The organism is Streptomyces sp. AK08-02 (assembly GCF_033795085.1).
GTDB lineage: Bacteria > Actinomycetota > Actinomycetes > Streptomycetales > Streptomycetaceae > Streptomyces > Streptomyces echiniscabiei.
Map to the genome: position 1 here is coordinate 1 of NZ_JARAZV010000002.1, position 57,005 is coordinate 57,005.

51 protein-coding genes, 1 rRNA gene and 1 pseudogene are annotated in these 57,005 nt (G+C 71.0%); 37 read left to right on the top strand and 16 right to left on the bottom strand.

The window, feature by feature from the left end; translation table 11 throughout:
• Window positions 1–36: 36 nt before the first annotated feature.
• The 3 genes and pseudogenes from rrf (at window position 37) to PV734_RS03970 (ending at window position 2,711) form a co-directional block, all read left to right on the top strand.
• A 5S ribosomal RNA gene (gene rrf, locus PV734_RS03960) occupies window positions 37–153 on the top strand.
• A gap of 143 nt (window positions 154–296) precedes the next feature.
• Window positions 297–1,415 (top strand): annotated as a pseudogene (locus PV734_RS03965) (hypothetical protein); the annotation flags it as partial.
• Between the two features lie 486 nt (window positions 1,416–1,901).
• Window positions 1,902–2,711: a tetratricopeptide repeat protein gene (locus tag PV734_RS03970; protein WP_319288896.1), complete on the top strand. Its 810-nt coding sequence runs from the start codon at window positions 1,902–1,904 to the stop codon at window positions 2,709–2,711.
• A gap of 57 nt (window positions 2,712–2,768) precedes the next feature.
• Here PV734_RS03970 and PV734_RS03975 read toward each other — a convergent pair whose 3' ends face one another.
• The gene (locus PV734_RS03975) at window positions 2,769–4,073 is read right to left on the bottom strand and encodes a DUF1015 domain-containing protein (RefSeq protein WP_319098559.1); all 1,305 of its coding nucleotides are present in this window, start codon (window positions 4,071–4,073) and stop codon (window positions 2,769–2,771) included.
• 73 nt (window positions 4,074–4,146) lie between these two features.
• Here PV734_RS03975 and PV734_RS03980 point away from each other — a divergent pair, with 73 nt between their 5' ends.
• From PV734_RS03980 to PV734_RS03995, 4 genes are all read left to right on the top strand, one after another.
• Entirely contained in the window at window positions 4,147–5,175 is a 1,029-nt protein-coding gene (locus tag PV734_RS03980; protein WP_319098558.1) for an HAD hydrolase-like protein, read from the top strand.
• Window positions 5,176–5,269: 94 nt separating this feature from the next.
• Complete coding sequence (locus tag PV734_RS03985; protein ID WP_319098557.1) at window positions 5,270–6,316, top strand: FecCD family ABC transporter permease; 1,047 nt, start codon at window positions 5,270–5,272, stop codon at window positions 6,314–6,316.
• Window positions 6,313–7,386 carry a FecCD family ABC transporter permease gene (locus PV734_RS03990; protein ID WP_319098556.1) on the top strand — a complete coding sequence of 358 codons (1,074 nt, stop codon included), beginning with the start codon at window positions 6,313–6,315 and terminating at the stop codon, window positions 7,384–7,386. The genes PV734_RS03985 and PV734_RS03990 overlap by 4 nt, the downstream gene beginning before the upstream one ends.
• Before the next feature lie 26 nt (window positions 7,387–7,412).
• The gene (locus PV734_RS03995; protein ID WP_319098555.1) at window positions 7,413–8,297 is read left to right on the top strand and encodes an ABC transporter ATP-binding protein; all 885 of its coding nucleotides are present in this window, start codon (window positions 7,413–7,415) and stop codon (window positions 8,295–8,297) included.
• On the opposite strand, the gene PV734_RS04000 is transcribed toward PV734_RS03995, so the two are convergent.
• Complete coding sequence (locus tag PV734_RS04000) at window positions 8,281–8,628, bottom strand: alkyl sulfatase C-terminal domain-containing protein (protein WP_319098554.1); 348 nt, start codon at window positions 8,626–8,628, stop codon at window positions 8,281–8,283. The two genes, PV734_RS03995 and PV734_RS04000, sit on opposite strands and share 17 nt — an antisense overlap.
• A gap of 42 nt (window positions 8,629–8,670) precedes the next feature.
• Here PV734_RS04000 and PV734_RS04005 point away from each other — a divergent pair, with 42 nt between their 5' ends.
• The 5 genes from PV734_RS04005 to PV734_RS04025 all read left to right on the top strand — a co-directional run bounded on the left by PV734_RS04005 (window position 8,671) and on the right by PV734_RS04025 (window position 14,004).
• Complete coding sequence (locus PV734_RS04005; RefSeq protein WP_319098553.1) at window positions 8,671–8,991, top strand: hypothetical protein; 321 nt, start codon at window positions 8,671–8,673, stop codon at window positions 8,989–8,991.
• 7 nt (window positions 8,992–8,998) lie between these two features.
• On the top strand, window positions 8,999–9,814 hold the full coding sequence (locus PV734_RS04010; protein ID WP_319098552.1) for a TlyA family RNA methyltransferase: 816 nt from the start codon (window positions 8,999–9,001) through the stop codon (window positions 9,812–9,814).
• Window positions 9,811–10,716, top strand: a complete 906-nt coding sequence (locus tag PV734_RS04015) for an NAD kinase (RefSeq protein WP_319098551.1) — start codon at window positions 9,811–9,813, stop codon at window positions 10,714–10,716. Before PV734_RS04010 ends, PV734_RS04015 begins: the two co-directional genes overlap by 4 nt.
• A 184-nt stretch (window positions 10,717–10,900) precedes the next feature.
• A complete protein-coding gene (recN, locus tag PV734_RS04020) occupies window positions 10,901–12,643 on the top strand; it encodes a DNA repair protein RecN (RefSeq protein ID WP_319288776.1) in 1,743 nt (580 codons plus the stop codon).
• Between the two features lie 230 nt (window positions 12,644–12,873).
• The gene (locus tag PV734_RS04025; RefSeq protein ID WP_319288777.1) at window positions 12,874–14,004 is read left to right on the top strand and encodes a glycosyltransferase family 4 protein; all 1,131 of its coding nucleotides are present in this window, start codon (window positions 12,874–12,876) and stop codon (window positions 14,002–14,004) included.
• Between the two features lie 19 nt (window positions 14,005–14,023).
• On the opposite strand, the gene PV734_RS04030 is transcribed toward PV734_RS04025, so the two are convergent.
• The 3 genes from PV734_RS04030 to PV734_RS04040 all read right to left on the bottom strand — a co-directional run bounded on the left by PV734_RS04030 (window position 14,024) and on the right by PV734_RS04040 (window position 19,074).
• Complete coding sequence (locus tag PV734_RS04030; RefSeq protein WP_319098547.1) at window positions 14,024–15,667, bottom strand: PucR family transcriptional regulator; 1,644 nt, start codon at window positions 15,665–15,667, stop codon at window positions 14,024–14,026.
• 66 nt (window positions 15,668–15,733) lie between these two features.
• Window positions 15,734–17,116, bottom strand: a complete 1,383-nt coding sequence (locus PV734_RS04035) for an FAD-binding oxidoreductase (RefSeq protein ID WP_319098546.1) — start codon at window positions 17,114–17,116, stop codon at window positions 15,734–15,736.
• A gap of 152 nt (window positions 17,117–17,268) precedes the next feature.
• Entirely contained in the window at window positions 17,269–19,074 is a 1,806-nt protein-coding gene (locus PV734_RS04040; RefSeq protein WP_319098562.1) for a glycoside hydrolase family 15 protein, read from the bottom strand.
• A 531-nt stretch (window positions 19,075–19,605) separates the two neighbouring features.
• Here PV734_RS04040 and PV734_RS04045 point away from each other — a divergent pair.
• The 12 genes from PV734_RS04045 to PV734_RS04100 all read left to right on the top strand — a co-directional run bounded on the left by PV734_RS04045 (window position 19,606) and on the right by PV734_RS04100 (window position 33,537).
• Window positions 19,606–21,273, top strand: coding sequence for a CTP synthase (locus tag PV734_RS04045; protein WP_319098561.1), 1,668 nt, complete (start codon window positions 19,606–19,608; stop codon window positions 21,271–21,273).
• Between the two features lie 134 nt (window positions 21,274–21,407).
• A complete protein-coding gene (locus tag PV734_RS04050; protein WP_319098545.1) occupies window positions 21,408–22,037 on the top strand; it encodes an NUDIX hydrolase in 630 nt (209 codons plus the stop codon).
• Between the two features lie 171 nt (window positions 22,038–22,208).
• Complete coding sequence (locus PV734_RS04055) at window positions 22,209–24,305, top strand: tetratricopeptide repeat protein (RefSeq protein WP_319288778.1); 2,097 nt, start codon at window positions 22,209–22,211, stop codon at window positions 24,303–24,305.
• Between the two features lie 143 nt (window positions 24,306–24,448).
• A complete protein-coding gene (gene ald / locus PV734_RS04060; RefSeq protein WP_319098560.1) occupies window positions 24,449–25,564 on the top strand; it encodes an alanine dehydrogenase in 1,116 nt (371 codons plus the stop codon).
• Window positions 25,565–25,998: 434 nt separating this feature from the next.
• Window positions 25,999–27,135, top strand: coding sequence for a ParA family protein (locus tag PV734_RS04065; RefSeq protein ID WP_319098543.1), 1,137 nt, complete (start codon window positions 25,999–26,001; stop codon window positions 27,133–27,135).
• Window positions 27,120–27,707, top strand: coding sequence for a hypothetical protein (locus PV734_RS04070; protein ID WP_319098542.1), 588 nt, complete (start codon window positions 27,120–27,122; stop codon window positions 27,705–27,707). Before PV734_RS04065 ends, PV734_RS04070 begins: the two co-directional genes overlap by 16 nt.
• Before the next feature lie 18 nt (window positions 27,708–27,725).
• Entirely contained in the window at window positions 27,726–28,742 is a 1,017-nt protein-coding gene (locus PV734_RS04075; RefSeq protein ID WP_319288779.1) for a segregation and condensation protein A, read from the top strand.
• Window positions 28,739–29,401, top strand: a complete 663-nt coding sequence (gene scpB, locus PV734_RS04080; RefSeq protein ID WP_006378176.1) for an SMC-Scp complex subunit ScpB — start codon at window positions 28,739–28,741, stop codon at window positions 29,399–29,401. Before PV734_RS04075 ends, scpB begins: the two co-directional genes overlap by 4 nt.
• Window positions 29,401–30,636, top strand: coding sequence for a pseudouridine synthase (locus PV734_RS04085; protein WP_319288780.1), 1,236 nt, complete (start codon window positions 29,401–29,403; stop codon window positions 30,634–30,636). Before scpB ends, PV734_RS04085 begins: the two co-directional genes overlap by 1 nt.
• Window positions 30,637–30,916: 280 nt before the next feature.
• A complete protein-coding gene (locus PV734_RS04090; RefSeq protein ID WP_319098538.1) occupies window positions 30,917–31,753 on the top strand; it encodes an NUDIX hydrolase in 837 nt (278 codons plus the stop codon).
• On the top strand, window positions 31,750–32,772 hold the full coding sequence (locus PV734_RS04095) for an ADP-ribosylglycohydrolase family protein (protein ID WP_319098537.1): 1,023 nt from the start codon (window positions 31,750–31,752) through the stop codon (window positions 32,770–32,772). The genes PV734_RS04090 and PV734_RS04095 overlap by 4 nt, the downstream gene beginning before the upstream one ends.
• Before the next feature lie 3 nt (window positions 32,773–32,775).
• Entirely contained in the window at window positions 32,776–33,537 is a 762-nt protein-coding gene (locus PV734_RS04100; RefSeq protein ID WP_319098536.1) for a DNA polymerase beta superfamily protein, read from the top strand.
• On the opposite strand, the gene PV734_RS04105 is transcribed toward PV734_RS04100, so the two are convergent.
• From PV734_RS04105 to PV734_RS04120, 4 genes are read right to left on the bottom strand one after another with little or no spacing between them, the layout of a single operon-like run.
• The gene (locus PV734_RS04105; protein ID WP_319098533.1) at window positions 33,463–34,245 is read right to left on the bottom strand and encodes a DNA polymerase beta superfamily protein; all 783 of its coding nucleotides are present in this window, start codon (window positions 34,243–34,245) and stop codon (window positions 33,463–33,465) included. The genes PV734_RS04100 and PV734_RS04105 overlap by 75 nt on opposite strands.
• Window positions 34,246–34,266: 21 nt before the next feature.
• On the bottom strand, window positions 34,267–34,674 hold the full coding sequence (locus PV734_RS04110; protein WP_319098531.1) for a Rieske (2Fe-2S) protein: 408 nt from the start codon (window positions 34,672–34,674) through the stop codon (window positions 34,267–34,269).
• Complete coding sequence (locus PV734_RS04115) at window positions 34,671–35,255, bottom strand: DUF6529 family protein (RefSeq protein WP_319098530.1); 585 nt, start codon at window positions 35,253–35,255, stop codon at window positions 34,671–34,673. The genes PV734_RS04110 and PV734_RS04115 overlap by 4 nt, the downstream gene beginning before the upstream one ends.
• Before the next feature lie 26 nt (window positions 35,256–35,281).
• Window positions 35,282–35,971, bottom strand: coding sequence for a hypothetical protein (locus PV734_RS04120; protein WP_319288781.1), 690 nt, complete (start codon window positions 35,969–35,971; stop codon window positions 35,282–35,284).
• A 270-nt stretch (window positions 35,972–36,241) separates the two neighbouring features.
• Between PV734_RS04120 and aroH the strand changes: the two genes are divergently transcribed.
• The 5 genes from aroH to der all read left to right on the top strand — a co-directional run bounded on the left by aroH (window position 36,242) and on the right by der (window position 40,891).
• Entirely contained in the window at window positions 36,242–36,604 is a 363-nt protein-coding gene (gene aroH / locus PV734_RS04125; protein WP_319098528.1) for a chorismate mutase, read from the top strand.
• Window positions 36,601–37,686 (top strand): prephenate dehydrogenase, encoded by a 1,086-nt coding sequence (locus PV734_RS04130; RefSeq protein WP_319098526.1) that lies wholly within the window; start codon window positions 36,601–36,603, stop codon window positions 37,684–37,686. Before aroH ends, PV734_RS04130 begins: the two co-directional genes overlap by 4 nt.
• A gap of 253 nt (window positions 37,687–37,939) precedes the next feature.
• Window positions 37,940–38,617 carry a (d)CMP kinase gene (cmk, locus tag PV734_RS04135; RefSeq protein WP_319098525.1) on the top strand — a complete coding sequence of 226 codons (678 nt, stop codon included), beginning with the start codon at window positions 37,940–37,942 and terminating at the stop codon, window positions 38,615–38,617.
• Complete coding sequence (locus PV734_RS04140) at window positions 38,575–39,327, top strand: lysophospholipid acyltransferase family protein (protein ID WP_319098524.1); 753 nt, start codon at window positions 38,575–38,577, stop codon at window positions 39,325–39,327. The genes cmk and PV734_RS04140 overlap by 43 nt, the downstream gene beginning before the upstream one ends.
• 91 nt (window positions 39,328–39,418) lie before the next feature.
• Window positions 39,419–40,891, top strand: coding sequence for a ribosome biogenesis GTPase Der (gene der, locus PV734_RS04145; RefSeq protein WP_319098523.1), 1,473 nt, complete (start codon window positions 39,419–39,421; stop codon window positions 40,889–40,891).
• An 85-nt stretch (window positions 40,892–40,976) separates the two neighbouring features.
• On the opposite strand, the gene PV734_RS04150 is transcribed toward der, so the two are convergent.
• Together PV734_RS04150 and PV734_RS04155 are read right to left on the bottom strand one after the other, a co-directional pair.
• Window positions 40,977–41,462, bottom strand: a complete 486-nt coding sequence (locus PV734_RS04150; protein WP_319098521.1) for a hypothetical protein — start codon at window positions 41,460–41,462, stop codon at window positions 40,977–40,979.
• Window positions 41,463–41,643: 181 nt separating this feature from the next.
• Window positions 41,644–42,417, bottom strand: coding sequence for a hypothetical protein (locus PV734_RS04155; protein WP_319098520.1), 774 nt, complete (start codon window positions 42,415–42,417; stop codon window positions 41,644–41,646).
• Window positions 42,418–42,957: 540 nt separating this feature from the next.
• Between PV734_RS04155 and PV734_RS04160 the strand changes: the two genes are divergently transcribed.
• From PV734_RS04160 to PV734_RS04170, 3 genes are all read left to right on the top strand, one after another.
• Window positions 42,958–43,668, top strand: a complete 711-nt coding sequence (locus PV734_RS04160) for a transglycosylase family protein (RefSeq protein ID WP_319098519.1) — start codon at window positions 42,958–42,960, stop codon at window positions 43,666–43,668.
• Window positions 43,669–43,813: 145 nt separating this feature from the next.
• Window positions 43,814–44,818: a YafY family protein gene (locus PV734_RS04165; protein ID WP_319098517.1), complete on the top strand. Its 1,005-nt coding sequence runs from the start codon at window positions 43,814–43,816 to the stop codon at window positions 44,816–44,818.
• A 424-nt stretch (window positions 44,819–45,242) separates the two neighbouring features.
• Window positions 45,243–45,455, top strand: a complete 213-nt coding sequence (locus PV734_RS04170) for an I78 family peptidase inhibitor (RefSeq protein ID WP_319098516.1) — start codon at window positions 45,243–45,245, stop codon at window positions 45,453–45,455.
• A gap of 36 nt (window positions 45,456–45,491) precedes the next feature.
• On the opposite strand, the gene PV734_RS04175 is transcribed toward PV734_RS04170, so the two are convergent.
• A complete protein-coding gene (locus PV734_RS04175) occupies window positions 45,492–46,529 on the bottom strand; it encodes a phosphatase PAP2 family protein (protein ID WP_319098514.1) in 1,038 nt (345 codons plus the stop codon).
• 234 nt (window positions 46,530–46,763) lie between these two features.
• Window positions 46,764–47,984, bottom strand: coding sequence for a mannosyltransferase family protein (locus PV734_RS04180; protein WP_319288782.1), 1,221 nt, complete (start codon window positions 47,982–47,984; stop codon window positions 46,764–46,766).
• A gap of 257 nt (window positions 47,985–48,241) precedes the next feature.
• Between PV734_RS04180 and PV734_RS04185 the strand changes: the two genes are divergently transcribed.
• Window positions 48,242–49,855 carry an MFS transporter gene (locus tag PV734_RS04185; protein WP_319288783.1) on the top strand — a complete coding sequence of 538 codons (1,614 nt, stop codon included), beginning with the start codon at window positions 48,242–48,244 and terminating at the stop codon, window positions 49,853–49,855.
• 196 nt (window positions 49,856–50,051) lie between these two features.
• The gene (locus tag PV734_RS04190) at window positions 50,052–51,248 is read left to right on the top strand and encodes an acyl-CoA dehydrogenase family protein (protein ID WP_319288784.1); all 1,197 of its coding nucleotides are present in this window, start codon (window positions 50,052–50,054) and stop codon (window positions 51,246–51,248) included.
• 38 nt (window positions 51,249–51,286) lie between these two features.
• On the opposite strand, the gene PV734_RS04195 is transcribed toward PV734_RS04190, so the two are convergent.
• Window positions 51,287–51,727, bottom strand: a complete 441-nt coding sequence (locus tag PV734_RS04195) for a cell division protein SepF (protein WP_006381939.1) — start codon at window positions 51,725–51,727, stop codon at window positions 51,287–51,289.
• A 265-nt stretch (window positions 51,728–51,992) separates the two neighbouring features.
• The gene (locus tag PV734_RS04200; RefSeq protein ID WP_319288785.1) at window positions 51,993–52,139 is read right to left on the bottom strand and encodes a hypothetical protein; all 147 of its coding nucleotides are present in this window, start codon (window positions 52,137–52,139) and stop codon (window positions 51,993–51,995) included.
• A gap of 654 nt (window positions 52,140–52,793) precedes the next feature.
• Between PV734_RS04200 and PV734_RS04205 the strand changes: the two genes are divergently transcribed.
• On the top strand, window positions 52,794–54,731 hold the full coding sequence (locus PV734_RS04205; RefSeq protein ID WP_319288786.1) for an FAD/NAD(P)-binding protein: 1,938 nt from the start codon (window positions 52,794–52,796) through the stop codon (window positions 54,729–54,731).
• Window positions 54,732–54,786: 55 nt separating this feature from the next.
• A complete protein-coding gene (locus PV734_RS04210) occupies window positions 54,787–55,953 on the top strand; it encodes an LLM class flavin-dependent oxidoreductase (RefSeq protein ID WP_319288787.1) in 1,167 nt (388 codons plus the stop codon).
• Window positions 55,954–56,253: 300 nt separating this feature from the next.
• On the opposite strand, the gene PV734_RS04215 is transcribed toward PV734_RS04210, so the two are convergent.
• The gene (locus tag PV734_RS04215; RefSeq protein WP_319288788.1) at window positions 56,254–56,508 is read right to left on the bottom strand and encodes a hypothetical protein; all 255 of its coding nucleotides are present in this window, start codon (window positions 56,506–56,508) and stop codon (window positions 56,254–56,256) included.
• 15 nt (window positions 56,509–56,523) lie between these two features.
• Here PV734_RS04215 and PV734_RS04220 point away from each other — a divergent pair, with 15 nt between their 5' ends.
• Window positions 56,524–56,982, top strand: a complete 459-nt coding sequence (locus PV734_RS04220) for a DUF1684 domain-containing protein (RefSeq protein WP_319288789.1) — start codon at window positions 56,524–56,526, stop codon at window positions 56,980–56,982.
• Window positions 56,983–57,005: the final 23 nt, after the last annotated feature.

Below are 57,005 nucleotides of genomic sequence, written 5' to 3' on the forward strand. Positions count from 1 at the left end.
CCACCGGGTGTGGTGCGGTTGAGTGTTTCATAGTGTTTCGGTGGTCATAGCGTGAGGGAAACGCCCGGTTACATTCCGAACCCGGAAGCTAAGCCTTTCAGCGCCGATGGTACTGCAGGGGGGACCCTGTGGGAGAGTAGGACGCCGCCGAACAATCTTTGGAGGACCCCTGGTCCCAGCGTTCACGCTGGGACCAGGGGTCCTTTTTGTTTTAGAAGAAAAACAGCGCCCGGAGCGCGCCGGCTAGTCGGCTGCGCGAGAATGACTTGCGGTACCGAAGACAGGAGTCACCCATCATGTCCACCAACTCTCCCGACGAGCGCCCGGAGCGCGACCAGCGCCGCCGGGACAGTGGTGACCGCGGCGACCGTGGCGGGTACCGAGGGGCGCCTCGCGGCGACAACGATCGCCGCGACGACCGTGGCGGTTCCGACCGTGGTGGCCGACCCGCGGGTGGTTACGGTCGCCGTGATGACCGGCCGGCGGCCCCCCGACGTGACGACCGGGGTGAGCGGCCCGCCGGCGGAGGTTTCCGCCGCGACGACAACCGTGGTGATCGTGGCGGTGCTCCGCGCCGCGACGACCGCCGTGACGGAGATCGCGGGGCTCGTCCCGCTTTCCAGCGTGACAACCGTTCGGACCGGCCGGAGCGCTCGGACCGTCCGGCGGGGCCTCGTCGGGATGACCGGGGGGACCGTCCCGCCTTCCGCCGGGATGACAACCGTGGTGGTGGCGACCGCGGTGGCTTCGCGCGGCGTGACGATGATCGTGGTGGGTTCCGTGGTCGGAGTGACGACCGCGGTGGCCGTCCCACTGGCGGTGGCTTCCGTGGGCGTGACGACCGTCCCGACGACCGGGGTGGCCGTCCGGCCGGAGGCGGCGGGTTCCGTCGTGATGACGACCGCGGTGACCGTGGTGGGTTCCGTCGTGATGACGATCGTGGTGGGTTCCGTGGGCGGAGTGACGACCGCGGTGGCCGTCCCACCGGTGGTGGCTTCCGTGGACGTGACGATCGTCAGGATGACCGTGGTGGGCGTCCGGCCGGCGGTGGGTTTGCCCGTCGGGACGACCGTCAGGATGATCGCGGTGGGCGTCCCGCCGGAGGTGGCGGGTTCCGTCGTGACGACGACCGCGGTGACCGTGGTGGCTTCGCGCGGCGTGACGATGATCGTGGTGGGTTCCGTGGCCGGAGTGACGACCGCGGCGGCCGTCCCGCCGGCGGTGGCTTCCGTGGACGTGACGACCGGTCGGCAGCCCCCCGTCGCGATGACCGACGAGACGACCGACGCGACGATCGACGGGACGGAGAGCGCCCTGGGTTCCGTCGCGATGACGATCGCGGTGGGTTCCGTGGCCGGAGTGACGACCGTGGTGGGCGTCCGGCCGGCGGTGGGTTTGCCCGTCGGGACGACCGTCAGGATGACCGGGGAGGCCGTTCCGCCGGAGGCAGTGGGTTCCGTCGTGAGGATGACCGCGGTGGTAGCTCCGCCGGAGGCGGCGGGTTCCGTGGACGTGACGACAATCGCGGTGACCGTGGCGGCTTCCGGCGTGATGACGATCGCCGTGAAGGCGACCGGGGTGGCTTCCGCCGGGATGACAACCGTGGTGGTGGCGACCGCGGTGGCTTCGCGCGGCGTGACGATGATCGTGGTGGGTTCCGTGGTCGGAGTGACGACCGTGGTGGCCGTCCCACTGGTGGCGGCTTCCGCGGGCGTGACGACCGTGGAGGTCGGCCCGGTGGCGGCGGTGGTTACCGGGGACGTGACGACAGCCGGGGAGACGACCGGCGGGGCGGCGGGTTCCGGGACGAGCGTGACCGGGACCGGGAGCCGATCAAGCGGCTGCCGATCGCCGAGGACGTCACGGGCGACGAGATCGACAAGGACGTACGCCAGGAGCTCATGAGCCTGCCCAAGGGGCTGGCCGAGGAGGTCTCCAAGAACCTGGTGATGGTCGCCAGGCTCATCGACGAGGACCCCGAGGGTGCCTACGGGTACTCGCGGGTGGCCCTGCGGCTGGCTTCGCGTGTGGCCGCCGTACGAGAGGCGGCCGGGTTCGCCGCGTACGCGAACCAGAAGTACAGCGAGGCGTTGGCCGAGTTCCGTGCGGCTCGGCGGATGACGGGCAACGTCGACCTGTGGCCCGTCATGGCCGACTGCGAGCGTGGGCTCGGGCGGCCCGAGAAGGCGCTCGACATGGCCGGGGCGCCCGAGGTGCACAAGCTGGACAAGGCAGGACAGGTCGAGATGCGGCTCGTCGCGGCCGGTGCTCGGCGTGACATGGATCAGCTCGACGCGGCCATCGTGACCCTGCAGAGTCCCGAACTGGCCTCCAACTCCGTACAGCCGTGGACCGCGCGACTGCGGTACGCGTACGCCGACGCGCTGCTGGCGGCCGGGCGTGAGGACGAGGCGCGCGAGTGGTTCGCCAAGGCCGTCGAGTCCGACAAGGACGGCAGCACGGACGCCTCGGATCGCCTCGCCGAACTGGACGGTGTGGAGTTCGTCGACGCCTTCGACGAGAGCGAGGACACGGACGAGGACGAGGGCGAGAGCGAACTCGACAAGGGCGTCGAGTCCGTCGAGATCGAGTCCGCCGCCTCCACCGAGGTCGTGGAAGCGGCTTCGGCCGACGACGACATTGACGACACCGACGGCAGTGGCGTTGGTGACGATGTGGTCTTGGACGACGTCGAGGACGAGAAGCGTTGATCTGAGGTAGTCGGTCGAAGGGCGGGATCCCGGTCAGGGGTCCCGCCCTTCCGCGTTTCAGTGCGCCAGACTGCGCAGGACCAGGCCGGAGGCCGGCTTGGGGCCGAAGGACGTCGACTTGCGGGGCATCGTGACGCCCTGGCGGGCCAGGTCGCGTACGACCTCCTCACGGACCGGGTGCATCAGGACGGCCGTCCCGCCGTCCTGCTCCGCCTTCTCCACCGTCGCCGCCGTGTCGTGGATGTACGCGATGTGCGCCGGGGAGTCCTCGGGGATGTGCCAGACGTGGTCGAGGAGTGTGGCGTGCAGGACCGTCGCGTCCAGGGTGCGCCAGGCCTGCGGGTGGCCGGACGGGATCGTACGGGCCAGAAGGGCCTCGTCCGGGTGGTCCACCAGGTGGAAGGCGCCGTCGCCGGCCAGGAGGAAGGCGTTGCCCGCGGTGGCCGCCTCCGCGAGGGCGGTGAGCGCTTCGGCGAGCGGGACCGCCAGGTGACGTACCCGGAAACGGCCCTCCAGGGCTGCCAGGGCCTCGGGGACGGGCAGGCGGTGCAGCAGGCGGTGGATCGCGCGGACGCGCAGGGGGTAGCGGACGGTGTTCACGAGGAGTACCAGACCGTGGTCCCAGGGGCTGGGGGACGGATGCTCCGCGCGTAGACGCAGATACGTCGCCCAGCGGTGGTGGCCGTCGGCGATGAGGGCCTGGTGATGTGCCAGGTCCGCCTGGATCCCGGCCAGTTCGGCGGGGTCGGTGACCGCCCACAGGCGATGGCCGAAACCGTCCTCCGTGGTCGTCGAGAGCAACGGGGGGCGCTCTGCCGCGCGTTCGACCACAGCGCTCGTGGTGTGCGGCGACGCGGCGGCCGAGTCGTTGCTCCGGTAGGTGAGGAGGAGCGGTTCGAGGTTCGCGGTGGTGGCGCGCATCAGGGCCGCGCGGTCCGCCACGACGTGTGGCATGACGTCCTCGTGCGGCAGGACGACGCCTTCCGACGGCTCCGACAGGCGCAGGGCCCCGATGACCCCGCGTTGGAGATGACCCGTCGTGTCACGCTGCTCGTAGACGTACAGGGCGGGTTCGGGATCGGCGGTCAGGATGCCCTCGGCGAGCCAGTCGTCCAGGGTGTCCGCCGCCTGTTCGTTGCGGATGGACGGGGTCGCCGCCTGGGGGAGGATAAGCCGGACGATGTTGTGCGGGTCGGCCGACTCTAGGTGTATCAGGCCGTCCGGGCGCACGATGACGTCGTACGGCGGAGAGGTCACGGCGGCCAGGCTGCCGACCCGGTCGGGGTCGTAGCGCAGGCCCCGGAACGGGGTCAGTTGAAGGCCCATGCGAGCCGGTACGTCCGCGGGACCTGCAGTGTTCATTGGTGCATCGTAGGGCTGTCGGTGGCATGGGGGATGATCGGGGGAAAGCCGGTCGAACGAGGAGCGATGCACAATGAGCCAGACCGTCAGGACGCGGCCCGGAGGCAGTGCGCGGACCCTCAGTGAGGCGTACGACACGGCACTGCTCGACCTCGACGGGGTGGTGTACGCGGGGGGCAACGCGATCGTGCACGCCGTCGAGTCGCTCCAGGTCGCGCGGGACGGCGGGATGCGGCTCGCCTATGTCACCAACAACGCGTTGCGGACTCCGGACGCGGTGGCCGAGCACCTCACCGAGCTGGGCATAGCGACCGAGGGCTCGGACGTCATCACCTCGGCGCAGGCCGTGGCCCGGTTGATCGCCGACCAGGTGCCGGCGGGTGCGCGTGTGCTGGTGATCGGCGGCGAGGGGCTCCGGGTCGCGCTGCGCGAGCGGGGGCTCGAACCCGTCGAGTCGGCCGAGGACGAGCCGGTGGCTGTCGTGCAGGGGTACGGCGGACCCGAGTTGCCCTGGGGGCGGTTCGCGGAGGCGTGCTATGCCATCGCGCGCGGGGTGCCCTGGTTCGCGTCCAACACCGACCTGACGATTCCGAGCGCACGCGGGATCGCGCCGGGCAACGGGGCCGCGGTGGAGGTCGTACGCATCGCGACCGGGGCCGAACCGCAGGTGGCGGGCAAGCCGTTGCCGCCGATGCACAGGGAGACCGTGCTGAGGACCGGTGCGAAGCGGCCCCTGGTCGTCGGGGACCGGCTGGACACGGACATCGAGGGCGCGTTCAACGGGGAGGTCGACTCGCTGCTGGTGCTGACCGGCGTGGCGGACGGCGCACAACTGCTGGCCGCACCCCCGCAGCACCGGCCCACCTATGTCGACGCCGACCTGCGGGGGCTGCTGACCGGGCAGCCCGAGGTGACGGACGCGGGCGACGGTTTCCGGTGCGGGGGGTGGACGGCGACCGCGGGGGAGAAGCAGCTGGAACTGACCGGGGACGGGGAAGCGCTCGACGGGCTTCGCGCGCTGTGCGCGGCGGCCTGGACGGCTGCGGGGGACGGCACGTGCGCGTTGGACGGGGGGAAGGCGCTGGCTCGGCTGGGGTTGTGAGGGACAGAGGCTCAGGGCGTGTGAGGGGCGGAGGCTCGGGGCGCTCTCCGGGACGGGTAACGAGGCGCTAGCGAGGGTAGGCTAACCTAACCTCGTGTTTGTCGACAGCCCTCCTGAACCTCGCGCGAAGACCACCGCCCCCGCGCTCCCGAAACGTCGGGCGATACGGGCCGTTGGGCTCCTCGTCTCGCTGGGGATCCTGATCCTCGTCGCCCTCGCGAGCATCGCGATCGGTGCGAAGGAGCTGTCCCTGGAGCAGGTCTGGCACGGCCTGTTCCAGGACTCGGGGACCTACGGCGACGTCGTCGTGGGCGAGCGGGTCTCGCGCACCCTCCTCGGCCTCCTGGCCGGTGCCGCACTGGGGCTGTCCGGGGCGGTTCTCCAGGCGCTGACCCGTAACCCACTGGCCGATCCCGGGCTGCTCGGCATCAACGCGGGTGCCTCGGCGGCCGTCGTCACCGCCATCACCTTCTTCGGCGTGACCTCGCTCAAGGGATACGTCTGGTTCGCGTTCTTCGGAGCCGCCGCCGTCGGCGCGCTGGTCTGGTTCCTGGGCGGCAGCCGGGGTGCCACGCCCGTGCGGCTCGCTCTCGCGGGCACCGCGATCAGCGCCGCGCTCTACGGCTATCTCCAGGCCGTGATGATCACGGACGACGCCGCGCTCAACAGGATGCGCTTCTGGACGGTCGGCTCCCTGGCGTCGGCCACCGACGACACCATCACGCAGGTCCTGCCGTTCATCGTGGTCGGCACAGTCCTCGCCCTGCTGCTCGCCCGGCCGCTCAACGCCGTGGCGATGGGCGACGACACCGCCCGCGCCCTCGGCGCGAACCTGAACCGCACCCGCGCGCTGTCCATGGCGGCCGCGACCGTGCTGTGCGGGGCCGCGACCGCCGCCTGCGGCCCGATCGTCTTCGTCGGGCTGATGGTCCCGCACGTCGTCCGGTCGTTCACCGGCCCCGACCTGCGCTGGATCCTGCCGTACGCGACCGTCCTGTCACCCGTGTTGCTGCTCGGCGCCGATGTCGTCGGACGGATGGTCGCCCGACCTGCCGAACTCCAGGTCGGCATCGTCACCGCGGTGATCGGCGGGCCGGTCTTCATCTTTCTCGTACGACGGCGGAGGACGGCGCAGCTGTGAAGAGGAACCTTGTCCGGCCCGGCCGAGGGGGCACCCGCGCCGGCCGTTTCGTACGGACGCCGGGGGGCCTTTCCCTCCGCATCGACGTCCGTGCGCTGGTCGCCGTCGTGGCGCTGCTGCTCGCCGCGCTCACCGCGAGCGTGGTGCTGATCGGTACCGGCGACTTCCCGATCCCGGCCGGCGACGTCCTCAGGACGCTGTTCGGCGACGGGAACGCGGGCCAGGAGTTCATCGTCAACGAGCTGCGGCTGCCCCGGGTGCTGGTCGGGCTGCTGGTCGGGGCCTCGCTCGGGCTGGGCGGCGCCCTGTTCCAGGCCATCTCCCGCAATCCGCTGGGCAGTCCGGACGTACTCGGGCTCAGCCAGGGCTCGACAGCCGGTGCGCTGGTCGTGATCGTGCTGTTCTCCGGGAGCGCGGGCGCTGTCACCCTCGGGGCCCTCGCCGGCGGGCTGGTGACCGGGCTCGCCATCTATCTGCTCGCCTGGAAGCAGGGCGTGCACGGGTACCGGCTCGTGCTCGTCGGCATCGGGGTCTCCGCGGTCGTCACGGCGGTCAACGGCTACTTGATCACCAAGGCCGACCTCGTCGACGCGGCCCGCGCGGTGGTGTGGATGACCGGCTCCCTCAACGGCCGTGGCTGGGACCAGGTCTGGCCGTTGCTGTGGCTGTGCGTGGTCCTCGTACCCGTGGTGCTCGCGAACGCGCGCGGGCTGCGGATGACGGAGATGGGCGACGACGTGTCGTACGCACTCGGTGTGCGCGTCGAGCGCGTACGACTGGTGCTGATGCTGGCCGCCGTGCTGCTCACCGCGGCTGCCACGGCCGCCGCCGGGCCCGTGGGCTTCGTGGCACTGACCGCGCCGCAGCTCGCCCGGCGGCTGACCCGCTCGCCCGGCCCGAACCTGGTGGCGTCCATGTGCATGGGCGCCACCCTGCTGATCGTGGCCGACTGGGCCTCACAGCGGCTCTTCGGCGCCGACCAGCTGCCCGTGGGCGTGGTGACCGGAGTACTCGGCGGGGTGTATCTGCTGTGGCTGCTGGTCACCGAGCGCAAGGCGGGCCGCATATGAGAGATCCGCATATGAGAGGGCCGGACATGAGTGGGCCGGGGAACGAGCGGGCCGGGAGCGGCCCGGTGAACGAGAACGTCGAGAAGGGCACCCACACCGTGAACCGCCTGTCTGCAGAGAGCGTCACCCTCGCCTACGACCAGCGGGTGATCGCCGAGCAGTTGTCGGTGGAGATCCCCGACAACTCCTTCACCGTGATTGTCGGCCCGAACGCCTGCGGCAAGTCCACACTGCTGCGGGCTCTGTCGCGCATGCTGAAGCCGAGTGAGGGCCGGGTGCTGCTGGACGGGCAGGTCATCCAGTCGATGCCCGCGAAGAAGGTCGCGCGGACCCTGGGGCTGCTGCCCCAGTCGTCGGTCGCGCCCGACGGGATCACCGTCGCCGACCTGGTGGGCCGGGGCCGCTACCCGCACCAGGGCATCCTGCGCCAGTGGTCCCACGACGACGAGCGGATCGTCCGGGAGTCCATGGAGTCGACCGGCGTCGCCGAACTCGCCGACCGCTATGTCGACGAACTCTCCGGCGGCCAGCGCCAGCGCGTGTGGATCGCGATGGCGCTCGCCCAGCAGACACCGCTGCTGCTGCTCGACGAGCCGACCACCTATCTCGACATCCAGCACCAGATCGACGTCCTCGACCTCTGCGCCGAGCTGCACGAGGAACAGGGCCGGACCCTGGTCGCCGTACTCCACGACCTCAATCACGCGGCCCGCTACGCCACGCACCTGATCGCGCTGCGGGAGGGCTCTGTCATCGCCGAGGGCGCGCCGGGCGACATCGTCACGGCCGGACTGGTCGAGGAGGTGTTCGGGCTGCGCTGCCAGGTCATCGACGATCCGGAGACGGGGACACCGCTGGTGGTGCCGGCCGCGCGCAAGGCCCGCAGCAGGGCGGCTACAGGAGTTTCCTGAGGCGGAACAGGTCCCGTAGGCCCGCCTCCAGTTTCACCCGGCCCGACCCCCACGCCTTCGCGAAGTTCAGCTCCCCGGAGACCAGCGCCAGCAGGTCGTCGCCGGTCATGGTCAGCCGGATCTCGGCCTTCTCCGGGGGCGGTCCCTGGAAGGTGTCCCGCACCTCGATACGGCCGCCCCGAAGACGTCCTACGAAGGTGACGTCCAGGTCGGTGATACGGCAGCTCAGCGAGCGGTCCAGGGCCGCCGCCTCGCGTACGTCCCCGCTCGCGCCCGCCATGTTGTCCGAGAGCTTGTCGAGTGCGCTGCGGCACTCCTCAGTCGTGGCCATCGCGAACGACGGTACCTCAGCCGTTCGGGGTAGCGTCGGGGCATGAACGACTCAGTGCCCCCGGCCGCGGGCCCGGCGGAGACTCCCGTTCCGGATCCGGCTCCCGGCACGGTCGCGGAAGCGGCCGTCGAACCGGAGGCGGACCCCGCCGCGCCGGCCCCGCTGGACGTCACCCGCACCCCCACGGGCGACGCCGACGTCGACGCCCTCCTCGACCGGCTCGGCGACGCCGACCACCTCGCCACGGACGGTCATGTCGAGGTGTACGAGGATGTACACCGGGGGCTGCGCGACACGCTCACCGCGCTCGACGCCCGCCCGGGACCTCCGGCGCCCCCATCGACGTACGGCAATAGGAGCTGAACCGAACGTGGCAGGAGTGGCACGCCGCCGCCTTGACGCCGAGCTGGTGCGGCGGAAGCTAGCCCGCTCGCGCGAGCACGCGAGCCAGCTGATCGCCGCCGGGCGGGTCACCGTCGGCAAGACCGTCGCGACCAAGCCCGCCACCCAGGTGGAGACCGCCGCCGCGATCGTCGTCGTGACCGACGACAACGATCCCGAGTACGTCTCCCGGGGCGGCCACAAGCTCGCGGGTGCCCTGGAGGTCTTCGTCCCGCAGGGGCTGAAGGTCGGCGGACGGCGGGCGCTGGACGCCGGCGCGTCCACCGGTGGATTCACCGACGTACTGCTGCGCGCCGGTGCCGCCCACGTCGTCGCGGTCGACGTGGGGTACGGACAACTCGCGTGGTCTCTCCAGAGCGATGAACGCGTCACCGTCAAGGACCGTACGAACGTACGCGAGTTGACGCTCGAAGCGATCGATGGGGAACCAGTGGATCTTGTCGTGGGGGATCTGTCCTTCATCCCGCTCGGTCTCGTGCTGCCCGCCCTTGCGCGGTGCGCGGCACCCGATGCCGACCTGGTGATGATGGTCAAGCCACAGTTCGAGGTGGGGAAGGAACGGCTGGGCAGTGGAGGAGTCGTACGCAGTCCGGAACTGCGTGCCGAGGCGGTACGCGGAGTCGCCACCCGCGCAGGGCAGTTGGGGCTCGGGGTGCAGGGCGTGACCGCCAGCCCGCTGCCCGGGCCGTCGGGGAACGTCGAGTACTTTCTGTGGCTGCGGGCCGGCGCACCTGAACTGAACCCGGCCGATGTTGACCGTGCAGTGGCGGAGGGGCCTCGTTGACTCAGACCCGAGATCGTACTGTTTTCCTGCTCGCCCACACCGGGCGGCCGGCCGCCATCAGAAGCGCCGAACTCGTGGTCGAGGGGTTGGTGCGCTCCGGCCTCGGGGTGCGCGTCCTCGCGGCGGAGGCGGCCAATCTGCCGCTGCCGCCCGAGGTGGAGCTGATCGAGGAGGCCACCGCGCAGTGCCTCGACGGCTGCGAGCTGCTCATCGTGCTGGGCGGCGACGGCACACTGCTGCGCGGCGCCGAGTTCGCCCGGGCGTCCGGGGTGCCGATGCTCGGCGTCAACCTCGGTAGCGTCGGCTTCCTGGCCGAGGCCGAGCGCGACGACCTCGACAAGGTGGTCGACCGGGTGGTGACGAAGGCGTACGAGGTCGAGGAACGCATGACCATCGACGTCGTCGTGAGCCAGAACGGCCACATCGTGCACACCGACTGGGCGCTGAACGAGGCGGCCGTGCAGAAGGTGTCCGCGGAGAAGCTGCTGGAAGTCGTGCTGGAGATCGACGGGCGGCCGGTGACGGGGTTCGGGTGCGACGGCATTTGTCTGTCGACGCCTACCGGGTCCACCGCCTATGCCTTCTCCGCGGGCGGGCCTGTGGTGTGGCCCGAGGTGGAGGCGTTGCTGATGGTGCCGATCAGTGCGCACGCGCTGTTCGCGAAGCCGTTGGTGACGTCGCCGGATTCCGTGCTCGCCGTGGAGGTTCTGCCTCATATTCCGCCGGGTGTGTTGTGGTGTGACGGGCGGCGGACCGTGGAGTTGCCGCCCGGGGCGCGGGTGGAGGTTCGGCGGGGGGCTGTGCCGGTGCGGTTGGCTCGGCTGCATCATGCTTCGTTCACCGATCGGCTGGTGGCGAAGTTCGCGTTGCCGGTGTCCGGGTGGCGAGGGGCGCCTCATTAGCGCTCTGTAGGGGTGGCGGGGATCTGTGCGCGTGTGCGGGTTCGTCGTGGCTTGTCGCGCAGTTCCCCGCGCCCCCGAAAACTTCCACTCACCCGGGTGACATCTGACCGCCGATAGTCATTCGTTACCTGCGGGTTCTCTCATTCGAGGTGGGGGGCGTCGCACATCGGGTGGCTGACCTCGTATGGTCGTGTTCGTGTTGGAGGAGATGCGGATACGGTCGCTCGGCGTGATCGACGATGCGGTCGTCGAGTTGTCGCCAGGCTTCACCGCCGTGACCGGTGAGACCGGTGCGGGTAAGACCATGGTCGTGACCAGCCTGGGGCTGCTGCTCGGTGGGCGGGCTGACGCGGCCTTGGTGCGGATCGGGGCCAAGAACGCCGTGGTGGAGGGGCGGATCACCGTGCCTCCGGGCGGGGCCGCCGTCGTACGGGCCGAGGAGGCCGGTGCGGAGCTGGACGACGGGGCGCTGCTCATCAGCCGTACCGTTTCCGCCGAGGGGCGCTCCCGGGCGCATCTGGGCGGGCGTTCGGTGCCCGTGGGTGTGCTGGCCGAGCTGGCCGACGAGCTGGTGGCCGTGCACGGGCAGACCGACCAGCAGGGGCTGCTCAAGCTGTCCCGGCAGCGGGCGGCGCTCGACCGGTACGCGGGGGACGCGGTCGCCGCGCCCCTCACCAAGTACGGGGAGGCGTACAAGAGGCTGCGGGCCGTCGCCAACGAGCTGGACGAGATCACCACGCGCGCGCGTGAGCGGGCCCAGGAAGCCGACATGCTGCGGTACGGGCTCGACGAGATCGCCGCCGTGGAGCCGCGGGCCGGTGAGGACGCCGAGCTCGCCGAGGAGGCGGAGCGGCTCGGGCACGCGGAGGCGCTGGCCTCGGCCGCGACCGTCGCCCACGCCGCCCTCGCCGGCAACCCCGAGGACCCCGAGGGCATCGACGCCGCCACGCTCGTCGCGGGCGCCCACCGGGCCCTGGAGGCCGTACGGTCGCACGACTCGGCCCTGGCCGCGCTCGCCGACCGGATCGGCGAGGTCGGCATCCTCCTCGGGGACGTCGCCGGGGAACTGGCGGGGTACGCCGACGACCTGGACGCCGACCCGCTGCGGCTGGCGGCCGTCGAGGAACGCCGGGCCGCGCTCACCGCGCTCACACGGAAGTACGGCTCCGATGTCGCCGGTGTGCTGGCGTGGGCCGAGGAGGGCTCCGCGCGGCTGCTGGAACTCGACGGCGACGACGAGCGGATCGGCGAGCTGACCGCCGAACGTGACGCGCTGCGCGGCGAACTGAGCGGGATGGCGCAGGCGTTGACGGACGCACGGACGGAGGCGGCCGCACGGTTCGCCGCCGCCGTGACCGCCGAGCTGGCCTCGCTGGCCATGCCCCACGCGCGCGTGTCGTTCGACATCCGGCAGACCGAGGACCCCGAGGGTGTCGAGGTCGACGGACGTACGGTCGCCTACGGGCCGTCCGGCGCCGACGAGGTCGAGCTGCTCCTCGCCCCGCACCCCGGGGCGCCCGCCCGGCCCATCGCCAAGGGGGCGTCCGGGGGTGAGCTGTCCCGCGTGATGCTGGCCGTGGAGGTCGTGTTCGCGGGGACCGACCCTGTGCCCACCTATCTGTTCGACGAGGTGGACGCCGGTGTGGGCGGCAAGGCGGCCGTGGAGATCGGGCGCCGCCTGGCGAAGCTCGCGAAGAGCGCACAGGTCGTCGTCGTGACGCATCTGCCGCAGGTCGCCGCGTTCGCCGACCGGCAGCTGCTGGTGGAGAAGACCAACGACGGATCGGTGACCCGGTCGGGCGTGAAGGTGCTGGAGGGCGAGGAGCGGGTACGGGAGCTGTCCCGGATGCTGGCAGGGCAGGAGGACTCGGAGACGGCGCGGGCGCATGCGGAGGAACTGCTGGCGGCGGCCCGGGCGGACGGCTGACATTCGAACAGCTGACGTTTAGTGGGGTCTCTCTCACCCGAGTGAGTGACCCGCTCCGCCTCTCCATGGTTCGGAACACCCGTACGTACTGGCATCCTTGAAGGAGTACGGAATACCCCCCGTACCCGGAGGAAACAGCGCGGTACACCCCTTCCGCCCAAACCTTCTGTACGTTTCTGCGTGTCCTTTCTTCGTGACCGCCCGACGCCGAACCAGGAGCCCCCGGCCACGTGAGCCTCGCGAGCAGCCACTCACCGCACGGTCAGGCGCCGCTGCGCACCGTGCAGGTGCTCGGCGGTGGCAACGCCGGCAGCAGCGCGCATGTGCGCTCGCTGGCCGCGGGGCTCGTCGCGAGAGGCGTGCGGGTCATCGTGTGCGCCCCCTCCGACGCCGACAGCACCTACGACTTCACGGGCGCCGGTGCCGAACACGTGCCCATCCCGCGCAGCAGCGACCCCGGCTCGGTGGCGGCGCTGCGCGCGGCCTGTTCGAACGCGGACCTGGTGCACGCGCACGGGCTGCACGCCTCCTTCCGGGCCGCCCTCGCGCTCAGCGGGCGCCGTACTCCGCTCGTCGTCACCTGGCACAACCGGGCGTACACCGAGGGGCCGCGCGCCCAACTGCTGAGGGTGCTGGAGCGACGGGTCGTGAAGACCGCCGCCGTCGTCCTGGGAACCTCCTCCGACCTCGTGGACCGGGCCAGGCGGCGGGGGGCCCGGGACGCCCGGCTGTCCGCCGTGGCACTGTCCGCCCCGCGCGGGGCCGTCGGACGGGACGAGTCCGACCGGTGCAAGACCCGCGCCGAACTCGGAGCCACGGACCGCCCGTTGCTCATGTCCGTCGGCTCCCTCGACCGGCACCGGGGGTACGACGTCCTGCTGGACGCCGTACGCGCGTGGTGCGGTCTCGATCCCTCGCCGCTCCTCGTGATCGCGGGGGAGGGGCCGCTGCGGGCCGAGTTGCAGGGCCGCATCGAGAACGAGGGGCTGCCGGTCCGGCTCATCGGGCGGCGCGACGACGTGAGCGACCTGCTGTTCGCCGCCGATCTCGCCCTGCTGCCCAGCCGTTGGGAGTCGCGTTCCGTTCTCGCCCAGGAGGCCCTCCACGCGCGCGTGCCGCTGATCGCGACCGCCGTGGGAGGCGTTCCGGAGGTGGTCGGGGACGCGGCCGAACTCGTCCCCTACGGCGACGCGGCGGCGCTCGGCAGGGCTGTCGTACGGCTCCTCGGGAATCCGGAGCGCCGGGAACTCCTTCGGGAGCGGGGCGTCCGGCAGATCGCCACCTGGCCCACCGAGGACGAGACCGTCGCCCAAGTGCTCAGTGTCTACGACGAGTTCACACAGCCCCGGCCGCTGCCCTAGGGATCGGGCTCTTGTGTGGTCAGGGCAGGTGTCTGCGGGCCCGTAGCGCCAGGCTCAACGCCAGTACCGTCTGCGGGTCGTCCAGGTCGGTGCCCAGCAACTCCCCGATCCGGGCGAGGCGATTGTAGAGCGTCTGGCGGTTGAGGTGGAGTTCGCGGGCGGTCTCCGCCTTGCGGCCCGCATGGGCCAGATATGTCTCCAGGGTGGGCAGCAGCGGCGGCTTGGAGCGGTGGTCGTGGGTGGTCAGCGGACCGATCGCGCGGTCCACGAAGGCCGCCAGGTCAGGGTGGTCGCGCAGGCGCCACAGCAACAGATCGATGTCCAGGCGGCGGGCTTCGTACCACGGGAGGTCCGGCAGACCCTGGGCCGCCGTCGCCGTCTCCGCCGCGTGGCGCAGCCCCGCCGAGGCGGCCGCCCAGCCGCCGGCGACCCCGACCACGACGACCGGCGGCTGGGCGCCCGGGCGTTGCATCCCGGCGCGTTCCACGCCCGCCCGCAGCGCTGCCGCCACCCGGTCGGCGACCGTCGGGCGCTCCGACTCCGCGCGCAGGCCCACCAGCAGCGGCACCCGCCCCTCCACCGGCCGTACGCCCAGCAGGACCGGCACGCCGACCGACGCCAGCTCCTCGGTGACCGCGCGGGCCAGCACCGCCCAGCCTCCGCCCGGGGTCAGCGTGTCGCCGAGCCGCATCACCATCGGCAGCAGCGGACCGGCGCCGGGCCGGAAGCCGAGGACGCGGGCCTGCGCGGGCGCGGCCTCCGCGTCGACCCGGCCCTCGGCGAGGTCGGTGAGGAAGTCGCCCCGGCCGCGCGCCGCCAGCTCCTCCTCCTGACGGGCCTGCATCAGGACGACGGCCAGGATGCCCGCGGCCCGTTCGGCGGCCATCCGGTGCACGGGGGCAAGGGGTTCGAGGACGGGAAGCAGGACCAGACGTGCGCGGACCGACCCGGTGCCGGGCCCGCCCCCGGGGACGTCGACGAGCACGGAACCGGCGGGCGGCGGCGCGTCCCTGTGCTGGGTGCGCAGGCCCTCCCACACCTGGAGCGGATCGGCGCCCTCGGGGCCGGCCCCGGCGGCGTACAGGAGCCGGCCGTCGGCCGTCTCCAGGAACACCGGGTTGCCGCTGAAGTCCGCCAGGATGCCGAGGACCTGCGGGACACCGCCGCCGCCGAGCAGGGCCTCAGTGCAGCGCCGGTGGACCTCCTCGGCCCGCTGGAGCAGCGCGTAGTGGCCGTTGACGATCTCGGTGTGGATCTCTTCGGTGACGGCCACGAACGCCACCTCGCGGTGCAGCTGGACCAGGGGGAGGCCGGTCGCGTGGGCCGTCTCCACGAGGGCGGCGGGCAGCCGGGTGAAGCGCGGGCCCAGCTCCACGACGAGCGCCGCGATGCCCCGCTCGGCGAGGGTGCGGACGAACGCGCGCTGCTCGGCCGGTCGGGTGCCGAGCCCGTACCCGGTCGTCAGGAGCAGCTCGCCGCCCTTGAGCAGCGAGGCGATGTGCGGGACCTCGCCCGCGTGCACCCACCGCACGGTCCGCCCGAGCCGGTCGGCGCCCGCCAGGACCTCGGGCAGCCCGCTGCGCAGCCCGGGCAGTTCGAGCGCCCGCCGCACGGTGATGCCGGCGCCCCGGGTCTCGTGACGACTGTCCGTACGGCTGTCCATGCAGCGGACGCTACCCGCACCTGCGCCGCGCTGACGATCCGCGCATGGACGGCACGCGCGGCTCGGCTACGCCGGAACGATGTTGTGGTTGAAGCGGAACACGTTGTCCGGGTCGTACTGGCGCTTCACCGACGCCAGTCGGCGGGTGTTCTCGGCGCCCAGGCCCGCGATCACGCGCTCCGCGCCCTCGTCTCCGATGAAGTTGAGGTAGACCGCGCCGGTGCTCCAGGGCTGGACGCGGGTCCGGACATCGTGGACCCACTGGACGCAGCGCTCGTCGTCGGCGGGGTCCTCCCAGCAGCCGTAGGGGTGCACGGCCCAGGAGGCGTCCCGGTAGGGGACGGGATACTCCGGCGGGCCGTCGGCGATGGCGCCGCCGAGCGGGAACAGCGCGCTCTGGGTTCCGGTGGGCACGGGAAGCGCGTCCCCGAGAGCGCAGAAGACGTCCAGCAGCTCGTCGGGCGCGCCCGTCAGGTACTCGGCCGACCAGTAGTTCCGCATCCCGGGCGGGTCGTCGAGCATGCACTGGAAGTCCGCGTACGGGATCGCGGTGACGATCTCCACCTCGTGCGGCAGCGCCAGCAGCGGCTCGACGAGCTTGCGCATGTCCTCCTCGGCGCCCGCGTACGTCAGCAGCGCCCCGCACAGCAGGTGTCCGACCAGATGCGGCGGGACGAACTCCTCGGGCGGGCCGGTGAGATGGATGACCCCGCCGCTCGCCTCGACCGGGCCGGCCTCGATCACGTCGCGGTAGGTACGGGTGACCTCGGCGGCGAACTCGGGGAGATAGAGCAGCAGCGCGATGGAGAACGCGGGCAGCTCGTGCAGCCGCAGGGTGAGGGAGGTGGCGACACCGAAGTTTCCGCCGCCGCCGTGCAGGGCCCAGAACAGGTCAGGATTCTGCTCGGCGCTCGCGTGGAGCGCGGTGCCGTCGGCGGTGACCAGGTCGACACCGAGGAGGTTGTCGACGGCGAGGCCCTGGACCCGGTCGAGCCAGCCGCTGCCGCCGCCGAGCACGAAGCCGGCGACACCGGTCGTGGAGACCCGGCCGCCGGTGGTCGCCAGCCCGTGCGGCTGGGTAGCCCGGTCCAGGTGGCTCATCAGGGCCCCGCCCTGGACACGTACCGACTGCGCCGCACGGTAGACGGTCACGTCGTGCATCCGGCGCAGGTCGATCACCAGACCCGCGTCGTTCACGCCCATGCCCGCCACACTGTGGCCGCCGCCGCGCACCGCGATCGGCAGGTCCAGGTCGCGGGCGAAGTGCACGGAACGGACCACGTCGGTCTCGTCCGCGCACTGGGCGATCACGGCCGGGCGGCGGTCGATCATGCTGTTGAAGACGGTACGGGCGTCGTCGTATCCCGGGTCCCCCGGGGCGAGTACGTCACCGGTCAGGTCCTCGCGCAGTGCGGTGAGGGCTGCGCCTGCCTTTGAGGGGGAAGCCATGGCGGCCCCCTTCCGATAAGGGGCATTTATGTGCTTCCAGGGTAGGCGCTTTGGTGGGAGGGCGCCGTTTTGGGGTGCGGCGCAGTCGTGGCTGGTCGCGCAGCAACCCGCGCCCCCAAAAAAACGGGGCGCGGGTTGCTGGGCGTCAGTCCCTAGCCGCCGTAAGCCCCCGAAGCCGTCAGCCTCAGGGCCGTGTCGATCAGCGGGACATGGCTGAAGGCCTGGGGGAAGTTGCCCACCTGGCGCTTGAGGCGCGGGTCCCACTCCTCGGCCAGCAGGCCCAGGTCGTTGCGGAGGGCGAGGAGCTTCTCGAAGAGCTTGCGGGCCTCGTCGACCCGGCCGATCATCGCCAGGTCGTCCGCCATCCAGAACGAGCAGGCGAGGAACGCGCCCTCGTCGCCCGGCAGACCGTCGAGGTTCTCGTCGCCGCCCGAGGTCGTCGGGTAGCGCAGGATGAAGCCGTCCTCGGTGGACAGTTCGCGCTGGATCGCCTCGATGGTGCCGATGACGCGCTTGTCGTCGGGAGGCAGGAAGCCCATCTGCGGGATCAGCAGCAGTGAGGCGTCCAACTCCTTCGAGCCGTACGACTGGGTGAAGGTGTTGCGCTCCTTGTCGTAACCCTTCTCACACACGTCCCGGTGGATGTCGTCGCGCAGTTCGCGCCACTTCTCCAGCGGGCCGTCCGCGTCGCCGGACTCGATGAGCTTGATCGTGCGGTCCACCGCGACCCAGGCCATGACCTTGGAGTGCACGAAGTGCCGACGCGGACCGCGCACCTCCCAGATGCCCTCGTCGGGCTCGTCCCAGTGCTGCTCCAGGTAGCGGATCAGCTTCAACTGGAGCAGGGAGGCGTAGTCGTTGCGGGCCAGGCCCGTCATGTGGGCCAGGTGCAGGGCCTCGGTGACCTCGCCGTACACATCCAGCTGGAGCTGGTGCGCGGCGCCGTTGCCGACCCGGACGGGGCCCGAGTTCTCGTAGCCCGGCAGCCAGTCCAACTCGGCCTCGCCCAGCTCCCGTTCGCCCGCGATCCCGTACATGATCTGCAGGTTCTCCGGGTCGCCCGCGACCGCGCGCAGCAGCCACTCGCGCCAGGCGCGGGCCTCGTCGCGGTAGCCGGTGCGCAGGAGCGAGGAGAGGGTGATGGCCGCGTCGCGCAGCCAGGTGTAGCGGTAGTCCCAGTTGCGTACGCCGCCGATGTCCTCCGGGAGGGAGGTGGTGGGCGCGGCGACGATGCCGCCGGTCGGCGCGTACGTCAGCGCCTTCAGCGTGATCAGCGAGCGGACGACGGCCTCCCGGTAGGGGCCGTGGTACGTGCACTGTTCGACCCACTCGCGCCAGAACTCCTCGGTGGCGTCGAGGGACTGCTCCGGTTCGGGCAGCGCGGGCGGCTGCTTGTGCGAGGGCTCCCAGGAGATGGTGAACGCGATCCGGTCACCCGGCGCCACCGTGAAGTCGGCGTACGTCGTCAGGGACTTGCCGTAGGTCTCGGCGGTGGTGTCGAACCACACCGAGTCGGGGCCCGCGACGGCGACCGTCCGCCCCTCGTGCTTGTGCACCCAGGGCACGACACGGCCGTACGAGAACCGCATGCGCAGGGCCGAGCGCATCGGCACCCGGCCGCTGACGCCCTCCACGATGCGGATCAGCTGCGGGGCGCCGTCGCGAGGGGGCATGAAATCGGTCACTCTGACCGTGCCGCGTGGGGTGTCCCACTCGGATTCCAGGATCAGCGAGTCGCCCCGGTAGCGGCGGCGGGCCGCCACGGGGGGTTTCGCGTCCGCCGCGTGCGCGGGACCGAGGCGCCAGAAGCCATGCTCCTCGGTGCCGAGCAGTCCCGCGAAGACGGCATGGGAGTCGAAGCGGGGCAGGCACAGCCAGTCGACTGTGCCGTCCCGGCAGACCAGCGCGGCAGTCTGCATGTCCCCGATGAGTGCGTAGTCTTCGATGAGCCCGGCCACGTGCAACTCCAGTCGAACGGCCACGTCGCCCCCAAAAGGAAAACGGGGGTCTCGATCTTGCGGTCAAGGGTTCGTTTGTCCAGCATCGTTGAGCGGTGAAGCAAACACCAATCTTTGCTCAACGGACTGACGAGCGCTCGTTGTTCCGGGGTTACGGGCGGGGGTGGTGCCGTGTTGCCGGAAGGGCTCGGCAGCGAGTGTCCGAGGAGCATACGACGCACTCAGACGGTCCGCGTGCCGCTCCGGAGAACCCGGGTCCGCTGAACGAGTGAAGCTCTGGTGAGCGGGCACCGTTTCGAGTGAGCGCCGGACAGGGCGATGGTGACTCGTGTACGGGATACGTGTCCGCGTGTGCGCGGAGCGTGGCCGGAAGCCATCTCCTCGGGTCGCTGATACCCTGGTAGCCCGTGGACCGGTGGGCACGAAACCCCCGAACCGCAGCGACGGATCCTCCCCTGAAAACCCGGAAAGCTCCGGGCCGGGCGGCCGTACCGCACTCCAGACCGCGACCACGGGAGCCCCGCCTTGGCCATGACACCCGCTGCTTCTCGAAACAGCAACGCCACGACGACCAAGCACATCTTCGTCACCGGGGGTGTCGCCTCCTCGCTCGGCAAGGGTCTGACGGCCTCCAGCCTCGGCATGCTCCTCAAGGCGCGCGGTCTGCGTGTCGTGATGCAGAAGCTCGACCCCTACCTCAACGTCGACCCCGGCACGATGAACCCCTTCCAGCACGGCGAGGTGTTCGTCACTCATGACGGCGCCGAGACCGACCTGGACATCGGCCACTACGAGCGCTTCCTCGACCGCGACCTCGACGGCTCGGCGAACGTCACCACCGGCCAGATCTACTCGACGGTGATCGCGAAGGAGCGGCGCGGCGAGTACCTGGGCGACACCGTCCAGGTCATCCCGCACATCACCAACGAGATCAAGCACCGCATCCGCCGGATGGCCACCGACGAGGTCGACGTCGTCATCACCGAGGTCGGCGGCACGGTCGGCGACATCGAGTCGCTGCCCTTCCTGGAGACCGTGCGTCAGGTCCGTCACGAGGTCGGCCGCGACAACGTGTTCGTCGTGCACATCTCTCTGCTGCCCTACATCGGCCCCTCCGGCGAGCTGAAGACCAAGCCGACCCAGCACAGCGTGGCGGCCCTGCGGAACATCGGTATCCAGCCGGACGCGATCGTGCTGCGCTGCGACCGCGAGGTCCCCACCGCGATCAAGCGCAAGATCTCCCTGATGTGCGACGTCGACGAGGCCGCGGTCGTCGCCTGTCCGGACGCCCGCTCGATCTACGACATCCCCAAGACCGTGCACCGCGAGGGCCTGGACGCCTATGTCGTCCGCAAGCTGGACCTGCCCTTCCGGGACGTGGACTGGACGACCTGGGACGACCTCCTGGACCGCGTCCACAACCCCGCCCACGAGATCAACCTGGCGCTGGTCGGCAAGTACATCGACCTGCCCGACGCCTACCTCTCCGTCACCGAGGCCCTGCGCGCGGGCGGATTCGCCAACCACGCGCGCGTGAAGATCAAGTGGGTCACCTCGGACGACTGCAAGACCCCGGCGGGCGCCAAGAAGCAGCTGGAGGACGTGGACGCGATCTGCATCCCGGGCGGCTTCGGCGACCGCGGGGTGTCCGGCAAGGTCGGCGCGATCCAGTACGCCCGAGAGCACAAGATCCCGCTGCTGGGGCTGTGCCTGGGCCTGCAGTGCATCGTCATCGAGGCGGCCCGCAACCTGGCCGGCATCGAGGACGCCAACTCCACCGAGTTCGACGCCGCCACCGCCCACCCGGTCATCTCGACCATGGCCGAGCAGCTCGACATCGTCGCGGGCGACGGCGACATGGGCGGAACGATGCGCCTGGGCATGTATCCGGCCAAGCTCGCCGAGGGCTCCATCGTGCGCGAGGTGTACGACGGCAAGGAGTACGTCGAGGAGCGCCACCGCCACCGCTACGAGGTCAACAACAGCTACCGCGCCGAACTGGAGAAGCAGGCCGGTCTGCAGTTCTCCGGCACCTCCCCGGACGGCAAGCTGGTGGAGTACGTCGAGTACCCGCGCGAGGTCCACCCCTACCTGGTGGCCACGCAGGCCCACCCGGAGCTGCGCTCCCGCCCCACCCGCCCCCACCCGCTCTTCGCCGGCCTCGTCAAGGCCGCCGTCCGACGCAAGACGGGCAAGTAACGCCAGGGCTGTACGGTGACCGGGGCGCGCGCCTTTGGGGGTGCGTGCCCCGGTTTTCTGTGCCGGCTCCGGGCCGGTTCCTGGACCGGTTCTTGTGTACGGGCGGGACGCGGGATGCGGAAGGACACGTCGACATGACCACCATCAAGGACACTCCGGAGGAGTGGGAGATCCGGGCGACCGAGACCCCCTTCGTGGGTAACAAGACCTCCGTTCGCACCGACGAGGTGGTCATGCCGGACGGCTCGGTCGTGGGCCGCGACTACCAGGTCCACCCCGGCTCCGTGGGCGTCCTCGCCCTCGACGACGAAGGCCGGGTCCTGCTGATCCGTCAGTACCGTCACCCCGTACGCCAGCGGCTGTGGGAGATCCCGGCCGGGCTGCTCGACGTACCTGGCGAGAACCCGCTGCACGCCGCCCAGCGGGAGCTGTACGAGGAGGCGCACGTCAAGGCCGAGGACTGGCGGGTGCTGACCGACGTCTACCCCACGGCGGGCGGCTGCGACGAGGCCGTACGGATCTTCCTGGCCCGGAATCTGTCCGAGGCCGAGGGGGAGCGCTTCGAGGTCGAGGACGAGGAGGCCGACATGGAGTACGCGCGCGTGCCCGTCGACGAACTCGTCCGGGGTGTCCTCGCCGGCGAGGTGCACAGCAACTGCCTTGTCGTGGGCGTCCTTTCGCTGGTGGCGGCCGAGAAGGGCGACGGACTCGACGCGCTGCGCCCGGCCGACGCGGCGTGGCCGGCCCGGCCCTTCGAGGCCTGAGGCGCCCTCAGGGGCCCCTTGCCGTGCCCGGTGTGACCATCGGCTGATCCGATCGAGCGACCTGCCCGCCGCGCTCCGCACAGATCGTTGCAGAGCGTGAACTAGGCTCTGGAAACGCCCGAACCGGAGTCCCGGCGGGCTTGCTCGTGCAGGTGGACGGGAGTGTGGCCCGTGACGGATCAGGCGGTGGACACAGACGGTACGAAGCTGTCCGGAAACGATCGGTCGCCCGTTCCAACGGACAGTCAGTTCCTCGGTCGGACAAGAGAGTTGAAGGAACTGCGCGCCGACATCGAGCGCGCAGGTCTCGACACTCTCGCGGGCCGGAAGGCGCCCCGCGCGCGCGTGCTACTCATCGCGGGCAAGCCCGGATCGGGCCGCAGCGCGCTCGCCGAGGAACTGGTCCGGCAGGTCGCGGACAGTTACCCGGACGGTGTGCTGCGCGCCCGGCTCACCGAGCCCGACGGCACCCGCGTGCCGACCGAACGCACCGCCCGCGAGCTGCTGACCGCCCTGGAGCTGCCCACCCCGCCCGGCGCCGACGAGGACGAGCTGTCCGAGGCGCTGCGCGACGCGCTCGCCGACCGCCGGATGCTGCTCCTGCTCGACGACGCGGCCGACGCCGAGCAGGTCGACGCGCTCCTCCCGGACAACCCGGACTGTCTGGCCGTCGCCGTCTCCGGGGGCCCGCTGACCGGGATCTCCGACGTCCGCCCCTGCACCCTGGGCGGCCTCGACACCAAGTCCGCCGTGGAACTCCTCGAACGCTTCACCGGGTCGGTGCGCGTCACCGTGGACCCGCGCTCGGCCGAAGCCCTCGCCGAGGTGTGCCAGGGGCAGCCCGCCGCGCTGATGCTGGCCGGCGGCTGGCTGGAGGCCCGGCCCAAGGCGGCCGTCTCCGACCTCGCCAAGCAGCTGCACGCCGAGGGCGACGAAGGCACCGCCCTCAGCCGCGTGTTCCACCTCGTGTACGCCTCGCTGCCCACCCCGGCCGCCCGGATACTGCGACTGCTCGCCCTCGCCCCCGGCGGCCTGGTCGACCCGCAGACCGCCTCCGCGCTGGCCGGCTGCTCGGTCGGCGGCGCCCGCGCCACCCTGGACGACTTCGTCGCCCTGAGCCTTCTGACGGCCGTGGACTCGCCGCTGCCGCAGTACGAGGTCCCCGGCTGCCTGATGCCCTTCCTGCGCCCTCTCGCGGTGTCCCAGGACCGCCCGGCCGAACTCCAGCTCGCCCGGGCCCGGATGCTGGAGCGGACGGTACGGCTGCTGGTGTCCTGCCGGGCGATCACCGAGACCGACAGTCCGCTGGCCCGCGAGAAGCTCCTCGGCATGCCCAGTGCGCTGCGCTTCCCGAACCCGAGGGCGGCGGCGGACTGGCTCACCATCCGCAGGCCCGCCCTGCTCGCCGCGGCTCGGCTGGCCGTGGCCGACGGGGAACTGGACACTCTGGCCAGGCGTCTGATGTCCGCCCTGGTCAAGGCCATGGTCGCGCACATCGGCACCCAGGCCGCCGCGCCCGACCTCTACGGCGTCCACCGCCTCGTCCTCGACATCGCCGAGCGCCGCGAACTGCCCCGCGAGCGGGCGGCCGCCCTGCTGAACCTCGCCGACCTGGACGCGCAGACCGGCCGTACGAACGACGCGCTGACCCGTTACCGGGCCGCGCTGGACGCCGGACGCGAGGCGAACGACCCGTACGCGACCGGGCGGGCGATGGAATCCGTAGGGGGCGCACACCAGGAGCTCGGGGACTACGACCGGGCCGCCGACTGGTACGGGCGTGCGCTCGCCCAGCGCCTGGCGCGCGACGAGCGCGAGGACGCGGCCCGGCTGTACGGCCGTATCGCCACCGCGCACACCTACGCGGGCCGCTACGGAGAGGCGCTGCGCAACTGGCGTGCCGCGGTTGCCGGTCACCGCAAGAACGGTGATGTGGGCGCGCACGCGCGGGCGTTGAGCGAGCTGGCGCGGGTCCAGGAGTACGCGGGGCGGCCCGACGAGTCGCTGCGCACCTGCCAGGAGGCGGTGGAGTGGGCGCGTCGCGCCGACGACGTACGGCTGCAGGGAGCGCTTCAGCTGCGGCTGGCCGACACGCTGGAGCACCTCGGTGATCCGGTGGCGGCGGGACTGCACCGGAGCGCCGCCGAGCGGCTGCTGGGCGGCGAGCCGGACCACCAGGAGAGCGGGGCTGGGCTCCCCGAAGGCGAATCCGACCTGGAACACGACGCTAACACCTACGAAATCCGTAGCGCATCAGTCGAAGATTGATGCATTGAAAGGCTAGACACCGAGAACGCCTTCATTAGACTGGCTGTACCGCGCCTTCTCCTGCGGTCTCCTGGTGTGCCCTCGCACGTCCGGGTATGTATTGCTATGCCCCCGCATCCTCTGAGCCAAGGACCGTGATCGACGTGAAGGTCGGCATCCCCCGCGAGGTCAAGAACAACGAGTTCCGCGTGGCCATCACCCCGGCCGGTGTGCACGAGCTGGTGCGCCACGGCCATCAGGTCGTCATCGAGCGGAACGCCGGTGTCGGCTCCTCGATCACGGACGACGAGTTCGTGGCCGCCGGCGCGCGCATCCTGCCCACGGCCGACGAGGTGTGGGCCACCGCCGACCTGCTGCTGAAGGTCAAGGAGCCCATCGCCGAGGAGTACCACCGCCTCCGCAAGGACCAGACGCTCTTCACCTACCTGCACCTGGCCGCCTCCAAGGAGTGCACGGACGCGCTCGTCGCGTCCGGCACCACGGCGATCGCCTACGAGACCGTCGAACTGCCCGGTCGCGCCCTGCCGCTGCTCGCCCCGATGTCGGAGGTCGCCGGCCGGCTGGCCCCGCAGGTCGGCGCCTACCACCTGATGCGCTCGGTCGGCGGTCGCGGCGTGCTTCCCGGTGGCGTCCCCGGCACGCAGCCCGCGCGGGCCGTCGTCATCGGCGGTGGTGTCTCCGGCTGGAACGCCACGCAGATCGCCGTCGGCATGGGATTCCACGTCACGCTGCTCGACCGCGACATCAACAAGCTGCGCGAGGCCGACAAGGTCTTCGGCACCAAGGTCCGGGCGATCATGTCCAACTCCTTCGAGCTGGAGAAGGCCGTCCTGGACGCCGACCTCGTCATCGGCGCGGTGCTCATCCCCGGCGCCAAGGCCCCGAAGCTGGTCACCAACGAACTGGTGTCGCGGATGAAACCGGGGAGCGTTCTCGTCGACATCGCGATCGACCAGGGCGGCTGCTTCGAGGACTCGCGCCCCACGACCCACGCCGAACCGACCTTCCCGGTCCACGGATCGGTCTTCTACTGCGTCGCCAACATGCCCGGCGCGGTACCCAACACCTCGACCTACGCGCTCACCAACGCCACGCTGCCGTACATCGTGGAACTCGCCGACCGGGGCTGGGTGGCGGCGCTGCGTCGCGATCCCGCTCTCGCCCGGGGCCTCAACACCCACGACGGCAAGGTCGTCTACCGAGAGGTCGCAGAGGCGCACGGGCTGGAGCACGTGGAGTTGGAGACACTTCTCGGCTGACGTTCCGGGCCGCTCCGACGGTGCTCCCGGTCGACTAAACGACCAAGTCATCAACGGGTAAAAGGCGATACGTCAACAGGGCTCGTCAACGCCCCGCACCCCGCCGGACCTTGCCCGACAAGGTCCGGCCGGATGTGTGTATGGTCACTTTGCGACACTCGTTCAACTCGCCTCGAACGTAACGCTTCAACCGATTCGCGCACCGGTGAACCCTGCCGTGCGACGGCCGTACGCCCTTGACAGAGGGATGTTTCATTGCCGACACATCGGGCCGGGTCCGGCGGATTGTGTTGCTGCGAACGGCCGACACGCCATAGAGTCGCCAACCGTCGGCATGGTGCCACGCTGACCTATCGAGAAGTTTCCTGGTCACCAAGGAGGTAAGACGACTTGTGAATGAGTCGACATTTACTCCCGGGGGTGGTCAACCAGGAATGCCGGCGCGGGGATCGGGCCCCACGGGGCTCGCGGCTGTCGGCTCCGTCGCGGTCCGCACCTTCGCCGCCCACCAAGGTCACCAGATGTCCGAGGTGACTCGGCCAGGACACATGAGCATGGATGGTCATCACGTGAACGCCATGGCCGGCGACGGTAGTGGCGGGGTCCACAACCACTTCGCCGACTACGACGAACTGCCCGACGGGCACTTCTACGACCCCGACGCCGAGTACGAGCCCGATCCGGAGTACGCGGCCACGCTCGCGCCCGACGCGGCCCGTCAGCGCCGCGAGCGCATCGGCCCCACCGGCCGCCCGCTGCCGTACTTCCCGATCCCGGGTCCGCTGACGAGTCACGGCCCCGCGACGATCGTCGCGATGTGCAACCAGAAGGGCGGCGTCGGCAAGACGACGTCGACCATCAACCTGGGTGCCGCTCTCGCCGAGTACGGACGCCGGGTCCTGCTGGTCGACTTCGACCCGCAGGGCGCCCTGTCCGTGGGCCTCGGTGTGAACCCGATGGAACTCGACCTGACGGTCTACAACCTGCTCATGGAGCGGGGGATGTCCGCGGACGAGGTGCTGCTCAAGACGGCGGTCCCGAACATGGACCTGCTGCCGAGCAACATCGACCTGTCGGCGGCCGAGGTGCAGCTGGTGTCGGAGGTCGCGCGCGAGTCGACGCTCCAGCGCGCCCTGAAGCCGCTCATGGCCGACTACGACTACATCGTGATCGACTGTCAGCCCTCGCTCGGCCTGCTCACCGTGAACGCCCTCACGGCGGCTCACAAGGTGATAGTGCCTCTTGAGTGCGAGTTCTTCGCGCTGCGCGGTGTCGCACTGCTGACGGAGACCATCGAGAAGGTCCAGGAGCGGCTGAACCCGGAACTGGAGCTCGACGGCATCCTCGCCACGATGTACGACTCGCGCACGGTGCACAGCCGTGAGGTGCTCGCACGTGTCGTCGAGGCCTTCGACGACCACGTCTACCACACGGTCATCGGACGCACGGTCCGCTTCCCGGAGACCACGGTCGCCGGTGAGCCGATCACCACGTACGCCTCGAACTCCGTCGGTGCCGCCGCCTATCGCCAGCTCGCCAGGGAGGTGCTCGCCCGGTGTCACGCCGAGTGAGTCTGCCGGGGGCCGACGAACTGTTCCGTACCACCGGGGGCATGGCGCTCCAGTCGTCCTCTCCCAGGCGCCAGGCCAACGGCGAGGCTCGCGTTCCGGGTCCCGCCGGGGAGAGCGACGGGGCCGCCGCCTCGGAGGACGCGCCTCACTCGGTGCCCGTCCAGGGCGGTGACGGCGACGGCGACGAGCATGTCGCCGCCGGCGTCGACCCGGCCGGGGAGTCGCGCAGCCGGCAGGCCGCGGCGGAGCGTTCGGTGCGCCGCCAGGGCGAGCAGGAAGGTTCTGCCTCGGGGCAGGGCCCGTCGCCCCAGTCGGTGTCGGCGTCCCGCAAGCGCGGCCGGGCCCCCTCGCGGCGGCCCAGCGGGCGTGAGCGGCACGACGAGAAGATCACGGTGTACGTCTCCGCCGAGGAGCTGATGGACCTGGAGCACGCGCGTCTCGTGCTGCGGGGCGAGCACGGACTGGCGGTCGACCGCGGGCGGATCGTGCGCGAGGCGGTCGCGGTGGTGCTCGCGGATCTTGAGTCCCGTGGGGACGCGAGCATCCTCGTACGACGGTTGCGCGGCCGCTAGCGGTAGCCTGCGTGGGCCATGACCTCGAACGACGCCCCTGCCCCCGGCCCCGGCTCCGCCGGTCGTCGGCGTGTGCTGGGGCGGGGTCCGGGAGGTTCGCCGCCGGTCACGGCCGAGGAACCCGTCGAGGCGTCCCCCGAGGTCCATGAGGAGCCGGTGGAGGCCTCCGCGGTCGCCGAGGAAGTAACGGATCCCCCGGTTCCGTCGGCCGAACCCGAGGACGGGGTCTTCAAGGTCCGGCTCGCCAACTTCGAGGGGCCCTTCGATCTCCTCCTCCAGCTGATCTCCAAGCACAAGCTCGACGTCACCGAGGTCGCCCTCTCCAAGGTGACCGACGAGTTCATCACGCACATCAGGGCGATGGGCCCCGACTGGGATCTCGACCAGACGACCGAGTTCCTGGTCGTCGCGGCCACCCTGCTGGACCTGAAGGCCGCGCGGTTGCTGCCCGCCGCCGAGGTCGAGGACGAGGCCGACCTGGCCCTGCTGGAGGCGCGCGACCTGCTGTTCGCGCGGCTGCTCCAGTACCGCGCGTACAAACAGGTCGCCGACATCCTCAGCCGCCGCCTCGACGACGAGGCCCGCCGCTATCCCCGTACCGTCGGACTGGAACCGCACCACGCCGAACTGCTGCCCGAGGTCGTCATCAGCATCGGGGCCGAGGGGTTCGCGAAGCTCGCCGTGAAGGCGATGCAGCCCAGGCCGAGACCGCAGGTGTACGTCGACCACATCCACGCGCCCCTGGTGAGCGTGCAGGAGCAGGCCCAGATCGTCGTCGCGCGGCTGCGGGAACTGGGCGAGGCCACCTTCCAGGAGCTCGTCGCGGACACCGGCGACACACTGACCGTCGTGGCGCGCTTCCTGGCCCTTCTGGAGCTGTACCGGGAGAAGGTCGTCGTCCTGGACCAGGAGACCGCGCTCGGGGAGCTGATGGTGCGCTGGACGGGCGGGGAGGGCGATCGCGAGCCGACGGTCACCGACGAGTTCGACCGGCCGCCGGAGCCGGTGAAGCCAGGGAAGGACGAGAAGGCGTGAGCGAGGAGACCACAGAGGTGCCGGCCGGGCCGCGGACCGTCGCCGATCTCGATCTCGGGCCCGCACTGGAGGCCGTCCTCATGGTCGTGGACGAACCCGCGACCGAGGAGCACCTCGCGAAGATCCTGCAGCGCCCCCGGCGGCAGATCGCGGACGCCCTGCGCGCGCTGGCCGACGAGTACACCGTTCAGGGGCGCGGTTTCGAGCTGCGGCTCATCGCCGGGGGCTGGCGTTTCTACTCCCGGCCCGAGTACGCGGCGGCGGTCGAGGGCTTCGTGCTGGACGGCCAGCAGGCCCGGCTCACCCAGGCGGCGCTGGAGACTCTCGCGGTCGTCGCGTACCGCCAGCCGGTGAGCCGCAGCCGGGTCTCGGCCGTCCGCGGAGTCAACTGTGACGGGGTCATGCGGACCCTGTTGCAGCGCGGTCTGGTCCAGGAGGCGGGCACGGAACCCGAAACAGGTGCGATCCTGTACACGACGACGAACTACTTCCTGGAGCGGATGGGCCTGCGAGGCCTGGACGAACTCCCGGAGCTCGCACCCTTCCTTCCGGAGGCGGACGCGATCGAGGCCGAGACGCAGGAAGGTGTTCCGTCGTTCGATCCGGATGCTCCCGATGCTCCGGGTGCAGACGACGCAGACGACCAGACGGAATTTTGATGCGAAGCAGTAGCGGCAGCGGTAGCGGTAGCGGTAGCGGCAAGAGTGGTGGCGGGCGCGGTAGCTCTCGCGGCGCCGGCAGCGGCGGGGGCGACAGGCGCGGTCAGGGCCAGGGCCAGGGGCGCGGTCAGGGCTCAGGTCAGGGGCGAGGCCAGGGCTCGGGTCAGGGTCAGGGGCGCGGCGGTCCGGGTCAGAGTCAGGGGCGAGGCCAGGGGCAAGGCTCAGGTCAGGGCCAGGGCCAGGCTCAGGGTCGTCCCAGCAAGCCGCGTCCCGAGGAGCGCCGCTACGACGTGGGGCCGGGCGCGACTCCGGACGGTCCGAAGTCCGGGCGCGGTGCCTCCGCGCGCGGCGGTGCCAAGGGTGGGCCCAGGCAGGGTCACAACAGCACCGGACGCGGGCGCTGGGTCCCGGCGACCTCTCGTGAGTACGACGCGCGGGCCGAGGAGCGCAACCGGGAGCGGTACGCCGAGAAGAAGGACGTCAAGCTGCCCAAGACGTTCCCGGGTGCCGAGCAGGAGGGCGAGCGGCTCCAGAAGATCCTGGCGCGTGCGGGCTACGGCTCCCGGCGGACCTGCGAGGAGCTGATCGAGCACGCGCGCGTGGAGGTCAACGGCGAGATCGTGGTCGAGCAGGGGCTGCGTGTCGACCCCGAGCGCGACGAGATCAAGGTCGACGGGCTGACGGTGGCCACGCAGTCGTACCAGTTCTTCTCGCTGAACAAGCCCGCGGGCGTCGTCTCCACGATGGAGGACAACGAGGGCCGGCAGTGCCTCGGCGACTACGTGACGAACCGCGAGACGCGGCTCTTCCACGTCGGTCGGCTCGACACCGAGACCGAGGGCGTCATCCTCCTCACCAACCACGGTGAGCTGGCGCACCGGCTGACCCACCCCAAGTACGGCGTGAAGAAGGTCTACCTCGCGCACATCGTGGGCCCGATCCCGCGCGACCTGGGCAAGCAGCTCAAGGACGGCATCCAGCTGGAGGACGGGTACGCCCGCGCGGACCACTTCCGCGTCGTCGAGCAGACCGGCAAGAACTATCTCGTGGAGGTCACCCTTCACGAGGGCCGTAAGCACATCGTGCGCCGCATGCTCGCGGAGGCCGGTTTCCCGGTCGACAAGCTGGTGCGCGTCTCCTTCGGTCCGATCACCCTGGGCGACCAGAAGTCGGGCTGGCTGCGCCGGCTGTCCAACACCGAGGTCGGCATGCTGATGCAGGAAGTCGACCTGTAGGCGAGTGGATGTGCTCGCGCGTGCGGCCGGTCCCGGAGCAGTCCGGGGTCGGCCGCTTTTGTGCGCCGAGAAGCCCCCGTGGCCTCGCTGGGCCCACAGGCGACTCCGGGTGCCCTCCGGGGCAGTCCTGCTCCTCCTGGGCGCCTGAGGGGCCGCTGAGAGGCTTTGGGCGTATGGGAGTCGTCAAGAAGGGTTGTGGGGTCCGCTCGTGCTCTTTATAGTCGGTATGACTATTGGTCATGGTGACCATAAAAAGTGACGGCAGGGGGGGTGGGCGGGCATGACCGCACCTGTGAACGGAGCGGCTCGGGGCCAGGCCCCCGAGGGGTACGACAAGTACGCCTTCGAACCCTTCGCCGTCACCGTCGATCTGGCGGTCCTCACCCTGCGAGCGGGCGCGCTGCACGTACTGCTCGTCGAACGCGGTCACGAGCCGTACGCCGGCCGCTGGGCGCTGCCCGGAGGGTTCGTCCTGCCCGACGAGTCCGCGGAGAGGGCGGCCCGGCGCGAACTCGCCGAGGAAACCGGCCTGTCGGACGTGTCCGGGCTGCACCTGGAACAGCTGCGCACGTACAGCGAACCCGACCGCGACCCGAGAATGCGGGTCGTGTCCGTGGCCTTCGCCGCCCTGCTGCCGCACGCGCCCGAACCGCACGGCGGCGGGGACGCGACGCAGGCCCAATGGCTGCGGTACAACGCGCTCGGACCGCTCGCCTTCGACCACGACAGCATCCTCGCCGACGCCCACGACCGGGTCGGCGCCAAGCTGGAGTACTCCTGCATCGCGACCGCCTTCTGCCCGCCCGAGTTCACCCTCGGCGAGCTGCGGCAGGTCTACGAGACCGTGTGGGGCACCGCGCTCGACCCGCCCAACTTCCGCCGCAAGGTGCTCGCCACCCCGGGCTTCGTCGAGCCCGTGCCGGGCGCCGCGCGTCTCACCGGCGGCCGGGGCAAGCCCGCCGCGCTGTACCGCGCGGGCACCGCGGCCACCCTGCACCCGCCACTGCTGCGCCCGACCACGTCGGCGTCGCCGGCCCCGCCCCCGTTCTCCCCGTCCCCCTCCTCCCCGTCCCCTTCGTCACCGTCTCCCACATCACCGGAAGGACGCCCCGCATGACCACCACGACCGTCAGGAAGCGCGCCGCCAGCGGGGCGTTGATCGGGCTCGCGCTCGGCGACGCCCTGGGCTTCCCGACCGAGTTCAAGGACATCCCCTCGATCCTCGCCACCCACGGTCCCTGGCGGCGGATGGAACTGCCCACGCCCGCGATCGTCACCGACGACACACAGATGACCCTGGCGCTCGCCCATGGTCTGCGTGCGGCGATGGACCGGGGGCTGCTCGCCCCGGCGGGGATGGAACGGCCGGTGCGCGCGGAGTTCGTGAAGTGGTACCGGTCGCCGGACAACAACCGGGCGCCGGGCCACACGTGCCTGGTCGCCTGCGACCTGCTGGAGAACGAGCGGCTGCCCTGGCAGGAGGCCAGTCAGATCGGCTCGAAGGGCTGTGGCGCCAACATGCGCGTCGCGCCCCTCGGTCTGATCGCGGCCCTGAGCGAGGAACAGCGCGCGGGCGCCGCCCAGTTGCAGGCCGGCCTCACCCACGGACACCCGACAGCGCTGGCCGCGTCCGACCTCACCGCCTACGCCGTACGGCTGCTCGCCCATGGTGCTGAACCGGCCGAACTGGTGACCCTGCTGCGTTCGCACGCGCAGGACAGCCGCAGCCGTTACTACCACCGCTGGCTGGGCGACCTGTGGACGCACAGCCACGATCCGAGCCCCGAGCACTTCATCGCCCGCGGCTGGGACGAGTGCCTGGCGATCCTGGACCGGCTCCAGCTCGCCGTCCGCACCGCCTCGCCCGAGGACGACCCCTGCCTCGCCACCGGCGCCGGCTGGACCGCCGAAGAGGCCCTGGCGACCGGCCTGCTGTGCTTCCTGCTCTTCCCCGACGAGCCCCTCACGGCCCTGCGCCGCGCGGCCTGCACCTCCGGCGACTCGGACTCGATCGCCTGCCTGACCGGAGCCTTCGCCGGCGCCCACCACGGCACCGACGCCTGGCCGACCCCCTGGGCGGACCGCATCGAGTACGGGGGTGACCTGCAGACACTGGGCGCGCTCTGGGACGCTTGACGGATGCGCAACGCCCTGGATCTCGCAGACCTCGACCTGGCGGCCGTGGTCGCCGAGCAGCCCGACCCGGTGCTCTTCGCCACCGTCTCGGGCGCCCACCTCTACGGCTTCCCGTCCCGTGACTCGGACGTGGACCTCCGGGGAGTCCATCTCCTTCCGGTCGCCGACCTGGTCGGTCTCCGCGAGCCGGAGGAGACGCGGTCGCGGATGTGGGAGCGGGACGGTGTCGAGCTGGACCTGGTCACCCACGATCTCCGCAAGTTCGTACGGCTGCTGCTGCGCCGCAACGGTTATGTGCTGGAGCAGCTGCTGTCTCCGCTGGTCGTGCACACGACCGACACGCACCGGGAGCTCGCCGCGCTCGCCCCCGGTGTCCTCACCGGCCACCACGCGCATCACTACCGGGGCTTCGCGCAGACGCAGTGGCGGCTCTTCGAGAGGACCGGCGAACTCAAGCCGCTCCTCTACACGTTCCGAGTGCTGCTCACCGGCGTCCACCTGATGCGCAGTGGCGAGGTGCAGGCCCATCTGCCCACGCTTGCCGGGGAGATCGGCGACGCCCCCGGGTATCTGCCGGAGCTGGTCGCGGCCAAGGCCGAGCGGGAACACGGGGCGGCGGACATCGTCCACGCGCGCGTGGCGGCCGATGTGGAGCGGCTGCACCGTGTACTGGACGAGGCGCAGGCCGCCTCAGGGCTGCCGGACGCCCCCACCGCGTACGACGCCCTGCACGACTTCGTCGTACGGGTCCGGCAGACGGGCTGAGGTGCGGCGGGTGCGGAACAGGAAGTCCTCGACGCGGGGGCGGTCCGGTTCCTCGGGGAGGGGGCTGGTGCGGCAGGCCTGCTCGGCCTCCTGCGCGAGGCGGTCCATCCGGGACTCGATCTCGGGCCAGCCCACCTCGCCCCGTTTCACCGCCAGCAGCGGGCCGCGCTCGTCGCCGACGTCGATCGTCAGCGTGCCCGTGCGCAGCAGGTCGCGGCAGCTCATCAGCAGGCGCAGCAGGTGCATCGCGTGCTTCCAGCGCGGGGCGCCGTGGACACGGACGTCGGCCTCCAGCTTCTTGCGCTGGCCGAGCGCGTAGCGCGCGAACGTCTGGTGCGCCTGGCGGGAGAGGAACGCCTCGCGCAGGGCGAGGAGCTCGCGGCCGGTGTCGTCGGCGTACTCCACGAGAGGCGAGTGGAGGCACTCCAGGATGTTCGGGTTGGCCCGCAGCGCCAGTGTGCAGAAGCGTTCCAGCTCCCAGCTGAACTGCTCCTGCGCCGGTCCCTCCACATGCGTGGGCGGCTTCTCGAAGCGCCAGAACAGGGGAGTGGGCGCGAGGAAGACCCCGCGCCGGTCCGTGTCACTGCCCTCCGTCGCCAGACCGAAGGCACGCGAACCCATCACACAGGCGTAGACCGTGTGGTCGCGTACCAGGGTCTCGTGGTTCTCGGTGCTCACGGAGCTCTTCGAGTCGGAATGCGGGCTCATTCAGGGAGCGTACGGGGGAGGTCACGCCAGGCGGATCGAATTTCCCGTCACCGTGATCTTCTTCTCCGCCAGTGGCCGTGACGCCGGCGGGTTGGCCACCGAACCGTCCGTGATGTTGAACTTGCTGCCGTGGCAGGTGCAGTTGATGGTGCCGCCCTTGACGTTGGCCACGGGGCACTGCTGATGCGTGCAGATCGACGTGAAGGCCTTGAACTCGCCCTCCTTGGGCTGGGTCACCACGACCTGCTCGTCCTTGAAGATCTTGCCGCCGCCGACCGGGATGTCGGCCGTCGTGGCCAGCTCCTGTCCGGGAGAGCCGGCGGAGACCGTCGACGACCCGGATTCGTCGCCGTACTCGCTGCATCCCGCGGTGAGCGCCGCCGCGCCCGTCGCGAGGAGGATCGTGCGGCGCGTCGGGCCTTGCGTCATGTCGTCACTCCGATGTTGCGGAAGAACCAGAGGGCGGAGGTGAGCCAGATGATCGTCAGGACGGTGAAGACCAGTCCGCCGACGACCGGCAGCAGCCAGCCGGGCAGCCGGTCCCAGCGAAGCAGCAGCATCTTGGCACTGAACACGCCGAAGAAGAAGCATCCCAGGAGGGAGTGCCACATCACGCGTGAATCGTATGTTTGATACCCGAAAGCGTACAGACAGTGCACTGCCACCGGAACCGCCACGAGGAACGCGATCCGCCCCGACCAGCGGTGCACCACCGCCGACCAGCCCGGGCCCGGCAGCTTCCCGTACACCATGAGCGCCGACACGACCTGGACGAGCGCGAAGCCGAACGCCGTCGTCGCGAGCCAGGACTTCACCGCGCCCGTGCTGCTGAAACCGGCCAGGTTGAAGGCGGTGCCCTCCGGGTCGTGGACCTTGCCGTACACACCCAGGCCCACCGCCACGGCGGCGGCGACGAGCGCCGGGACGAGATATCGGGCCGCGCTCGGGCCGCTGGGGGCAGGGGGGCGCGGGGGAAAGCTCTGGGTGGCGGCGTTCGGGTCCACGGTCATGTTCGGCTCCCTGCGAGGAGTGGGATTCAGGGTGTGACCGGGCGGGCCGTGAGCCGCTGGCCGTCGATCGTGACCGCGCCGGTCTCCGGGTCGATCCGGGGCGCGGGGGAGGGCTTGCCGTCGCGCCTGAGGATGCCGACCTGTTCCCCGGTCGACAGCACGATCCAGCCGCCGTCGATCTTGGCGTCCCGGACGGTCGCGGTCGCTCGGTACAGCCCCGACGGCTTGACCGCCCGGTCCGCGGTGAAGGCGTAGTGCCCGCCCTCGATGTCGACCGTGCCGCGGATGCTCCCGCCCTTGAGGGTGCCGTTCAGTACGGAGCCGCCCCCGCCGGTGAGCTTCATGGAGCCGTCGGTCTCGACATCGCCCTTCAGCCACGACTCCTTGTCACGTCCGTCGCAGAAATACGCGATCGCGTGGCCGTCGCGCAGCGAGACCGACACCGCGGAGGAGTCGTCGTCCGTACGGCCCGCGTAGTCCGCGTTCGGCGCGGGGGCCTTGGTGGGCGACGGGGACGAGGACGGGGTCACGGGCGGGGAAGGCGACGGTGACGCCTTCGTGTTCGGAGGTGCCGGTGACGGAGACACCTTGTAGGCGGGTGAGTCCGCCTGGGACGTGGACGCCGGCCTCGTCCCTGTCGTCGCGTTGAGCGACAACATGAACAGGGCCAACAACAGTCCCGCGAGCAGTGTGAAAAGCGGTCCGGTGCGCTTCATCGGGCCTCCCCCGAGGCGAGCTTCCTGCCATGAGAGCGGACCCGGGCCCCCGCGTCCAGAGCGCACGGGCGTGTTCGCACTCCAAGTCGCGGATTGGGGCGAATCGGGTGACATTGGCAGGGCCCGATGCGCGGCGGGGGCGCGTCTCAGCGGGCGAGCGCCGCGGGTCCACTTCGCGCGGGCTGGCTAGGCTGGATGCGCCAAGAGCCGATACGTAGATACGAATACGTACATCAGCTCCACCCATGTACATCAGCGAGGAGCATCACAGTGGCGGTACGAGCGGTCCGGGGAGCCGTCCAACTGGACCGGGACGAGGCCGGGCACATGGCCGAGCGGGTCGGTGAGCTGCTCGTCGCGGTCCTGGAGCGCAACAGCCTCACCGCGGACGACCTGATCAGCGTCTGGTTCACGGCCACCCCCGACCTGCACAGCGACTTCCCGGCCGCCGCGGCCCGCAAGCTCGGCATCGTCGACGTACCGCTGATCTGCGCCCAGGAGCTGGACATCGAGGGGGCGATGCCGCGGGTGGTCCGGATCCTCGCGCACATCGAGTCGGACCTGCCCCGCGCGGACATCGCGCACGTCTACCTCGGTGCTGCGGGTGCCCTGCGCAAGGACATCGCCCAGTGAGGACCGCACTCGTCATCGGCACCGGCCTCATCGGTACGTCCGCCGCGCTCGCCCTCGTCTCGCGCGGTGTCGTCGTCCACCTCGCCGACCACGACCCCGAGCAGGCCCGTACGGCGTCCGCGCTGGGCGCCGGGACGGACGAGGCGCCGCAGGGGCCGGTCGACCTCGCGATCATCGCCGCGCCGCCCGCGCACGTGGCCGGCACCCTCGCCGACGCGATGCGCCGGGGTGTCGCGCGCGGCTACCTCGACGTGGCCAGCGTCAAGGGCGGCCCGCGCCGTGAGCTGGAGGCGCTGGGCCTCGACCTCGCGTCCTACATCGGCTCGCACCCCATGTCGGGCCGCGAGAAGTCCGGCCCGCTGGCCGCGACCGGCGACCTCTTCGAGGGCCGTCCCTGGGTGCTGACCCCGACGCGGGACACCGACACGGAGGTGCTGAACCTCGCCCTCGAACTGGTCTCGCACTGCCGTGCCGTCCCCGTCGTCATGGACGCGGACGCCCACGACCGTGCCGTGGCCCTCGTCTCCCACATGCCCCACCTGATCTCCAGCATGGTCGCCGCGCGGCTGGAGAACGCGGAGGAGGCGGCCGTACGGCTGTGCGGGCAGGGCATCCGGGACGTGACCCGGATCGCCGCGTCCGATCCCGGCATGTGGATCGACATCCTCTCCGCCAACCCCGGGCCGGTCGCCGACCTCCTCACGGACGTCGCCGCGGACCTGGAGGAGACGGTTCAGGCACTGCGGTCCCTGCAGTCCTCCGACGAGGCGAAGCGCCGTGCGGGCGTGTCCGGGGTCGAGGACATGCTGCGGCGCGGGAACGCGGGACAGGTCCGGGTGCCCGGCAAGCACGGGTCCGCTCCGCTGGTGTACGAGGTCGTGGCCGTGCTCATCGACGACCAGCCCGGGCAGCTGGCCCGGATCTTCGCCGACGCGGGGCGGGCCGGGGTCAACATCGAGGATGTGCGGATCGAGCATGCGACGGGGCAGCAGGCGGGGCTTGTGCAGTTGATGGTGCAGCCGTCGGCCGCACCCGTGCTTTCTGCTGCGCTGCGGGAACGTGGGTGGGCGATTCGGCAGTAGTGGGCGGTGTCGGTGCCGGGCTTGCTGGGGGCTGCGCCCCCAGACCCCCGCTCCGGCCCTGAACGGGCCTTGTCCTCAAGCGCCGGACGGGCTGGGGGTGCGGGCCTGGGTTGGAAGGGTGCCGGACGGGCTGGGGGTGCGGGCCGGGGCCAGAAGGGCTTGCGGCCGGATGAGTGACCAGTACCCAGTAACCTTGTCCGGGGTGCCATGCGCCCTCGCCCCACCACCCCGGACCAGGAAAGGTGCCTCCACAGTGGACCGCGCCGCAGTGATTGTCGCCATAGACGGGCCCTCCGGCACCGGCAAGTCGAGCACGTCGAAGGCTGTCGCCGCGCAGCTCGGGCTGAGCTACCTGGACACCGGGGCCCAGTACCGGGCCATCACCTGGTGGATGGTGACCAGCGGGATCGACCTCACGGACCCCTCCGCGATCGCCGCCGTGGTGGGCAAGGCGGAGATCGTCTCCGGTACGGACCCGGAGAACCCGACGATCACCGTGGACGGCACCGACGTCAGCGGCCCGATCCGTACCCAGGAGGTCACCTCCAAGGTCAGCGCGGTGAGCGCCGTACCGGAGGTGCGTGCCCAGATCACCGAGCTGCAGCGGTCCATCGCCGCGTCGGCGGAGAAGGGGATCGTCGTCGAGGGGCGGGACATCGGGACGACCGTGCTGCCCGACGCCGACCTGAAGATCTTCCTCACCGCGTCCCCGGAGGCCCGCGCCGCCCGGCGCAGCGGTGAGCTGAAGGGTGCCGACGTCAACGCCACCCGTGAGGCGCTGCTGAAGCGGGACGCGGCCGACTCCAGCCGTAAGACCTCGCCGCTCGCCAAGGCGGACGACGCGGTGGAGGTCGACACCTCCGAGCTGACTCTGCAGCAGGTCATCGAATGCGTCGTCACCCTCGTCGAGGAGAAGCGGGACGCGAAGTGAGCGTTCCCTCGAAGGCGGCGCAGGCGTCGAAGGCGGCCGAGGTTCCCACGCAACGGGGTGCCGAGGTCGGTCGGCGTATCGGTGTCGGCCTGATGTACGGGCTGTGGAAGCCGCGCGTCCTGGGCGCCTGGAAGGTCCCCGCGACCGGTCCGGTGATCCTCGCCGTCAACCACTCCCACAACATCGACGGCCCGATGGTCATCGGCGTGGCGCCCAGGGCGTCGCACTTCCTGGTCAAGAAGGAGGCGTTCATCGGGCCGCTCGGACCCGCCATGCACGCCCTCGGCCAGGTGAAGGTGGACCGCTCGACCGCCGACCGCACGGCGATCGCCCAGGCCCTGGCGGTGCTGGCGAACGGCGGAGTCCTCGGGATCTTTCCCGAGGGCAGCCGTGGCGAGGGCGACTTCGCCTCGCTGCGCGCGGGGCTGGCCTACTTCGCCGTGCGCAGCGGCGCACAGGTCGTTCCGGTGGCCGTCCTGGGAAGTACCGACCGCCGCGGACGGTTGATAAAGGGGCTGCCTCCGCTGCGCAGCCGCGTCGACGTGGTCTTCGGTGACCCGTTCGAGGCGGGCGACGGCACCGGGCGGCGTACGCGGGCGGCGCTGGACGAGGCGACCGTACGCATTCAGAAGCAGCTCACCGCGCACCTGGAGAACGCCAGACGGCTCACCGGCCGTCAGGAAAACGCCGGGCGCCCCGCCGGGCGCTGAGCGACACTTGAGTACTTGAGCAGTTTGAGTAGTGGATCACCCGATACCGGGGGGTTCCACCGATCACCACGATGAACGAGGTACGGACTTCATGAACGACCACATTCCCTCCGACGGCTCGGGAGAGCACGAGCACGGAGAGCTTGGCGACGCCGAGTACGCGGAGTTCATGGAGCTCGCCGCGGTGGAGGGCTTCGATGTCGCCGATGTCGAGGGCGCGCTCGACGAGGCGGGGCACGGGCCACTGCCCGTCCTCGCCGTCGTGGGGCGGCCGAACGTCGGCAAGTCGACACTCGTCAACCGCATCATCGGGCGCCGTGAGGCCGTCGTCGAGGACAAGCCCGGCGTCACCCGCGACCGCGTGACCTACGAGGCCGAATGGGCCGGGCGACGCTTCAAGCTCGTCGACACGGGTGGCTGGGAGCAGGATGTCCTCGGCATCGACGCCTCCGTGGCCGCCCAGGCCGAGTACGCGATCGAGGCGTCCGACGCCGTCGTCTTCGTCGTCGACGCCAAGGTCGGCGCGACCGACACCGACGAGGCCGTCGTGCGGCTACTGCGCAAGGCGGGCAAGCCCGTCGTCCTGTGCGCCAACAAGGTCGACGGGCTGAGCGGCGAGGCCGACGCCTCGTATCTCTGGGCCCTCGGTCTCGGCGAGCCGCACCCCGTCTCCGCGCTGCACGGCCGTGGCACCGGCGACATGCTGGACGCCGTCCTGGAGGCGCTGCCCGAGGCGCCCGCGCAGACCTTCGGTGCCGGGGTCGGCGGCCCGCGTCGTATCGCCCTCATCGGCCGCCCGAACGTCGGCAAGTCCTCCCTGCTGAACAAGGTGGCGGGCCAGGAGCGCGTCGTCGTCAACGAGATCGCGGGCACCACCCGTGACCCCGTCGACGAGCTGATCGAACTCGGCGGCGTCACCTGGAAGTTCATCGACACGGCGGGCATCCGTAAGCGCGTCCACCTCCAGCAGGGCGCCGACTACTACGCCTCGCTGCGTACGGCCGCCGCCGTGGAGAAGGCCGAGGTCGCCGTCATCCTGATCGACGGCTCCGAGAACATCTCCATCCAGGACCAGCGGATCGTCACCATGGCCGTCGACGCGGGCCGAGCGATCGTCCTCGCGTACAACAAGTGGGACACGCTCGACGAGGAACGCCGCTACTACCTGGAGCGGGAGATCGAGACCGAGCTCGCCCAGGTGGCCTGGGCGCCCCGCGTCAACGTCTCGGCGCGTACCGGCCGACACATGGAGAAGCTGGTCCCCGCGATCGAGGCCGCTCTCGCGGGCTGGGAGACCCGGGTTCCGACGGGCCGGCTGAACGCCTTCCTCGGCGAGCTGGTAGCCGCCCACCCGCACCCGATCCGGGGCGGCAAGCAGCCGCGCATCCTGTTCGGCACGCAGGCGGGCGTCAAGCCGCCGCGGTTCGTGCTCTTCGCCTCCGGCTTCATCGAGGCGGGCTACCGCCGCTTCATCGAGCGCCGGCTGCGCGAGGAGTTCGGCTTCGAGGGCACGCCGATCCACATCTCGGTGCGGGTGCGCGAGAAGCGCGGCCGTAAGAAGTAGTGGTCGTACGTAGTGGTCGTACGTCTCGTACGTGACTGAGGGCGGCTCCGGATGGGAGCCGCCCTCAGTCACGTGCAGGCGGTGGTCACGCGCCCCGGCGCGGGCCCGGTGGCAGCGCAGCCGGGATGTGGGTCATCCCGGTGTAGTGCTGCTGCCGGGCCCCGGTCGGCCATACGGCGGTCGGGGTCGGGACCGCCGGCTGCACCTGCTGCGCGTCGAGTTGGCCAACCCGCTGCCACACGGACTGCTGGCCGCCGCCCTGGCCGCCCGTACCGCCGTTGCGCGCGCTGAACGCACCCGCGCTGTAGGCGCTGTACGAACCGGAGTTCAGGTTCGAACCGTACGAACGGCCGTACGAGGCGCGGCTGTTCGGGCTGGCCCCGAAGGCCGCGAAGTCCAGCTCGTCCTCGCCGCTGCGGTCGCCCGGCAGCGAACGGAAGGACTTGCCGTACTCGGCGTAGAGCGCGTCGTAGATCGGCGTGGCCGAGGTGACGCTCGGGTAGTCCTGGGGCGCTCGCGCGGACGGGAGCGACTGGTAGGACTGGCGGCGGGGGGCGTCGTAGGTGTGCACGTACGTGCAAACGACCCCGCCGCCCAACAGGGTGCGGCCGACGCCCGGACTTTGCCGGGCGCGCAGCGCGCCGCAAAGGGGGCGCGGGGAACTGCGCGACCAGCCACACTCAACCGCCGGCCGCCAAGCCACCGAAGCACCCCCGGCCCTAAGCGCTCACGTGCCCGCCGGAGGCAACCGCTCACGTGCCCGCCAGAGGCAACGCGCTGGCGACCAGCTTCCCGATGCCCGCCGCCTTGTCCAGCGCGTCCCGCAGCAGGTCCTCGCGGGGCTGGCGGCCGATGGAGCCGACCGGCGCCGCGAACACCAGTACCTGCTGGTGCTTGTTGGCGGCGGCACGCCAGCTCTCCGTGACCTGGAGCGGCTGGTGCGCCTGCCACCAGGCCACCGCAGAGCCGCCGTTCGGGCCGGGCTGGAGTACGGCGTGCAACTGGCCGGCCGCGAGCAGCACCGACCAGCCGTGCAGGACGGGCGGCACCTCCGTCAGCTCGGTCAGTGGCATGAACCCCTGCTCGATGAGGAGCGGGAGGAAGTCGTCGCCGGCGCCGGTCGCGCCGGGGCGGACGATCGGGGCGGTCGGCTCGACGACCAGGGCGGGGTGCAACTCGCCCTCGATCAGGACGAGTCCGCTGGTGACGCCCAGTACTGCCTGCTCGGGTGCGGCCATCGGGGTCTCCTCGTCGGCGTTGATGGAGCGGACCGCGCCCTGGAGCTGCTCCTCGGTGACCTGGACGACCTGCGAAGGCAGGCAGCCGGCGTGGGCGAAGGCGAGGACGGCGGTCTCGTCCCCGATGAAGAGGACGGTGCTGGTGCGCTCCTGGGCGGAGTCGCCCGGCGTGCGGCAGGACGTGCAGTCGTAACTGCCCGGGGCGTTGTCGCCGGTGAGCAACCGGTCGGCTTCTTCGTCGCCGATCTCGGCGCGGACCTCGTCGCTGACATCGAGCATGCGCGGCACGGGTGGCTCCCTCGGGATGCGGTGCGTGGCGAGGCCGGGTCGCCCCCGGCCGGTGGGCCCGGACAGTCCGGGCTCATGAAGATGACAACGGGCGACCTGTGGTGGGGGTCACGCTGCACGGCGAACGGAATCGAACCATCCTGCGCGCGCGGTCACAGTAGGTGCGGAATTGGTCACTCCATGTCAAGTAACGGACAGGTTACGGAAGTTGGCCCGGTGAACTGACTCACAGTTTGTTCGAGTGGTTGGTCGACAAATCCGTAGATGAGGTGATGAAGTGGGTGGCCGGAACTCGCCGATACCGGCGGTAACAGTCAACTGGCCTGGGACAACAGGGAGTTGGTTGATATCCCCTCGTCGCGGTCCATAGATTCCTCCGCCGAGTGCACCTAGCACCGCTCGGGTACGTCCGCCGGCAGCGCAGAACCAGACACCGCGCAGCACCACCGCCGACGGACGGGGCGGAGCGTGCCGGTCGTGTTTCGACGCGACCGACGCGCCCCGGTCAGGGGGAGCCCGGGTCTGTGGAGAGGGATCTACATGTCCGAATGTGCCGATAGTTACACCCGCAAGACGCGCAAGACGGCGGTCCTCGCCGGGGCGGCTCTGCTCGCCCCCCTCGGACTGCTGGCCGCGACAGGCAACGCCGCGGCGGCGGACAGCGGGGTGTGGGACCGCATCGCCCAGTGCGAGAGCGGCGGAAACTGGCACATCAACACCGGCAACGGGTACTACGGAGGACTCCAGTTCTCCGCCGGTACCTGGCGTGCCTACGGCGGTTCGGCCTACGCGGCCACCGCCGACGGGGCCAGCAGGTCCCAGCAGATCGCCGTCGCCACCAAGGTTCAGGGCGCCCAGGGCTGGGGCGCCTGGCCGACCTGTTCGGCGCGCGCCGGGGCCACCGGGAGCGCTCCCGCGGCATCGGGCTCCGGCTCCGACTCGGGCTCCGGTTCTGCCACCACCAAGTCGACGAAGAAGTCGGCCACCCCGTCCACCGGCCGGTCCGCCGGGAAGGCGACCGGTTCCCGTGGGTCCGCCGCGTCCGAGGCTCCCTCGAAGGCACCGGAGCGTTCCCCGGCCCACACCGGCCGCAGCTCGTCCCGCGGCGACTACACCGTCCGCGTGGGCGACACCCTGAGCGGCATCGCCGCCCGGTACACGACCACCTGGCAGCACCTCTACGCCGCCAACAAGGCTGTCATCGGCGACAGTCCCGACCTGATCGTGCCGGGCCAGAGGCTCGACTTCTGAGCCGCTTCCCCTGCTTCGGCCCCGGTGCCCCACCCCGTCTCCGGACCGGGTGGGGCACCGGCGTCCCGCGCGGTCGGCCTGCCGGCCTGCCGGCCATGACCGTTGAGGACAGTGGCTGTCCGCGACCGCTGGCAGACTCGCCCCCATGTTGGAGACCTCGGCACGGCTGCTGCGCCTGCTCTCGCTGCTTCAGGCCCATCGGGAATGGTCGGGCCCCGACCTGGCCGACCGCCTCGGTGTGACCCCGCGTACCGTCCGCAGGGACGTGGACCGGCTGCGCGACCTCGGCTATCCCGTGGACGCCAGTCCGGGCACCGGCGGTGGCTACCGGCTCGGTGCCGGGGCGGAGCTGCCGCCGCTGCTGCTGGACGACGACGAGGCGGTCGCCGTGGCCGTCGGGCTGCGGACCGCCGCCGGGCAGGGCATCGAGGGCATCGGCGAGACCTCCGTACGGGCGCTGGCCAAGCTCGAACAGGTGTTGCCCGACCGGCTGCGGCGACGGGTCGGGGCCCTGAACGCCTTCACCGTGCCGATGCTGCGCGGACCGCAGCCCTCCGCCGTCGACCCGGCCGTCCTCACCGAACTCGCCCACCTCTGCCGGGACACGGAGCGGCTGCGCTTCGAGTACCGGGGGCATGAGGGCGCTGTGTCCCGCCGCACCGTCGAACCGCACCGCCTGGTGTGCACCGAGCGGCGCTGGTACCTGGTCGCCTGGGACGTCGACCGCGCCGACTGGCGTACGTTCCGCGTGGACCGCATCACGCCGAAGCCGCCGCACGGACCGCGCTTCGCCCCTCGTACGCCTCCCGCCGACGATCTCGCCGCCTATGTCTCCAAAGGCGTCTCCACGCGCGCGTACGCCACGCACGCCGTCGTCCGGCTGCTGGTGCCGCTCGTCGAGGCCGCCGCGCGGATCTCGCCCTCCGCCGGGACGTTGGAGCCGGACGGCGAAGAGGCCTGTCTGTTGCGCACCGGGGCCGCGAGCCTCGACGTGATGGTCATCCACATCATGCTGATGGGCTTCGAGTTCGAGGTGCTGGAGCCCGCGGAACTCGTCGACGCGATCAGGACCTCCCGGGACCGGCTGTCCCGCGCGGTGGAGCGATCGCCGCGTACAGAGAGCGGGAGCAGCTCAGGGGCGGTGTCCTGAGGATGCGGGACGCCGGCGTCGGGGCGGTGGTGTGCGGAGGTTATGTGGGGAAGCCGTGGGTGTTTTATGCGTTCTGTCGCCAGGGGTGGCGACCGAGACGCGTGGCGTCAGCACGTATGGCGTGTATAAGAAACCGGTAAGGCGTGGTGGTGGGGGTGGTCGGGGCAATTCGCCGTCTCCGCCGGGCCCTTCCGATGATCTCGGACGGGTTTTATGGGGGGATCACCGAGAGGTGGCGAATTACGTTCGAATGGTCGCCGGAAGTTTGGGTGAACGGCCTTGCGGGTGTTGTGCGCGCGCTGATTATCACCTGAAACGAGTGGCGTGATCTTGTGACAGAAGTGTGACCGGGTTCGTACCGAGTGATGCGTGGTGCCGGGGGCCGGGCTTCCCCGGCCGCCGGTGGGCGCCTACCGTGACGGGCATGTCACCGAATCCCAGGCCCGAAGAACCCCAGGACACCCCGGACACCTACGTCGGTCTCGATGCGGCGAGGGCCGAGCGGCTCGCCCGGGAGCGCGGCTGGTCGGCGGTGCGGTCCCTGCCGCCCGGGGCGATCATCACCATGGAGTACCGGTCGGGGCGGCTCAATTTCGAGGTCACCGGCGGTCGGGTGACGCGCTGCTGGAAGGGCTGAGCGGGACCCCGCCGTGCCCCCCTGGCCCCGGGTGGCTCAGCTGTTGCCGGGCAGGGGGCGGGTCGACGGGTTGCCGGTGGCGCGCGGGGCGCGGTCCGCGTGCGGGGGACGGCGGCTGCCGGCCGGGGTGACCGGGGTGCGCTCCGAACGGCTCGCGTGCGGGTGCGGGGCCGGATGCGCGGGGTGCGCGGGCGCCCGTGACACATGGGCGGCCGGGGCGGTGTTCTCGCGGGCCGTGGCCTCTCGCCCGGCGGTCGCGTGCGGCGTGAGCAGCGCCGGCGTGCCGACCCGGGCCGGGACGGGCGCGGCGCTGGTGCCCGGGACGCGCCTGCGGTCGCGCTGGTCCAGTATCCAGGTCTCGGCGCGAGTGATCATCGGCTCGCACCACGGCAGCGCCAGCAGGACCAGCAGACCCGCGACCCAGCCCAGGACGACGTCGCTCAGCCAGTGCGTGCCCAGATAGACCGTGGTGAGGCCGACGCCGAGCGACATCAGCGCCGAACTGGCGGACAGCCAGCGCCTCGCCCGCGGGGTCGAGGCCAGATAGGCCAGGATGCCCCAGGTCACGACGGCGTTCGCGGTGTGACCGCTGGGGAATATATCCCCGCCCATACCCATCTCGTTCGAGCCGATGGTGGTCGCGTAGTGCGGTCCCAGGCGGCCCATGCCGATCTTCGCGGCGCCGACGGTGACGTTGAGCAGCAGCAGCGCCGCGCCGAACGTGAGCAGCGGACGCAGGGTGTGCTGACGCCAGGCTCGCCAGCCCAGCCAGGCCGAGATCATCACGGCGGTGGGGCCGCGCTGACCGAGCACCACGTAGTAGTCGAGGAAGGCGTGGATCTCCGGCCACTGCTGATAGGGCCGGAAGAACATGACCTGCCAGTCGAGCCGGACCAACCACGAGGTGATCACGACGGCCCACACGGTGGCGAGATAGAAGACCAGGGTCGCGACAAGAAGCGCGATCCTGTGCCTGCTCATCTTCGGCACATCGATGTGGGTCGGCCGGCCCGGCTCCCGGTCCAGCCTCGCGAACACCCGGTCCAGACGGGCTAGGTTTCCTTCAGTACGCACCCAATCGACGCTACAGCGAGTGAGCGCGGATCCCCGGCCGATCCGCCGGTTTGTAATGACGATGTGATGTGGGATTGCTCTCAAGGTGATGTTTAATTCACCGGAATCCCTATTCGGGGACCCGCGTTCCCTGCATTTTCATTGCTCTGGCGGGTGCGACCGGTGGACGGGCTGTTTTACGGCTCTTTCGAATTGGTTCACCAGTTGGTTGTCCGGAATTCGCCGGAAGGTCGCTCAGGGTGGACCGGAGCCGTTCAGCCAGAACGCCCCGTAGACCGCCGAGGCCACCGCGACCAGGCCCGTCACCAGCACCGACCTGGTCGTACGCAGCCGGGCCAGGGCCACGGCGAGCGGCAGCAGGAGAGGGAAGGCGGGCAGCAACAGGCGTGGTTTCGAGCCGAAGTAGCTCGACGCGCAGAGGGCGAGCACGGTGACGACACCCGCGTACACGAGCAACGGCAGTGGCTGGCGCTGCCGTACACAGGTGACGAACAGCCAGATCAGCAGGCCCACACCGACGATGAGTCCGACTCCGGCCAGTGCCGACGGGAAGGACGTGAACTTGGCCGCGACGAAGCGGGCGAACGCGGCGCCGCCGTCGAAACCGTTGCGCCAGCCGGCCTGGACGTCCAGGTAACCGAGCGGCCCCTTGCCGGTGCGATGACCGACCCACAGGACGTAGCCGGCGGCGCCGAGCGGCGCGATCAGCATGCCGAGGGCGCGGCGCCACACGGGTGCGCCGTGCGGAGCGGGCGCGCTTCGCCCTCGTACGAACGAGGTACTGGACGCGGGGGCGGGAGCGGATCGGGAGTTGGTGGCCCACGTGCCGAACGAGACGGCGGCGGTCGCCCATACCGCCGCCACCACCGCGAGGCCCACCGGGCGGGTCAGGCCCGCGAACAGGGCCAGGGTGCCCGCCGTCAGCCAGCGGCCGGTGAGGACCGCGTACAGGGACCAGGCGGCCAGGGCCGTGAACAGCGACTCGCTGTACGCCATCGACTGGACGATCCCGACCGGCAGCGCCGCCCACAGCACCGCGGCGTGCACCGCTGCCCGGCGGCCGTACACATGGTCCGCGACCGCGAACACGCCCCACGCGGCGGCCAGGGAGGCCAGGGCGCTCACCGTGAAGCCCGCGTTGGCGTACGACATCGGGGTCACCGACGCCAGAAGCCGCTCCAGCCAGGGCAGCAGCGGGAAGAACGCGAGGTTCGAGTGCACGTCGCCGTTCGGGAGGCGCACCTCGAAGCCGTAGCCGAGTTCGGCGACCCGGGTGTACCACAGCGAATCCCAGCGGGCGGTCAGCAGCTTGTACGCGCTCTTGTCACGCGCCGCGCTCCACAGGGCCAGCGCGACCAGGCCCAGCACCCGGACGGCCACGTACCCGAGGAGGGCGGGCGCGGCTCGGCGGAGCGTGGGCGGCGCGGGGAGCGGACGGGTTCCAAGATCTGTCACCGGTCGATTATCGACGGGTGACCGAACGAGGGCGGGCGGGGGAGCGGGCGGCCCGCCGGAAGCGTGGGGCACGCCACACGGGCTCCCCGGAGGGGTGAGAGGTCCGCCACTTTTCGCCGGTGCGAACTCGCGTACGCTGTCGGACCACTCGCTTTTCGCCGCGCGGACTGAGGACCACCGCTCCTCCTCAGCCGAAACCCCCGGGGAGTCCCCACCCCGAGGATCGCCGAACGCGAGGGAATCTTGGAGGTACGTACATGTCCGGGACGACCACGGCTGCCGCAGCGTCGCGCCGTCGGACGGCCGGTGCGAGTACCAATCGCTGGGGCGTCCTCCTCGTCCTCTGCACCAGTCTGCTGCTCGTCGCGGTCGACGCGACCGTGCTGCATGTGGCGGTCCCCGCCGTCAGCGAGGATCTCCGGCCCGGTGCGATAGAGCTGCTCTGGATCGTCGACATCTACCCGCTGGTCTGCGCCTCGCTGCTGATCCTGTTCGGCACGCTGGGCGACCGGGTCGGCCGCCGACGGATTCTGCTCCTCGGCTACGCACTGTTCGGCGTCGCCTCCGGCCTGGCCGCTCTCGCCGGGAGTGCCTCGTTGCTGATCCTGGCGCGGGCGCTGCTGGGCGTCGGCGGCGCGATGATCATGCCTGCGACGCTCTCGATCCTTCGCCAGGTCTTTCCCGACCGGCGCGAACGGGCGCTGGCGATCGGTGTCTGGAGCGCCGTGGCGGCGGTCGGTGCGGCGGTCGGCCCGCTGCTCGGCGGCTTCCTGCTGGAGCACTTCTGGTGGGGTTCGGTCTTCCTCGTCAACATCCCGCTGATGCTGGTCAGCCTGCCGGTCGGCCGGCTGCTGCTGCCCGAGTCGCGCGGTGAGCGCGGTGCTGGTCCGTGGGACGTGGTCGGCGCGCTGACGGCGGCGGGCGGGCTGTTCGGCGTCGTCCTGGGCGTGAAGCGGCTGGGCGGCGGGGAAGGTGCCGGGAACCTCCTGACGCTCGTGCCGCTGGTGGTGGGCGCGGTGCTGCTGGCCGCCTTCGTGCGGAGACAGCGGCGGCGTACGTATCCGCTGGTCGACCTGCGGATGTTCGCGCGGCCGGCCTTCAGTACGTCCGTCGGGTGCATCGTGCTGGCGATGCTCGCGCTGGTCGGACTTGAGCTGATCGCGGCGCAGTATCTGCAACTGGTGCTGGACCTCTCGCCGCTGGAGACGGGGCTACGGCTGCTGCCGCTGACGGTGGCGGCGATGGCGGCCGGGCTCGCGGGGGCGCGGCTGCTACGGCGGTTCGGCCCGCGGACGATGGTGTGCGCCGGGTTCTGCCTCACCGCGGCGGCGGTCGGGCTGCTGACGGCGATGGGCGGCGAGGACAACGCGTGGCTGATGCTGTCCGGGTTCGTGTTGCTGGGCTTCGGCCTGGAGACCACCCTCTTCGGGGCGTACGAGTCGATGCTGAGCGAGGCTCCGGCGGCGCAGGCGGGCGGGGCGGCGGCGATCGGTGAGACCTCGTACCAGCTGGGCGCGGGGATCGGGATCGCGCTCCTGGGCAGCGTGATGAACGCGGCGTACGCGCCGGGGGTGGGGTCGGTGCCGGGGGTTCCGGCGTCGGCGTCGGTCGCGGCGGGGCATTCACTGGGCGAGGCGTACGAGGTCGCCGGCCGGCTCGGGGGGTCTCCGGGTGCGGCCCTGCGGGCGGCGGCTCGGGACGCGTTCGTGCACGGGCTGCATGTGACGTTGCTGGTGAGCGCGGGGTTGTTGGTGCTGGGGGCGGTGATGGCGTTGCGGTTGCCGCGGGTGATGCAGTGTGGCGGCGCCGCTGAGCCGTCGGTCGCGGTGCCTGGTCCTCGGGAGGTTTCAGGGTCCCGTGTCTCGGTGTGAACGTCGGGTCTCCCACCCACGCACCGCCCGTGGCGGTCACTTGAGAGGTGAAGCTCTCCTGTGGGGGTGCGGGTGCGTCGGCGGGTGCGGGTCGCCGGCGGGCGAGGGCCCTCGTCGGCTTGTACCGGAGGGTGCGCGGGCGTAGCGTCAGCCGCATCGTAACTAGCGGTGCTAGTTTAAGTTGCCGGAGGCTCCTGTGGCTGTGTTCGCGAAGCTGCCCCCTTTCGACCCCGCCGACCCGCTCGGCCTCGACGACCTGCTGGACGCGGAGGACCTGGCCATCAGGGACACCGTCCGGACCTGGGCGGCGGACCGCGTGCTGCCCCATGTCGCCGGATGGTTCGAGGAGGGTGAGCTGCCGGACATCAGGGGGCTCGCCCGAGAGCTGGGCGGCATCGGCGCCCTCGGGATGTCCCTCACGGGATACGGGTGCGCCGGGGCCTCCGCCGTGCAGTACGGACTCGCCTGCCTGGAACTGGAGGCCGCCGACTCCGGTATCCGGTCTCTTGTCTCCGTGCAGGGGTCGCTCGCCATGTACGCCATCCACGCCTTCGGGAGTGAGGAGCAGAAGCAGCACTGGTTGCCGAGCATGGCCGCCGGCGACGTCATCGGCTGCTTCGGGCTGACCGAGCCCGACCACGGGTCCGACCCCGCCGGTATGCGTACGTACGCCAAGCGCGACGGCGGCAGCGGCGACTGGGTGCTCAACGGGCGGAAGATGTGGATCACCAACGGCTCCGTCGCCGGCGTGGCCGTCGTATGGGCGCAGACCGACGACGGCATCCGCGGGTTCGTCGTCCCCACCGACACCCCCGGGTTCTCCGCGCCCGAGATCAAGCACAAGTGGTCCCTGCGGGCCTCCGTCACCAGCGAACTGGTGCTCGATGACGTGAGGCTGCCCGCCGATGCCGTACTGCCGGAGGTCACCGGGCTCCGCGGACCCCTCAGCTGCCTCTCCCACGCCCGCTACGGGATCGTCTGGGGTGCCATGGGCGCGGCCCGGTCCTGCTTCGAGGCCGCCGTCGACTACGCGAAGACGCGTGAGCAGTTCGGACGGCCCATCGGGGGGTTCCAGCTCACCCAGGCCAAGCTCGCCGACATGGCGGTCGAGCTGCACAAGGGGATTCTGCTCGCCCACCATCTGGGGCGGCGCATGGACGCCGGCCGCCTGCGTCCCGAGCAGGTCAGCTTCGGCAAGCTCAACAACGTACGAGAGGCCATCGACATCTGTCGTACGGCCCGGACGATCCTCGGCGCCAACGGGATCTCGCTCGAATACCCCGTGATGCGGCACGCGACGAACCTGGAGTCGGTGCTCACGTACGAGGGCACCGTCGAGATGCACCAGCTGGTGCTGGGCAAGGCGCTCACCGGACTTGATGCCTTCCGCTGACCTGAACAACGGACGGCGGTGCCGGTGAGCGGCCTTGCTCAGCTCTGGTTGAAGAAACCGTCCGCCCGGTGCGGCTGCGCCTCCCCGCTGACGATCTCCGTGTCGGCGGGAGTCAGCAGGAACACGCGGTTGGACACCCGCTCGATGGAGCCGCGCAGGCCGAAGATGAGGCCTGCCGCGAAGTCGACGACGCGCTTGGCGTCGGCGGCCTCCATGGCGGTGAGGTTCATGATGACCGGAACGCCGTCCCGGAAGAGCTCGCCGATGGCGCGGGCGTCCCGGAAGCTGTCCGGGGTGACGGTGCCGATGCGGCGGCCCTTCTCCTCGGCCACCTCGCCCGCGACCTTGACCCGGGGGTCCGTGACCCAGGCATCCCCGGGCTGCTCGGTCCCCTCGGAGTAGTCGTCGTCGTAGTAACGCTCGTCATCGTTGTCGTCGACGAGGCCAAGCCAGGCACTCGCCTTGCGTACCGATCCCATGGACGCCTCCTCTCACAGCGGTCTCTCATGCTTTCCGCATCCCTATGGTCATCCATGATGCGGATGGCGCGCCAAGTGAATAGACGCCGCGCGGGGGTTTCGTGACGGTACTGGTGCACAACCATTTCGTCGAGAGGCCCCGTGCCGCAAGGGTCTTGCTGTGTCCGACTGCTGACTGAGAGTGAAATATGATTCTTCGTGGCGTATGGGTGAGCGTTGGGACGTATGGGTGAATGGGCGGCCTGCCCGCTTTCCTGACGGAGCCTCAGACGTGGTCATGGGGGGCCCAGTCGTGTCCGGGACGCGTCTGACGTCGGGTCAGACCTCGGTCTCCCGTGGCGAGATCCACGGAGGCGAGATCCACGGAGGCGAGATCCGTGGAGGTGGGCTTCTGTTCGCTGTCGGTCTGCATGTTGTGCGTCTTCTTGCCCGTGCCCGCGCGAACATGCGTGAAAGGAGCGGGAAAGGGATGGGAAGAGGACGGGAAGGGGGTGGGAAAGGTAAAGGGGTGCTTGAGGGGAGGGGTGTGCGGTGTGTGAAGGCTCGGGCGAAAGGTGAGGTGCGCGAGAGAACGCGAAATGGCGCCCGGACGAGCGGGCGCGCAGTGGGTCAGCTCAACAGGAGGATGACCACACTCGACCGAGGTCGATGTGGGAGCGTTTGACCAGCCACTGCTGTGGATGCATGGGGCAAGTGGAACAGGCATCCGGTGTGGCGTCAACGACGTGAGACGAAGAGCTCACAGTTCGGACACCCTTGACAGCGAGGGGAAACGTCGCCGTAGAGTCGGTGGACGGCCCTGCTGAGGGGCTCGGCCGTACAGCACGCCCTGCACGTCGTACTGCTGTCATGTGCGCCGTGCCGCGTGCCCTGCGACACCCGTGTGAAGGCATCACCGTGTTCGACCCATCGCGTCACGGAGCCTTTCCATGTCCTCGCACACCCTGGCCGAGTCGGCCCCATTCCCGCTCCCACCGCAGTCCCACCTCTCACCTTCACGCCTGGAACAACCGCGCGACGCGGCGCTCCCCGCCGCCGTTCGCGCGCACAGGCCGGAGCGTGTGCGATGAGGCCGGTGCTCGTCATCGTGGGGGCCGGTCCGCGGGGGACCGGTCTCCTGGAGCGGATCGCTGCCAACGCCCCTGAGCTGTACGGGGATTCGGGCCTCGACATCCATCTCGTCGACCCGCATCCGCCGGGTGCCGGCCGTATCTGGCGCCAGGAGCAGTCCCCGCTGCTGTGGATGAACTCGCAGGCCCAGGACGTCACCATGTTCACCGACGAGACGGTGGCCATGGCGGGTCCGGTGCGCCCGGGGCCCACGCTGCACGAGTGGGCGGACATCGACGGCCGTGTCTTCTCGGACCGCCAACGCCTCGGCGCCTATCTGAACTGGGTGTACGAGGACACGGTGGCCGCACTGCCGCCCGGCATCCGCGTCCGGCACCATGCCGGGCGCGCCCTGCGGATCGCCGGGCCGCGCGAGGGGCGCCAGCAGGTGTGGCTGGAGGGGCGTGCCCAGCCGTTGCTCGCCGACCTGGTGGTGCTGACGCTCGGCCATCTCGACGCCGAACTCGACGACGAGCAGAGCGAGTTGGCCTCGTACGCGCGGGCCAACGGGCTGGTTCATCTGCCGCCCGACTTCACCGCCGACAGCGACCTGTCCGCGCTGCGGCCTGGTGAGCCCGTCCTCGTGCGGGGTTTCGGGCTGGCCTTCGTCGACCTGATGGTGTTGCTCACGGAGGGGCGCGGTGGGCGTTTCGAGGAGAACTCCGGGAGCGGCGAGGGGGAGTTGACCTATCTGCCGTCCGGGCGTGAGCCGGTGCTGTACGTCGGCTCCCGGCGCGGGGTGCCGTACCACTCGAAGATCGACTACGACTGGACCGGTGAACGGCCGCCCCTGCCGAGGTTCTTCGGGCCGGACGAGGTGGACGCCCTGCTGGCGCGGCCGGACGGCTTCGACTTCCGGCGGGATGTGTGGCCGCTGGTGGAGAAGGAGTTGGGATTCGCGCACTACCACCGGCTGTTCACCGTCCACCCTGAGCGCACCAGCGGTGCCTGGGCGGACTTCGAGGAGAAGTACGCCGCCGCGGATCCGGCGGAGCGGGAGGCGCTGGTTGTCTCGACCGTGCCCGATCCGGCCGACCGGCTCGACCTCGACGCCCTCGACCGGCCGCTCGCGGGCGTGCGGTATCCGTCGTACGAAGCGCTCCAGGAGGGGCTGCGGGAGTACATCCGGGGAGACCTGACGCGGCGTCATGATCCCTCGTACAGCCCGGATCTGGCTGTCTTTCTCGGGCTGCTCTCCGTCTACGGGCAACTCGTGCGGCTCGGGGACATCGGGTCCTGGTGGCACGGCTACTTCAGCTATCTCGCCTCCGGGCCGCCCGGCCCCCGACTGCGGCAGATGCTCGCGCTGTCCCGGGCCGGACTCCTCAACTTCCTCGGCGCCGAGGTGACCGTCACCGCCGAGGACGGAGTGTTCCGGGCGGGCGGTGCCAGTGTGCCCGGGGCTTCGGTGGAGGCCCGCGCGCTTGTCGAGGCGAGGCTGCCGGAACCCACGCTGGAGCGTGCCCGCGACAGCCTGCTGCGCGAGTTGTACGACGGCGGCGTCGGCGTGACCGCCGAGGGGCTGCTCGCCGTGGACGGCGGTGACGGGCGGCTCCTGGACCGGGACGGCCGGCCGCACCCACGGCGCTTCGCGCTCGGACCGCACACGGAGGCGCGGGGCTCCGGAGCGTTCACCCGGCCGCGCACCGGAGGGCCCGCGTTCCGGCAGAACGACGCGACCGCGCGCGCCGCACTGACCTTGCTGCGCACGCTGGCCCGGCACGACGGCAACGGCAACGACGGCAACGACGTGCGAGGTGCCGGGCAGGGGGCCGAGTGGGTCGCGGGTGGGCGCGGTGCCGGGCGCGATGACGAGCTCAGTGCCGAGAGCGGTGCCGAGCGTGGTGTCGAGTGCGGTGTCGACCCGGTGGCCGGCCACGGCACCGCCGCATGACGCCTCCCCCTACTTGTCACGCGGGTGCTGCGGCACCGACGAAAGGTTCGTCCTCATGACCTCAACGCACGGCCGGGGGCTGCTGCACCTGGCCGCCGCCGTCGATCAGTCCGTGGCCGGACGGCAGGCCCGGCCCGACGTCGACCTGTACGTCGAGGCGGCGCGGCTCGCCGAGAGCGGCGGGCTCGACTTCGTGACGCTCGGCGACTCCTTCGCGCAGCCAGGCCCTGACGCGCTCGGCGTGCTCGCCCGGATCGCGCCCGCCACCGCGCGGATCGGTCTGGTGGCCACCGGGACCACCACTCATGCCGAGCCCTTCCATGCCTGGGCGGCCCTGGCGACCCTCGACCGGGTCAGCGGCGGACGGGCCGGCCGGCAGCTCGACGTGCCGGCGACCGGGATCGAGACCGGGAGCCAGACCGGGAGCGATGCCGAGGCCTGGACCGAGGCAGTCACTCAGGCAGGGGCCCGGCTTTTCGGGCGCCGCCGGGCCGCTCCCGGTGGCGCACCGCCGGGGGAGACCGGTGAAGTCGCCGACAGGGCAGCCCGGTTGTGGGACGGAGTGGAGGGTGACGCCGGGACACGGGACCTGGCGGCCGGCCGGTTCGTCGGCGAAGGCAGGCCGCACCATGGCGACTTCGAGAGCGTCGGCTTCTCCGGCACGGGTCCCTCCGCCGTGCCGAGGCCGTCCCAGGGGCACCCCGTCCGTGTCGTCGACGCCACCGAGGGTCAGGCCCGCCGACTCGCGGCCCGGTACGCCGACGTGGTGCTCGTCCGGGCGGTGAGCGCCGCGCAGGCGGGTGCCGTACGGGACGAACTGAGGGTTTCCGCAGCGGACTCGGGGCGCGACCCGGACGAGCTGCGGGTCCTCGCGAGCCTTGTCGTCGACCTGGGCGGCGGCGAGTACGCGGCCGAGCCGGGGCACGGGGGCGGCGGTCCCCGGCCGAGTGCGGACGGCCCGCTGTACCGGGGCGGTCCCGTCGACCTCGCCGAACTGATCATCGCCTGGCACGCGTCCGGCGTCGTCGGCGGCTTCCACCTCGTCCCCGCCGAGCCGCGCCGGGACCTGGAGCGCCTTGTCAACGGCACGGTGGCGCTGCTTCAGCACCGGAGCCTGTTCCGTACCTTCTATCCGGGCAGCACCCTCCGGGAGCACCTGGGGCTGGCCCGGCCGGTCAAGCAGTGCGCCGGGCCGGTCGTGAGCGCCGGGGGTGCGTCGTGACCGTAGGGGCAGCCCGGGTGTGGACCCGCAGCCGCGCCCTGTGCTCGTGCCCTGTGCTCCTGCCTTGCGCTGCGAGACCCGTATGGACGGGCTGACAGGGCGTCGCGCCGACAAAGGTGACATACAGGTTGTGTACCGGCCGCGCGCACAACGCGTGGTCCAGGGCGTGGCCGGAGACGGCGCACGGAGAGAGTCCAGGGAGTGAGCTGGAGTGAGTCCACGGCGGCGGGCGGGTCCGAGGCATGGCAGGAGTGGCAGGCACGGCCCACAGAGACGGTGTCGGCGCCCGATGGGCCCCTCTCACCCGTCGGCACACACCGGCCCGAGGTCTTTCCGGACGGTCGACTTCCGGCCATCCCTGGTCAATGAAGGGCCGACCGTGACGAGATCGTCCTGCGCGCCGAGGTCGCGGACGGATTCACGGAGGGGTTCACGGACGGGCCGGCGCTCGACGGCGAGCCCTTCACCGGGGAGGTCGGGCTGACCGCCGACGTCGGCCCGGCGGGCGCGGCCCGGGTCGGTCTCGGTGAACGACGCCTGGTCGTACGGCTGCACGAGGGCAGTTGGGGTGTGCGCGACTTCGCCCCCGCCGCCAGGACGCGTACGGCGTTCGACGGCGTCGAGGCCACCCCGTTCGACCCGCGCCGGTCGATACCCGGCAGGGTCCCTCCGTACGGCGGTCGGGAGCGTGAGGCCGAGCCCCGCCGTGAGCCGATGTTCTCGCTCGACGGGCGGGAACCGACGCCGCGTGTGACGGTCGAGGAGAACGGCGCGCTGTGGGCCGTCCTCGCCGACTCGACCAGCGGCGACGGCAGTTACCGCTCCCGAATCCCGCGCCCCGCCGCCCCGGACGCCGAGGGGCGCACGACGGTGTACTTCAACCGGTCCCTGCTTCCGTCGTGCACGTTCGCCGACCGTTTTGTCTGCCTTCTTCCCGCGCTGGGCAATACGCTGGGCGTCGCGACAGCCGCAGGGGAGCGCGAACTTCGCTGGAGCACCGAAGAAAACCGAGATTTTACCGGCGATTGAACAACCTCAGGCCGAAAGGCGCC

What these genes read in the sequence shown, in the direction of transcription:
- PV734_RS03970 (WP_319288896.1), top strand. Translation starts at nt 1,902, where the DNA reads ATGAGCCTGCCCAAGGGGCTGGCCGAGGAGGTCTCCAAGAACCTGGTG.
- PV734_RS03975 (WP_319098559.1), bottom strand. Translation starts at nt 4,073, where the DNA reads ATGAACACTGCAGGTCCCGCGGACGTACCGGCTCGCATGGGCCTTCAA.
- PV734_RS03980 (WP_319098558.1), top strand. Translation starts at nt 4,147, where the DNA reads ATGAGCCAGACCGTCAGGACGCGGCCCGGAGGCAGTGCGCGGACCCTC.
- PV734_RS03995 (WP_319098555.1), top strand. Translation starts at nt 7,413, where the DNA reads ATGAGTGGGCCGGGGAACGAGCGGGCCGGGAGCGGCCCGGTGAACGAG.
- PV734_RS04000 (WP_319098554.1), bottom strand. Translation starts at nt 8,628, where the DNA reads ATGGCCACGACTGAGGAGTGCCGCAGCGCACTCGACAAGCTCTCGGAC.
- PV734_RS04005 (WP_319098553.1), top strand. Translation starts at nt 8,671, where the DNA reads ATGAACGACTCAGTGCCCCCGGCCGCGGGCCCGGCGGAGACTCCCGTT.
- recN (WP_319288776.1), top strand. Translation starts at nt 10,901, where the DNA reads ATGGTCGTGTTCGTGTTGGAGGAGATGCGGATACGGTCGCTCGGCGTG.
- PV734_RS04030 (WP_319098547.1), bottom strand. Translation starts at nt 15,667, where the DNA reads ATGGACAGCCGTACGGACAGTCGTCACGAGACCCGGGGCGCCGGCATC.
- PV734_RS04035 (WP_319098546.1), bottom strand. Translation starts at nt 17,116, where the DNA reads ATGGCTTCCCCCTCAAAGGCAGGCGCAGCCCTCACCGCACTGCGCGAG.
- PV734_RS04045 (WP_319098561.1), top strand. Translation starts at nt 19,606, where the DNA reads ATGACACCCGCTGCTTCTCGAAACAGCAACGCCACGACGACCAAGCAC.
- PV734_RS04050 (WP_319098545.1), top strand. Translation starts at nt 21,408, where the DNA reads ATGACCACCATCAAGGACACTCCGGAGGAGTGGGAGATCCGGGCGACC.
- PV734_RS04065 (WP_319098543.1), top strand. Translation starts at nt 25,999, where the DNA reads ATGCCGGCGCGGGGATCGGGCCCCACGGGGCTCGCGGCTGTCGGCTCC.
- PV734_RS04075 (WP_319288779.1), top strand. Translation starts at nt 27,726, where the DNA reads ATGACCTCGAACGACGCCCCTGCCCCCGGCCCCGGCTCCGCCGGTCGT.
- PV734_RS04085 (WP_319288780.1), top strand. Translation starts at nt 29,401, where the DNA reads ATGCGAAGCAGTAGCGGCAGCGGTAGCGGTAGCGGTAGCGGCAAGAGT.
- PV734_RS04090 (WP_319098538.1), top strand. Translation starts at nt 30,917, where the DNA reads ATGACCGCACCTGTGAACGGAGCGGCTCGGGGCCAGGCCCCCGAGGGG.
- PV734_RS04095 (WP_319098537.1), top strand. Translation starts at nt 31,750, where the DNA reads ATGACCACCACGACCGTCAGGAAGCGCGCCGCCAGCGGGGCGTTGATC.
- PV734_RS04100 (WP_319098536.1), top strand. Translation starts at nt 32,776, where the DNA reads ATGCGCAACGCCCTGGATCTCGCAGACCTCGACCTGGCGGCCGTGGTC.
- PV734_RS04105 (WP_319098533.1), bottom strand. Translation starts at nt 34,245, where the DNA reads ATGAGCCCGCATTCCGACTCGAAGAGCTCCGTGAGCACCGAGAACCAC.
- PV734_RS04110 (WP_319098531.1), bottom strand. Translation starts at nt 34,674, where the DNA reads ATGACGCAAGGCCCGACGCGCCGCACGATCCTCCTCGCGACGGGCGCG.
- PV734_RS04115 (WP_319098530.1), bottom strand. Translation starts at nt 35,255, where the DNA reads ATGACCGTGGACCCGAACGCCGCCACCCAGAGCTTTCCCCCGCGCCCC.
- PV734_RS04120 (WP_319288781.1), bottom strand. Translation starts at nt 35,971, where the DNA reads ATGAAGCGCACCGGACCGCTTTTCACACTGCTCGCGGGACTGTTGTTG.
- PV734_RS04140 (WP_319098524.1), top strand. Translation starts at nt 38,575, where the DNA reads ATGCGTCGTCACCCTCGTCGAGGAGAAGCGGGACGCGAAGTGAGCGTT.
- der (WP_319098523.1), top strand. Translation starts at nt 39,419, where the DNA reads ATGAACGACCACATTCCCTCCGACGGCTCGGGAGAGCACGAGCACGGA.
- PV734_RS04160 (WP_319098519.1), top strand. Translation starts at nt 42,958, where the DNA reads ATGTCCGAATGTGCCGATAGTTACACCCGCAAGACGCGCAAGACGGCG.
- PV734_RS04165 (WP_319098517.1), top strand. Translation starts at nt 43,814, where the DNA reads ATGTTGGAGACCTCGGCACGGCTGCTGCGCCTGCTCTCGCTGCTTCAG.
- PV734_RS04170 (WP_319098516.1), top strand. Translation starts at nt 45,243, where the DNA reads ATGTCACCGAATCCCAGGCCCGAAGAACCCCAGGACACCCCGGACACC.
- PV734_RS04185 (WP_319288783.1), top strand. Translation starts at nt 48,242, where the DNA reads ATGTCCGGGACGACCACGGCTGCCGCAGCGTCGCGCCGTCGGACGGCC.
- PV734_RS04195 (WP_006381939.1), bottom strand. Translation starts at nt 51,727, where the DNA reads ATGGGATCGGTACGCAAGGCGAGTGCCTGGCTTGGCCTCGTCGACGAC.
- PV734_RS04200 (WP_319288785.1), bottom strand. Translation starts at nt 52,139, where the DNA reads ATGCAGACCGACAGCGAACAGAAGCCCACCTCCACGGATCTCGCCTCC.
- PV734_RS04205 (WP_319288786.1), top strand. Translation starts at nt 52,794, where the DNA reads ATGAGGCCGGTGCTCGTCATCGTGGGGGCCGGTCCGCGGGGGACCGGT.
- PV734_RS04210 (WP_319288787.1), top strand. Translation starts at nt 54,787, where the DNA reads ATGACCTCAACGCACGGCCGGGGGCTGCTGCACCTGGCCGCCGCCGTC.